The 57257-nt window shown below is 67.7% G+C and carries 46 protein-coding genes, 1 tRNA gene and 2 pseudogenes; 19 read left to right on the forward strand and 30 right to left on the reverse strand.

The features are described 5' to 3' along the window. Positions 1–388: 388 nt before the first annotated feature. Positions 389–478 (reverse strand) — tRNA-Ser (locus ACFFU4_RS13665). Positions 479–672: 194 nt separating this feature from the next. Here ACFFU4_RS13665 and guaD point away from each other — a divergent pair. Continuing rightward, positions 673–1983: a guanine deaminase gene (gene guaD, locus ACFFU4_RS13670; RefSeq protein WP_377070345.1), complete on the forward strand. Its 1311-nt coding sequence runs from the start codon at positions 673–675 to the stop codon at positions 1981–1983. Between the two features lie 11 nt (positions 1984–1994). On the opposite strand, the gene msrA is transcribed toward guaD, so the two are convergent. The 3 genes from msrA to ACFFU4_RS13685 form a co-directional block, all read right to left on the reverse strand. Continuing rightward, the gene (gene msrA, locus ACFFU4_RS13675; protein WP_377070346.1) at positions 1995–2507 is read right to left on the reverse strand and encodes a peptide-methionine (S)-S-oxide reductase MsrA; all 513 of its coding nucleotides are present in this window, start codon (positions 2505–2507) and stop codon (positions 1995–1997) included. Then, positions 2504–2953 (reverse strand): peptide-methionine (R)-S-oxide reductase MsrB, encoded by a 450-nt coding sequence (gene msrB / locus ACFFU4_RS13680; protein ID WP_377070347.1) that lies wholly within the window; start codon positions 2951–2953, stop codon positions 2504–2506. The genes msrA and msrB overlap by 4 nt, the downstream gene beginning before the upstream one ends. Positions 2954–3109: 156 nt before the next feature. Beyond that, entirely contained in the window at positions 3110–4162 is a 1053-nt protein-coding gene (locus ACFFU4_RS13685) for a hypothetical protein (protein WP_377070348.1), read from the reverse strand. Between the two features lie 351 nt (positions 4163–4513). Between ACFFU4_RS13685 and ACFFU4_RS13690 the strand changes: the two genes are divergently transcribed. Further along, positions 4514–5281, forward strand: a complete 768-nt coding sequence (locus ACFFU4_RS13690; protein WP_377070349.1) for an FCD domain-containing protein — start codon at positions 4514–4516, stop codon at positions 5279–5281. 244 nt (positions 5282–5525) lie between these two features. Then, positions 5526–6983 carry a D-alanyl-D-alanine carboxypeptidase family protein gene (locus ACFFU4_RS13695; protein ID WP_377070350.1) on the forward strand — a complete coding sequence of 486 codons (1458 nt, stop codon included), beginning with the start codon at positions 5526–5528 and terminating at the stop codon, positions 6981–6983. Between the two features lie 6 nt (positions 6984–6989). Here ACFFU4_RS13695 and ACFFU4_RS13700 read toward each other — a convergent pair whose 3' ends face one another. The 5 genes from ACFFU4_RS13700 to ACFFU4_RS13720 all read right to left on the reverse strand — a co-directional run bounded on the left by ACFFU4_RS13700 (position 6990) and on the right by ACFFU4_RS13720 (position 12388). Continuing rightward, positions 6990–8315 carry an NAD(P)/FAD-dependent oxidoreductase gene (locus ACFFU4_RS13700; RefSeq protein WP_377070351.1) on the reverse strand — a complete coding sequence of 442 codons (1326 nt, stop codon included), beginning with the start codon at positions 8313–8315 and terminating at the stop codon, positions 6990–6992. After that, entirely contained in the window at positions 8312–9130 is an 819-nt protein-coding gene (locus ACFFU4_RS13705; RefSeq protein WP_377070352.1) for an ABC transporter permease, read from the reverse strand. Before ACFFU4_RS13705 ends, ACFFU4_RS13700 begins: the two co-directional genes overlap by 4 nt. A gap of 79 nt (positions 9131–9209) precedes the next feature. Then, on the reverse strand, positions 9210–10100 hold the full coding sequence (locus ACFFU4_RS13710; protein ID WP_377070353.1) for an ABC transporter permease subunit: 891 nt from the start codon (positions 10098–10100) through the stop codon (positions 9210–9212). Between the two features lie 4 nt (positions 10101–10104). Continuing rightward, a complete protein-coding gene (locus ACFFU4_RS13715) occupies positions 10105–11229 on the reverse strand; it encodes an ABC transporter ATP-binding protein (RefSeq protein ID WP_377070354.1) in 1125 nt (374 codons plus the stop codon). A 64-nt stretch (positions 11230–11293) separates the two neighbouring features. Further along, entirely contained in the window at positions 11294–12388 is a 1095-nt protein-coding gene (locus ACFFU4_RS13720; protein ID WP_377070355.1) for a polyamine ABC transporter substrate-binding protein, read from the reverse strand. Positions 12389–12529: 141 nt separating this feature from the next. On the opposite strand from ACFFU4_RS13720, the gene ACFFU4_RS13725 reads away from it, so the two are divergent. The 3 genes from ACFFU4_RS13725 to ade all read left to right on the forward strand — a co-directional run bounded on the left by ACFFU4_RS13725 (position 12530) and on the right by ade (position 16599). Further along, positions 12530–13228, forward strand: coding sequence for a GntR family transcriptional regulator (locus ACFFU4_RS13725; RefSeq protein WP_377070356.1), 699 nt, complete (start codon positions 12530–12532; stop codon positions 13226–13228). A gap of 91 nt (positions 13229–13319) precedes the next feature. Next, positions 13320–14717 (forward strand): aspartate aminotransferase family protein, encoded by a 1398-nt coding sequence (locus ACFFU4_RS13730; RefSeq protein WP_377070357.1) that lies wholly within the window; start codon positions 13320–13322, stop codon positions 14715–14717. A 187-nt stretch (positions 14718–14904) separates the two neighbouring features. Continuing rightward, the gene (gene ade / locus ACFFU4_RS13735) at positions 14905–16599 is read left to right on the forward strand and encodes an adenine deaminase (RefSeq protein ID WP_377070358.1); all 1695 of its coding nucleotides are present in this window, start codon (positions 14905–14907) and stop codon (positions 16597–16599) included. Positions 16600–16794: 195 nt separating this feature from the next. On the opposite strand, the gene ACFFU4_RS13740 is transcribed toward ade, so the two are convergent. After that, positions 16795–17031 carry an Lrp/AsnC ligand binding domain-containing protein gene (locus tag ACFFU4_RS13740; RefSeq protein ID WP_377070359.1) on the reverse strand — a complete coding sequence of 79 codons (237 nt, stop codon included), beginning with the start codon at positions 17029–17031 and terminating at the stop codon, positions 16795–16797. Between the two features lie 42 nt (positions 17032–17073). Next, a complete protein-coding gene (locus ACFFU4_RS13745; RefSeq protein ID WP_377070360.1) occupies positions 17074–19962 on the reverse strand; it encodes an error-prone DNA polymerase in 2889 nt (962 codons plus the stop codon). Positions 19963–20172: 210 nt separating this feature from the next. Between ACFFU4_RS13745 and ACFFU4_RS13750 the strand changes: the two genes are divergently transcribed. Continuing rightward, a complete protein-coding gene (locus ACFFU4_RS13750; protein ID WP_377070361.1) occupies positions 20173–20898 on the forward strand; it encodes an IclR family transcriptional regulator in 726 nt (241 codons plus the stop codon). A gap of 221 nt (positions 20899–21119) precedes the next feature. Here the strand turns inward: ACFFU4_RS13750 and ACFFU4_RS13755 are convergent, their stop codons facing one another. Next, positions 21120–21386, reverse strand: coding sequence for a type 2 periplasmic-binding domain-containing protein (locus tag ACFFU4_RS13755; RefSeq protein ID WP_377070362.1), 267 nt, complete (start codon positions 21384–21386; stop codon positions 21120–21122). Continuing rightward, positions 21367–21594, reverse strand: coding sequence for a hypothetical protein (locus ACFFU4_RS13760; protein WP_377070363.1), 228 nt, complete (start codon positions 21592–21594; stop codon positions 21367–21369). Before ACFFU4_RS13760 ends, ACFFU4_RS13755 begins: the two co-directional genes overlap by 20 nt. Between ACFFU4_RS13760 and ACFFU4_RS13765 the strand changes: the two are divergent. From ACFFU4_RS13765 to pstB, 6 genes and pseudogenes are all read left to right on the forward strand, one after another. After that, positions 21550–21738, forward strand: a pseudogene (locus ACFFU4_RS13765) (IS3 family transposase); the annotation flags it as partial. The gene ACFFU4_RS13760 and the pseudogene ACFFU4_RS13765 overlap by 45 nt on opposite strands. 385 nt (positions 21739–22123) lie before the next feature. Next, positions 22124–23113, forward strand: coding sequence for a quinone oxidoreductase family protein (locus tag ACFFU4_RS13770; protein WP_377070364.1), 990 nt, complete (start codon positions 22124–22126; stop codon positions 23111–23113). 320 nt (positions 23114–23433) lie between these two features. Further along, on the forward strand, positions 23434–24474 hold the full coding sequence (locus ACFFU4_RS13775; RefSeq protein WP_377070365.1) for a substrate-binding domain-containing protein: 1041 nt from the start codon (positions 23434–23436) through the stop codon (positions 24472–24474). Positions 24475–24570: 96 nt separating this feature from the next. Then, entirely contained in the window at positions 24571–26043 is a 1473-nt protein-coding gene (pstC, locus tag ACFFU4_RS13780) for a phosphate ABC transporter permease subunit PstC (protein WP_377070366.1), read from the forward strand. After that, positions 26040–27368 carry a phosphate ABC transporter permease PstA gene (pstA, locus tag ACFFU4_RS13785; protein WP_377070367.1) on the forward strand — a complete coding sequence of 443 codons (1329 nt, stop codon included), beginning with the start codon at positions 26040–26042 and terminating at the stop codon, positions 27366–27368. The genes pstC and pstA overlap by 4 nt, the downstream gene beginning before the upstream one ends. A gap of 18 nt (positions 27369–27386) precedes the next feature. After that, positions 27387–28184, forward strand: coding sequence for a phosphate ABC transporter ATP-binding protein PstB (gene pstB, locus ACFFU4_RS13790; RefSeq protein ID WP_377070368.1), 798 nt, complete (start codon positions 27387–27389; stop codon positions 28182–28184). A gap of 50 nt (positions 28185–28234) precedes the next feature. Here the strand turns inward: pstB and ACFFU4_RS13795 are convergent, their stop codons facing one another. From ACFFU4_RS13795 to ACFFU4_RS13840, 10 genes are read right to left on the reverse strand one after another with little or no spacing between them, the layout of a single operon-like run. Then, a complete protein-coding gene (locus ACFFU4_RS13795; RefSeq protein ID WP_377070369.1) occupies positions 28235–28585 on the reverse strand; it encodes a RidA family protein in 351 nt (116 codons plus the stop codon). 21 nt (positions 28586–28606) lie between these two features. Next, on the reverse strand, positions 28607–29701 hold the full coding sequence (locus ACFFU4_RS13800; protein ID WP_377070371.1) for an NAD(P)/FAD-dependent oxidoreductase: 1095 nt from the start codon (positions 29699–29701) through the stop codon (positions 28607–28609). After that, on the reverse strand, positions 29698–30726 hold the full coding sequence (locus ACFFU4_RS13805) for a histone deacetylase family protein (protein WP_377070372.1): 1029 nt from the start codon (positions 30724–30726) through the stop codon (positions 29698–29700). The genes ACFFU4_RS13800 and ACFFU4_RS13805 overlap by 4 nt, the downstream gene beginning before the upstream one ends. Further along, on the reverse strand, positions 30723–31205 hold the full coding sequence (locus ACFFU4_RS13810; protein ID WP_377070373.1) for a GNAT family N-acetyltransferase: 483 nt from the start codon (positions 31203–31205) through the stop codon (positions 30723–30725). Before ACFFU4_RS13810 ends, ACFFU4_RS13805 begins: the two co-directional genes overlap by 4 nt. Positions 31206–31208: 3 nt before the next feature. Continuing rightward, positions 31209–32135 (reverse strand): 3,5-dioxohexanoate:acetyl-CoA acetone transferase, encoded by a 927-nt coding sequence (kce, locus tag ACFFU4_RS13815; RefSeq protein ID WP_377070374.1) that lies wholly within the window; start codon positions 32133–32135, stop codon positions 31209–31211. After that, entirely contained in the window at positions 32135–33487 is a 1353-nt protein-coding gene (locus ACFFU4_RS13820) for an aminotransferase family protein (protein ID WP_377070375.1), read from the reverse strand. Before ACFFU4_RS13820 ends, kce begins: the two co-directional genes overlap by 1 nt. A 4-nt stretch (positions 33488–33491) precedes the next feature. Next, positions 33492–34562 carry an ABC transporter ATP-binding protein gene (locus ACFFU4_RS13825; RefSeq protein ID WP_377070376.1) on the reverse strand — a complete coding sequence of 357 codons (1071 nt, stop codon included), beginning with the start codon at positions 34560–34562 and terminating at the stop codon, positions 33492–33494. 56 nt (positions 34563–34618) lie between these two features. Next, positions 34619–35761 (reverse strand): ABC transporter substrate-binding protein, encoded by a 1143-nt coding sequence (locus ACFFU4_RS13830; RefSeq protein WP_377070377.1) that lies wholly within the window; start codon positions 35759–35761, stop codon positions 34619–34621. Between the two features lie 35 nt (positions 35762–35796). Continuing rightward, entirely contained in the window at positions 35797–36582 is a 786-nt protein-coding gene (locus tag ACFFU4_RS13835; protein WP_377070378.1) for an ABC transporter permease, read from the reverse strand. After that, entirely contained in the window at positions 36582–37448 is an 867-nt protein-coding gene (locus ACFFU4_RS13840; RefSeq protein WP_377070380.1) for an ABC transporter permease, read from the reverse strand. The genes ACFFU4_RS13835 and ACFFU4_RS13840 overlap by 1 nt, the downstream gene beginning before the upstream one ends. A 109-nt stretch (positions 37449–37557) precedes the next feature. On the opposite strand from ACFFU4_RS13840, the gene ACFFU4_RS13845 reads away from it, so the two are divergent. Next, positions 37558–38517, forward strand: coding sequence for a LysR family transcriptional regulator (locus ACFFU4_RS13845; protein WP_377070396.1), 960 nt, complete (start codon positions 37558–37560; stop codon positions 38515–38517). Here ACFFU4_RS13845 and pbpC read toward each other — a convergent pair. Together pbpC and ACFFU4_RS13855 are read right to left on the reverse strand one after the other, a co-directional pair. Further along, entirely contained in the window at positions 38508–40559 is a 2052-nt protein-coding gene (gene pbpC / locus ACFFU4_RS13850) for a penicillin-binding protein 1C (protein ID WP_377070381.1), read from the reverse strand. The genes ACFFU4_RS13845 and pbpC overlap by 10 nt on opposite strands. Next, entirely contained in the window at positions 40556–46060 is a 5505-nt protein-coding gene (locus ACFFU4_RS13855) for an MG2 domain-containing protein (protein WP_377070382.1), read from the reverse strand. The genes pbpC and ACFFU4_RS13855 overlap by 4 nt, the downstream gene beginning before the upstream one ends. A gap of 244 nt (positions 46061–46304) precedes the next feature. On the opposite strand from ACFFU4_RS13855, the gene ACFFU4_RS13860 reads away from it, so the two are divergent. From ACFFU4_RS13860 to ACFFU4_RS13875, 4 genes are read left to right on the forward strand one after another with little or no spacing between them, the layout of a single operon-like run. Then, positions 46305–47729 (forward strand): UbiA family prenyltransferase, encoded by a 1425-nt coding sequence (locus tag ACFFU4_RS13860; protein WP_377070383.1) that lies wholly within the window; start codon positions 46305–46307, stop codon positions 47727–47729. Then, on the forward strand, positions 47726–48148 hold the full coding sequence (locus tag ACFFU4_RS13865) for a GtrA family protein (RefSeq protein ID WP_377070385.1): 423 nt from the start codon (positions 47726–47728) through the stop codon (positions 48146–48148). The genes ACFFU4_RS13860 and ACFFU4_RS13865 overlap by 4 nt, the downstream gene beginning before the upstream one ends. Further along, positions 48145–49470: an FAD-binding oxidoreductase gene (locus ACFFU4_RS13870; RefSeq protein ID WP_377070387.1), complete on the forward strand. Its 1326-nt coding sequence runs from the start codon at positions 48145–48147 to the stop codon at positions 49468–49470. Before ACFFU4_RS13865 ends, ACFFU4_RS13870 begins: the two co-directional genes overlap by 4 nt. Next, positions 49467–50204, forward strand: a complete 738-nt coding sequence (locus ACFFU4_RS13875; protein ID WP_377070389.1) for an SDR family oxidoreductase — start codon at positions 49467–49469, stop codon at positions 50202–50204. Before ACFFU4_RS13870 ends, ACFFU4_RS13875 begins: the two co-directional genes overlap by 4 nt. A 9-nt stretch (positions 50205–50213) precedes the next feature. Here the strand turns inward: ACFFU4_RS13875 and ACFFU4_RS13880 are convergent, their stop codons facing one another. Next, on the reverse strand, positions 50214–51293 hold the full coding sequence (locus tag ACFFU4_RS13880) for a tetratricopeptide repeat protein (protein ID WP_377070390.1): 1080 nt from the start codon (positions 51291–51293) through the stop codon (positions 50214–50216). Between the two features lie 109 nt (positions 51294–51402). Further along, positions 51403–51540: a hypothetical protein gene (locus ACFFU4_RS13885; RefSeq protein ID WP_377070392.1), complete on the reverse strand. Its 138-nt coding sequence runs from the start codon at positions 51538–51540 to the stop codon at positions 51403–51405. Between the two features lie 10 nt (positions 51541–51550). On the opposite strand from ACFFU4_RS13885, the gene ACFFU4_RS13890 reads away from it, so the two are divergent. Beyond that, on the forward strand, positions 51551–53011 hold the full coding sequence (locus ACFFU4_RS13890; RefSeq protein ID WP_377070393.1) for a hypothetical protein: 1461 nt from the start codon (positions 51551–51553) through the stop codon (positions 53009–53011). Positions 53012–53047: 36 nt separating this feature from the next. On the opposite strand, the gene ACFFU4_RS13895 is transcribed toward ACFFU4_RS13890, so the two are convergent. The 3 genes and pseudogenes from ACFFU4_RS13895 to ACFFU4_RS13905 form a co-directional block, all read right to left on the reverse strand. Next, the gene (locus tag ACFFU4_RS13895; protein WP_377070394.1) at positions 53048–54040 is read right to left on the reverse strand and encodes an SUMF1/EgtB/PvdO family nonheme iron enzyme; all 993 of its coding nucleotides are present in this window, start codon (positions 54038–54040) and stop codon (positions 53048–53050) included. A 12-nt stretch (positions 54041–54052) separates the two neighbouring features. Next, positions 54053–55789, reverse strand: a complete 1737-nt coding sequence (locus ACFFU4_RS13900; protein WP_377070395.1) for a hypothetical protein — start codon at positions 55787–55789, stop codon at positions 54053–54055. A gap of 342 nt (positions 55790–56131) precedes the next feature. Beyond that, positions 56132–57257: pseudogene (locus tag ACFFU4_RS13905) on the reverse strand (hypothetical protein); the annotation flags it as partial.

The following is a 57257-nucleotide window of genomic DNA, read 5'->3' on the forward strand; positions in this document are numbered from 1 at the left end:
ATGGTCCGTCCCTTCGTTGGGTCGGACTCTAATTCCAAATGGAGGAAAAATCCCGTGGCAGGTCACACTCTCATTGCTTCGCGGTACTCAGCCAGCGCACCCATCGGCTACGCCTCCTGCATGTTCGGTCTCCGTTTCGGTCGATAGCGATGGAAACAGCGCGCGCAGTTTTGGCGGTGTTGCGAGTTACACCATTGGAAAGGCAAAGAAAATTTCGACCGAACCGGAATCGGCGCGGTTCGCCCGACCAGAGACCAGAGGCCATTCAGAGACGGAAATCGCCGCGCCCGGGCATCTCAGCGGTTCGCACGCTACCGGCAAACCCCTTTGAAAACAGGAGAAATTCCACCTCTGACAAGTGGCCTGAACGGGTTCGCGATGGTGATGGTGGCGGAGAGACAGGGATTCGAACCCTGGAGACGGTTTCCCGCCTACACGCTTTCCAGGCGTGCGCCTTCGACCACTCGGCCACCTCTCCGTGGGGGCCTTCTAGCCGCAGCGGAGCAGGATTGGCAAGGGGTCGGTGATGCCATCGACGACACCTTGGCGCGGCCGGTTCCCGGCGAGGCGGCCGGTGCGGTCGGGCGGATGGCAAAGGCGCTTGACGCGCCGCGCCTGCCGACCGGAAACTGCGCCCCGGAGCGGAAATGACCGACAGGGACCAAAGCCCCCATGACAGACAAGATATTGCGCGGACGCCTCCTGACCTTTCATGCCGAGCCGCAGGGGCCGGAGGACAGCACCGCCTACAGCTATATCGAGGATGCCGGGCTCTTGATCGAGCGCGGCCTGATCCGCGCGGCGGGGACATATGCGGAGATCGCGGCACGGGCCCCCGACCTGCCCGTGACCGATCACCGTCCGCACCTGATGATGGCCGGGTTCATCGACCCGCATATCCATTTTCCGCAGGTGCAGGTGATCGCGTCCTGGGGCGCGCAGCTTCTCGACTGGCTCAATACCTATACCTTCCCCGAGGAGACCCGCTTTGCCGACCCGGCCCATGCCGCGCGCATGGCGGCGCTGTTCCTCGACCAACTGACCGGTAACGGCACCACCACCGCCGCCGCCTATGCCTCGGTCCACCGCGCCTCGGCCGAGGCGCTGTTTGCCGAGGCCGCGCGGCGCGACATGCGCATCATCGCGGGCAAGGTGATGATGGACCGCAACGCGCCCGACGGGCTGCGCGACACGCCGCAGGCGGGCTATGACGACAGCAAGGCATTGATCCGACGCTGGCACGGGCGGGGCCGCGCGCTCTATGCCATCACGCCGCGTTTTGCCATCACCTCGACGCCGGAACAGCTTGAAATGGCGGGTGCCCTGGTGGCCGAGCACCCCGGCTGCTACCTGCAAACGCACCTGTCCGAGACCCATGACGAGATCGCCTATACCGCCCGCCTCTACCCCGACGCGCCCGACTATCTCGGGGTCTACGAGCGCTACGGCCTCTTGTCGCCAAGGGCCCTGATGGGCCACTGCCTGCACCTCACCCCGCGCGAGATCGGCGTGATGCAGGAGACCGGCGCGCGGCCCGTGTTCTGCCCCACCTCGAACCTGTTTCTCGGCAGCGGCCTCTTTGACGATGCCGGGCTGCGGGGTGCGGGCCTCGTCAACGCGATCGCCACCGATGTGGGCGGCGGTACCAGCTATTCGATGCTGCAAACGCTCCATGAGGGCTACAAGGTGCTGCAGCTTCAGGGCCAGAAACTGCACCCGCTGCGCGCCTTTCACTGGATCACGCGGGGCAACGCGGTGGCGCTGGGCCTGGAGGATCGCATCGGCACGCTCGAGGCCGGGAGCGAGGCCGATATCGTCGTGCTCGACGCCCGCGCCACCCCGGCGATGGCGCTTCGGATGGAGCGCGCCCGAACCCTCTCGGAAGAGCTGTTCATCCTGCAGATCATGGGCGACGACCGCGCCGTGGCGCAGACCTATGTCGCCGGAGCGCCGCAGAAGAAACCCGTGGAGTCGCTGCCCTGACGGGGATCGGTTCAGCCCTCGGTCTCGGCGGTTCTGCGCGGCAGCACCCAGTCGGGGCGGGGGAAGTGGCAGGTATAGCCCTGCGGGAAACGGGCGAGGTAATCCTGATGCTCGGGCTCGGCCTCCCAGAAGTCGCCGGCCGGCTCGACCTCAGTCACCACCTTGCCGGGCCACAGACCGCTGGCCTCGACATCGGCGATGGTGCGCAGGGCCTCTTCGCGCTGTGCCTCCGAGCAGTAGTAGATGGCCGAGCGATAGCTCATGCCGACGTCGTTGCCCTGCCGGTTGCGCGTTGTGGGGTCGTGAATCTGGAAGAATACTTCCAGCAGCCGCCGATAGCTGATCCGGGCGGGATCGAAGACGATCTCGATACCCTCGGCGTGGGTGCCGTGATCGCGGTACGTGGCGTTGGGCACGTCGCCGCCCGTGTAGCCCACCCGCGTCGCGATCACCCCGTCGAGATTGCGGATGAGATCCTGCATCCCCCAGAAGCAGCCGCCTGCCAGAACCGCGCGTTCGCTCATGTCACGTCCTCCACCTGATCGAGATACGCGCCGTATCCCTCGGCCTCCATGTCATCGCGATGAATGAATCGCAGGCTCGCCGAGTTTATGCAATAGCGCAGGCCGCCCCGGTCGCGCGGGCCGTCGGGAAAGACATGGCCGAGATGGCTGTCGCCGTGGGCGCTGCGCACCTCGGTGCGGATCATGCCGAGGGTGGCGTCGCGCAACTCGGCCACATGCGCCGCCTCCAAGGGCTTGGTAAAGCTGGGCCAGCCGCACCCCGAATCGTACTTGTCGGCGCTGGCGAAAAGCGGCTCTCCCGAGACGATATCGACGTAGATCCCGGGCTCTTTATTGCCGAGATACGCGCCGGTGCCGGGGCGTTCCGTGCCGTTCTGCTGGGTGACGCGGTATTCCTCGGGGCTGAGCGCCGCGATGCGCTCGGGGTCCTTGTGGTAGCTGGCCATGATACGCTCCGTTTTCCTGTTCCCTTTTACAGCACAAGCGCCACCGAGGCCGAGGCACGCCCGGCAGAAAGGTTCAGATTCTCGTTGGCGCGGTCCGGCATGGGGTGCAGTGTACTTCACCTGCGCGGGCTGCGACAGGAGTGGCGGCGTGCGGGATCAGAACAGCGAGAGGATGCGGCTCAGGCGCAGGCCCAGGGTCACCTCCGGGTCCTCACGATGTTCGCCATACACGACCGAGACGTTGGGAGTAATGGTCCAGCTATCATCGAGGCCGACGTTCAGGCCGAACTCGACACCGGCGTCGATGCCGCTTTCGGTGTTGCTGAACGGGCCGTTGTCGTCGGACACGGTGAGCTGGGAATAGCCCAGCGTCCCCGCAGCGTGCAGGCTGAGCGGAGGCATCGAGCCGATGCTTTGACCGTCGTTCAATGGAATCGCGAAGGCAAGACCGGCATAGGGCCGCTTCACGGTCGTGTGGCCCCGGAAAGTGGTGTTGGTGATGCCATTGAAGGTACCACCGATATTGGTGAACTCGGTGACGCGGCTGCGCAGATAGGTGTAGCCGACGATGATCGACCAGACGGTGGTAGTTGCGCGCCGCAGCCTGGGGTCCCGGTTTGTCGCGGCACGGCCCAGGATCCACGCTAGCCGCAGGTCCAGCGCCGGGCCCGAGAACGGGTCCGACGGAAAGCGCTGGCTGGTGCCGCCACCGGTTGGCACGCTGGTGTCGAAGCCGTCGGCAAGGGTGCCGACCCCAAGGGAGACGGCAATGCGGGGGAAGCTGGTCACCGGGGCCGGGCCACCCGCTCCAGCCGGACCCGCCCCCCGGCCCGGACCGCCGCCAAAGATCGGCGGGCCCGACCCGCGAATGAAAATCGGCGGCAGCGAGGTCGGTGTCGGACAATAGCGTGGCTGGTCCGATTCACCCATCTCCGCGAGAGCGGAGACCAGGCTGGCCTCGAACCCCACGGCCCTTGCTCGCTCATCGGCGGAAAGGTTCGGATCATTCAGCACATTACGCTCGTGCCGGGCGAGGCAGCAGCGCATGTCGAGGGGCGAGCCGAGATCTCCGGTGCAGCCGTAGAACGCCGCGTCGTCGGTGCTGATCCCGCCGGTACCGTCCTGCGCCGCCGCCGACTGGCCGGTCAAGAGACAGGCCGCGATCCCGACGATGGCTACGCATCCCGATCGGTTACGGATTTTTGGCATTCCGCTGCCCCCCAAAGGATGAAATATCGCATTATCAGGCCGAAAGATCAAGTTTTCCGCTTTCCTGACGCCGACTGCGCCCGCCACACCGTTCAAATGAGGACAGACCGTGCGCGACATCGAGTTCACGCATCACCCGGAGGGTGATCCATGAAACACCGTCGTTACGCTGCCCAGCCAACGGAAGCGCAGCCGAAAAAGGGCGGTCAGAAGAGCGAGACCATGCGGTCGCTTGCGAAATCCGGGGTTAGATGGGGCGAAACCGCCAAAATACAAAGAGCCGGACCGTGGCCCTTGCCGCAAATGGGGCGTGGACATATGATCTGACCAGTCTTTTCACGGGCCCGCATCATGCCATTCGAGAAAGTCACCCCCGAAAAGCTCTCGACCGCGGTGACGCGGCAGATCGAGAAGCTGATCCTGCGCGGCATCCTGCGGCCCGGCGAGCGGCTGCCCGCCGAGCGCGAGCTGGCCGAGAAGCTGGGCGTGTCGCGCCCGTCGCTGCGCGAGGCGGTGGCCGACCTCCAGCAAAAGGGGCTTCTGACGGCGCGCGCCGGGGCGGGCATTTACGTGGCCGACGTGCTGGGCAGCGCGTTTTCGCCGGCGCTGATCCGGCTCTTTGCCGAGCATGACGAGGCGGTGTTCGACTATATCGGCTTTCGCCGCGATCTCGAAGGGCTGGCGGCATGCCGGGCTGCGCGGCTCGCCTCGGATACCGATCTTCAGGTGATCCAGACCGTGATGGACAAGATGGAGGCCGCCCATAAAAAGACCAACCCGGCGGACGAGGCGCGGCTCGACGCCGAGTTTCACATGGCGATCATCGAGGCGAGCCACAATGTGGTCATGCTGCACATGATGCGCTCGATGTTCCAGCTCCTGCGCGAGGGCGTGTTCTACAACCGCCAGGTGATGTTCCGCCAGCGCACCACGCGCGGGGCCCTGCTCGACCAGCACCGCGTGATCAACGCCGCCATCCAGGCGCGCGATCCGGACGCAGCGCACGCGGCGGTGGACGCACATCTCGCCTACGTGGAGCAAGCGCTGTCGAACCAGCAGAAGGCCGACCGAAACGAGGCCATCGCGCGCCAGCGCTTCGAGCACGAGCAGTCCCGCTAGGCGGCCCTGCCAGGCAGGGCCGGTTTCGTGGCGCGGTGCCCATCTGGGGGTGCGGTCGCCACCCGGCACCACATCTTGCCCCACGCGATGCCAGAATCGGAAATTATTCAAGAGAATTAAAGCTTTGAGCGACACAACTCATGTGATAAGCTCAATTGATAAAGCGCGGCATCAAACGTCGCCACGAGGCAGAAACAAGACGAAAAAGAGCGGAACCATGAAGACATGGGGCAGTCAGTCTCTGATGTGGGGCCTGGTCGCGCTGGCGGCGGCCTGGATGTTCGTGGTCGTGCCACTGAGCGCGGCGGCGGCCCCCTACGCGGGCTACGTGATCGACGCACGCAACGGCAAGGTGTTCTATTCCGAGAACGCCAACACGCGGCTTCATCCCGCCTCGCTCACCAAGATGATGACGCTCTACATCGTCTTCGAGGCCGTGGAAAACGGCGAGATCGGGCTCGATGACCGGGTGACCATCTCGCGCCATGCGGCGTCCGAGCCGCCGAGCAAGCTTGGCCTGCGCCCCGGACAGCGGATCAAGCTGCGCTATCTCATCCGCGCCGCTGCCGTGCGCTCGGCCAATGACGCCGCCACCGCGCTGGCCGAGGCGATCGAGGGGTCGGAGGCGCGCTTTGCCCGCCGCATGAACCGCACCGCCAAGGCGATGGGGATGACGCGGACCACGTTCAAGAACGCGCATGGCCTGACCGAGAGCGGGCACCTGTCCACGGCCCGCGACATGACGATCCTCGGGCGGCATGTGCTCTACGACTATCCCGATTATTACAACCTGTTCTCGCGGATCACCGCCGATGCCGGCGTCAAGCGGGTAAGCCACACCAACCGCCGCATGCTGCGCAGCTACCGCGGCGCGGACGGGATCAAGACCGGCTATACCCGCGCCGCCGGGTTCAACCTGACGGCCAGCGCCGAGCGGAACGGCGAGCGCATCATCGCCACCGTGTTCGGCGGCAAATCCACCTCGTCGCGCAACGCGCAGGTGGCCAAGCTGCTCGACCTCGGCTTTCACAAGGCCGCGCGCCGGGTGGCGCTGGCCCCGCCGGGGCGTCCGCCCTATCTGGGACGGCTGGGCCACGCGCCGGTGACCATCGCCGCCGGAGGGGCGCGCCCGGCCTACGCCGCGCGCACGACGCGTTTGGCCACCGCCGCGGCCGTGCGCCACAGCCTGCGGCCCCGCCCCCGCCCCGGTGCGGAGCCGGTGGAACCGGCGGCCGCCGTGGTGCTGGCCGATACCGACGGCATAGAGCGCGCGGTGCGCGACGCTGCCGAGGCCGCCGAGACCACCGCGACGAAGGTCGCCGCGGTCGAAGACATCCCGGCATTGCGCCCCGAACCGCGCCCCGAAACGATGCCCGACGCAGAGCGTGCCGCGGATGATACCAAGGTGGCCGCCGGGTCGGCAGGGCCGCAACCGGAGGTCGTGACCCGCGTGTCCACCTCCGACGGTCGCCACTGGGGCGTCAATGTCGGGCGCTATCCCAATGAGTTCAAGGCGCGGCAGGTACTCTTGCAGACCGCGCTGAGCGAGATTTCCACGCTCGAGGACAGCCTGCGCAAGGTGGTGCGCCGCCCCACCGGGTTCGACGCGAATTTCATGGGCATGACCCGCGAGGCCGCCGACCTCGCCTGCCGCCGTCTTCAGGCACGCAAGATCACCTGCTTCATGATCGGGCCGAGCTGAGCCCGGTCACTCGGCGCGCAGCGTGGCCCAGGCATAGGGTGGCCACATCATCGCCCGCCGCAGCCGTCCCAGCGGCCAGCGACCGGGCGGGGTCCGCATGATGTCCGGGTAGAGTGACGCCGATGGGCGGTCCAATGCCAGATCGGCGAGGATCGCGCCCGCATGGCTGGCCATCGCCACACCGTTGCCATGAAAGCTGAGCGCGGCGAACGCCCCCGGCATCCCGTGGACCGGCCCGGCGAAAGGCGTGAGATCGGGGGCCAGCGACAGGAGGCCGTTCCAGCCATGCGGCGTCTCGACATGGGACCACGCCGGGAACATCGCCTCGAAATGCGCCCTGATGGTGCGCTGCATGCGGGCATCGTGGCGCGGCGAGGAAAACAGCCCGCCGCGCATCCCGAAGAGCATCCGCCGGTCGGGCATCAGCCGGAAATAATGCAGGAAGAACCGGTCGTCGAAGCACATCTGGTGCGTGGTCCAGCCCTGCGCGTCGAGCTCCCCGTCGGTGAGCGGGCGGGTCACGATGACGTTGGATTGCACCGGCAGATAGCGGCCCCGCAGCCAGCCGGGCAGATCGTCCGACGAATAGCCGTTGGTCGCCACGATCAGGCGGCGCGCGGTGATCCGGGCGTCCGGCGTGGCAAGGTGGAACCGCCCACCGGAGCGAATCGCGGTGACCGGTGACCGCGCATGGAACCGCGCGCCCGCCCCGGTCGCGGCACAGGCGAGGCCCGTCGCGTATTTCAGCGGGTTGAGCGCAAAGCCGATGGGCGTGGTGAGCGCCGCGTGAAACGGCCCACGCATCCCCGCCTGCGCCAGCGCGCCGCCGGGGATGAGCGTGGGTGTCACGCCGTAATCCGCCTCGATCTGCGCGGCGCGGGCCGTGAACCCGGCAGCGGCACGGGGCGTGTGGGCCAGCACCGTCTCGCCTTTGGAATGGGTGTCGGCGGCGATGCCGAGGCGGTCGATCAGGGCGCGCACGGTCCCGACCGCCGCCATCTCGGTGCGGCACCAGTCGCGTCGGGCATCCTCGCCGTGGTGTCGGCGGAGCATCGCGTCCGAGGCCGCCGAGCCCCCGAGGCAGCAGAACCCGCCGTTGCGCCCCGATGCGCCCCAGCCCACATGCTCGGCCTCGAATACGCGCACATCCTCGCCCGCCTCGGCGAGGTGCAATGCCGCCGACAGCCCGGTGAAGCCCGCGCCGATCACCGCCACGTCGCAGGCGATCTCGCCCTCGGCGGCGGGGTGGTCGGGGATATCGGCGGTCCCGGCCCAGAAACAGGCGGCGCGCGGACCGGGCCCATAGGTATGGGCGGGAAAGACCCGCCTCATACCTGCCCGGCCGCGGCGCGCTCCTCGGCCTGTTGGCGCAAGCTGGCGCGTTTGGTGACGAGCGAGGCGGTGACGACGCCGACGGCGACAATGCCGATCATGATGGTCGAGAGCGCGTTGATCTCGGGGCTGACCCCCAGCCGGATCGACGACCAGATCTTGATCGGCAGCGTGGTGGCCGAGGGCCCGGCGGTAAAGGATGCGATCACCAGATCGTCGAGCGACAGCGTGAACGCCAGCAGCCAGCCCGAGATCACCGCCGGCGCGATGATCGGCAGGGTGACGAGGCGGAACGCATCGAACGCCGAACAGCCAAGATCGAGCGCCGCCTCTTCCAGTGAGCGGTCAAAGCTCATCAGCCGCGACGAGACCACCACCGCGACGAAGGCCATCGAAAAGGTGGTGTGCGCGAGGATGATGGTAAGAATGCCGCGATCCAGCCCGATGCCGATGAACAGCAGGAGCAGCGACAGGCCGGTGATCACCTCGGGCATCACCAGCGGCGCGTAGATCATGCCGGAAAACAGCGTGCGGCCCGGAAAGCGCCCGGCGCGCACCAGCACCAATGCGGCCATCGTGCCCAGCACGGTGGCGATGGTCGAGGACGCCACCGCCACCTTGAGCGTGACCAGCGCGGCGTCGAGGAACGCCTCGTTCTGAACCAGCGTGCCGTACCATTTCGTCGAGAACCCGGCCCAGACCGTCACCAGCTTGGATGAGTTGAAGCTGTAGACGATGAGCAGGATCATCGGCAGGTAGAGGAACGCGAAGCCGAAGGTGAGCGAGGTGGCGTTGAACCATGTCAGACGTCTCATGCGCGCGCCCCCCGGTGTCCGATTTCTTGAAAAGAAATCGCGGCAAAATCCTTTGAAGATTTCGGTTGCAGGCGGCGGCTCATCCCTCGGCCTCCCGGCTTTTCTGCTCGTTCCGCTGGAACAGGATGATCGGGATGATCAGGATCAGCAGCAGCACCACCGCCACCGCGCTTGCCACCGGCCAGTCGCGGTTGTTGAAGAATTCCTCCCACAGCACCTTGCCGATCATAAGCGTGCGCGACCCGCCCAGAAGCGAGGGGATGACAAACTCGCCGATGGTGGGGATGAACACCAGAAAACAGCCCGCCACGATCCCGTTGCGGGACAGCGGCACGGTGATCAGCCAGAAGGCCGAGAGCCGCGAACAGCCCAGATCCTCTGCCGCCTCCAGAAGCGATCCGTCCATCCGCTCCAGCGTCGAGTAGATCGGCAGGATCATGAACGGCAGGTAGGTATAGACGATGCCGATATACACCGCCGTCGGCGTGTTGAGGATATCGAGCGGCTCGGAAATCAGGCCTGCCCATAGCAGCACCTGGTTGAGATAGCCCTCGGTCGAGAGGATCCCCATCCACGAATAGACCCGGATGAGAAACGAGGTCCAGAACGGCAGGATCACCAGCATCATCAGCGTCGGACGCCAGTGATCCGGCGCGTTGGCCATGCCGTAGGCGATCGGATAGCCCACCAAAAGCGTGCAGACGGTGGCGATCACCGCGATCCGGAGCGACGAGAGATACGCCTTCCAGTATAGATCATCGGTGGTCAGGAAGGCGAAATTATCGAAATCGAGTTGCGACAGGAATGCCTTGATCCCGGCCCAGCCCCCCGTCAGGTCGAGCGTCGGCGTGTAGGGCGGGATCGACAACATCGGGTCCGACAGTGAAATCTTGAGCACGATGCCGAAGGGCACCAGGAACAGCGCCAGAAGCCAGGCATAGGGCAGCGCGATGAGGGCGAAGCGGCGCATCCCGTCATTCCCTCAACAGGACGGCGGCGGTGTCCGACCACGACAGCCACACGGTGTCTTCCCAGGTGAAATCGCGGCGCGACAGGCGGCGGGTGTTGGCCGCCTGTGCCTTGACCATCCGCCCGCCCGCGATCTCGACATGGTAGGTCGAAAGATTGCCGAGATAGGCGATGTCGATGATCTTGCCCTGCACGGCGTTGCGGCGGTCCTCGGGACGTTCGGCGGTGATCGACACCTTCTCCGGGCGCAGCGCGAGATGGCAGGTCTCGCCCTCGGCGAGGTCGATGTCGAAGGCCGCGTGGAGCGGCGCGGCCCCTTCGGCATAGTGCACGTCATAGCCCGCGTCCGCCCGCGCGGCGCGGCCGGTGAGGATGGTCACGTCGCCGATGAAATCCGCGACATAGGTGGTGCTCGGGTTCTCGTAGATACGCGCGGGGGTGTCGGCCTGCACGATGCGGCCCTCGTCCATCACCGCGACGCGGCTGGCCACGGTCATCGCCTCTTCCTGGTCATGTGTGACGATGACGAAGGTGGTGCCGGTCTTTTCCTGGATATCCATCAGCTCGAACTGCGTGGCCTGCCGCAGCTTGGCGTCAAGCGCGCCCAATGGCTCGTCGAGCAGCAAGAGCTTGGGTGCCTTGGCGAGGCTGCGCGCGAGCGCCACGCGCTGCCGCTGGCCGCCGGAAATCTGGTGCGGCTTGCGCGCCGCGAATTGTTCGAGCCGGGTGAGCTTGAGCATCTCCTCGACCCGCGCGGCAACCGCGTCCTTCGACATGCGGTCGCGGCGCAGCCCGAAGGCGATGTTGTCCCACACCGAGAGGTGCGGAAACAGCGCGTAGGACTGGAACATCATGTTCACCGCGCGCTTGTTGGGCGGGATCGGGGCGATGTCCTGCCCACCCAGAAGGATGGTGCCCTCGGTCGGTGCCTCGAAGCCCGCGAGCATCCGCATCATCGTGGTCTTGCCGCAGCCCGACGGGCCGAGCAGGGCAAAGAATTCCTGCGCGTAGATGTCGAAGGTCTGGTTGTCGATGGCGGTAAAATCACCGAATCGCTTGGTCACGTTCCGAAACTGGATGAGCGGTTTTTCGTGCGGATCGTTCCACGGCTCGAAAACGGTCTGCCCCATGCTGTTCCCCGGCATTTACGGAAATGAATTGGCCCGCGCCGTTCGGGCGCGGGCCGGTCATCGCTCAGGTCCCGGATTTGACCTTGGTCCACATGCGCGTCACCGTGCGCTGGGTCCGCATGTCATAGGGCTTCTTGATATAGGTGTTCTCAAGCGCCTCCTGCGACGGATAGATCGCCGGATCGTTGATCACGTCCTCGCTGAGATGTTTCTGGGACGCCTTGTTGCCGTTGGCGTAGTAGACATAGTTCGACGCCTGCGCCATGTTTTGCGCGTCCATGATGAAGTTGAGGAAGGTGTGGGCGCCGTCCGGGTTGGGCGCGTCCGCCGGAATCGCCATCATGTCGAACCACATGACGGCCCCTTCACTGGGCGCATTATAGGCGATCTCGACACCGTTACCGGCCTCGTCGGCGCGGTCGCGCGCCTGCAACACGTCACCCGACCAGCCGATCGCCACGCAGATATCGCCATTGGCCAGCCCGTTGATGTATTCGCTGCTGTGGAATTTCTGCACGTAGGGGCGCACCGACATCAGCAACTCGCCCGCCGCCTCGAGCTCGTCCTCGTCCGTGCTGTTGGGGTCGTGGCCCAGATAGGTCAACGCCGCGGGCACCACCTCGTCGGGCGCGTCGAGGAAATGCACGCCGCACCCGGCCAGCTTCTCCATGTTCTCCGGTTCGAAGATCAGCGACAGGCTGTCGATGGGCGCATCCTCGCCCAGAACCTCCTCGACCTTGCCGACATTGACGCCGATCCCCGTGGTGCCCCACATGTAGTTGATCGCGTATTCGTTGATCGGCACGTCGGAATCATAGCCCTCGAGCCGCTCCTTGATCACGTCCCAGAGATTGTCGGCATTGGGCAGCTTGTCATAGTCGAGCTTCTGAAACGCGCCCGCCTGGATCTGGCGGATCAGAAAGCTGCCGGTGGGCACCACAACGTCATAGCCCGAGCCACCGGCGAGCATCTTGGTCTCCAGAAGCTCGTTGCTGTCGAACACGTCGTAGGTAAGATCGAGGCCGGTCTCCTCCTGGAACTCGGTGAGCAGGTCCTCGTCGATATAGTCGGACCAGTTATAGACCCGCACCTCCTGAGCCGAGGCGGCGGCAACGCCGAGCGCAAGCGCGGCGGTGGTGGTGAGCATAAGGTATTTCATGGTGGTCTCCCGTTGGTTCGGCATGTTATCTGCCTTGGCGGTATTTGATCAAAAACTGCCGCGGATGGCAATATGGTAATGTTTTCACGCAGCCGTTAAACTCGCAAGCGATGAGTTTGCACAGATATCGGGGATCCCGGAGTGACGTCGAGAACCGCACGCAAAACGGGCAACGAGACCGCCGCCGGCCCGCGCCTTCCGGCGCATGAGACGATCTATCGCCAACTGCGCGCGCTGGTGCTGTTCGGCGATCTGGCCCCCGGACAGGCGGTGACGATACAGGGGCTTTGCGAGCGGCTCGGCGCGGGAATGACGCCGGTGCGCGAGGCGCTGCGGCGGCTGATCGCCGAGGGCGCGCTGGAATTCCAGGGCAACAGGCGGGTGTCGGTGCCGCTGCTGGATGCCGGGAATATCGGGGAATTGATCTTTGCCCGTCAATGGCTTGACCCTCACCTGGCACGGTGCGCGACAGAGCGCGCAACGCCCGGCGACCTTGACCGCCTGACCGAGGTCGATGACGCGCTTGACCGCGCCATCCTGCGCGGCGACATGCGCGCCTATCTCGAACTCAACTACCGTTTTCACCGCGCGCTCTATGAAATTGCTGCGGCCCCGATCCTCATGGACGTGGCCGACGGGTTGTGGCTGCGCTTTGGCCCCTCGCTGCGGGTGGTGTGCGGACGGGTCGGGACCGAGGGTCTGCCCGACCGGCACAAGGATCTGCTCGCGGCGATGCGCGCGGGCGATGCCGAGGCCGCGGCGCAGGCAATCCGTGCCGACGTGGTGCAGGGGATGGAGCAGGTGCGTCAATCGCTGTCGCGGCAGCCGCGGGACGACTGATTCGATTGACAGCGATAAATTTGATCATATTCTTGGCGAAAAGCGGCTGACCGGGCCGCACCCCCGATTCCCCGAGACGAAAGGGACCGCCATGACCGCGATCACCAATCACCTGCCCACCGCCGAATTGCAGGCGCTCGACGCCGCCCATCACATGCATCCCTTCACCCACGGGGACGGCATGAATGCCAAGGGCGCGCGCATCATCACCCGTGCGCGCGGCGTGACGCTGACCGACAGCGACGGCAACGAAATCCTCGACGCGATGGCCGGGCTGTGGTGCGTCAATATCGGCTACGGGCGCGACGAGCTGGCCGAGGTGGCGGCACGGCAGATGCGCGAACTGCCCTATTACAACACCTTTTTCCAGACCAGCCACGTCCCCGCCATCGCGCTGGCCACGCGGCTGGCGGAGCTGACCCCCGGCGATCTCAACCACGTGTTCTATGCCGGGTCCGGCTCGGAGGCCAACGACACCAATATCCGCATGGTGCGCACCTACTGGGCCGAGAAGGGCGCGCCGGAGCGCAACATCATCATCGCGCGCAAGAACGGCTATCACGGCTCGTCGATGGGCAGCGCGAGCCTTGGCGGCATGGGCGGCATGCACGCGCAGGGCGGCATGCCGATCCCCGACATCCACCATATTGATCAGCCGCACTGGTACGCCGAGGGCGGCGACACCGACCCCGAGGCATTCGGTCTCGCCCGCGCCCGGCAACTGGAGGAAAAGATCGAGGAGCTGGGGCCGCACCGCATCGCCGCCTTCATCGGCGAGCCGGTGCAGGGCGCGGGCGGCGTGATCATCCCGCCCGACAGCTACTGGCCCGAAATCCAGCGCATCTGCGACAAGTACGGCATCCTGCTGATCGCCGACGAGGTGATCTGCGGGTTCGGCCGCACCGGCAACTGGTTCGGCAGCCAGACCTATGGCATCCGCCCCGACATCATGACCATCGCCAAGGGGCTGTCCTCGGGCTACGCGCCCATCGGCGGCTCGATCGTGTCGGACGAGGTGGCGCGCGTGCTCAACGGGTGCGAGTTCAACCACGGCTATACCTATTCGGGGCACCCGGTCTCCTGCGCCGTGGCGCTGGAGAACCTGCGCATCCTCGACGAGGAGGGGATCGTCACCCGCGTGGCCGACGAGACCGCGCCCTACCTCAAGGAAAAGTGGGAGAGCCTCGCCGCGCACCCGATGGTGGGCGAGGCGCGGATCGTCGGGCTCATGGGCTCGCTCGCGCTGACGCCGGACAAATCGGCGCGCGCGAAATTCGCCTCTGATCCCGGCACGGTGGGCTATATCTGCCGCGAGCGGTGCTTTGCCAACAACCTGGTGATGCGCCACGTGGGCGACCGCATGATCATTTCGCCGCCCCTGGTGATCTCGAAGGCGGAAATCGACACGCTGGTCGGCCGGGCGTGGCGCTCGCTCGACGAGGCAGAGCGACAGGTGCGCGACGCGGGGCTGATGCAGGCGGCGGCGTGAGCGGGAATGGTGACGCGACTGGCCTGAAGCTGCCGTTGGGCATGATGCGATGAGCCGCGCATTGGTGCCGGAACCCGAACGGCAGGTATAGACCACTCGCAGCCACGCGACCGCTCGTCCGGCCCGCACCCCTTGCCCCCCGCCCCCTCCCGCGCGACAGTGAGGCATGGCAACCGGAGGGCGGCACATGGCGGAGCTTGAGGACCGGATCGCGCAGGGGCGGGGCGACGCGCCCGCCGATCTGGTGCTGCGCGGCGGCACGGTGTTCGACCTCGTGACCGGGGCGATGATCCCGGGAGACGTCGCGATCTGCGATGACACGATCGTGGGCATCGGGGCCGACTACGAGGGCGCCAAGGTGATCGACATGGCGGGCCTCACCCTCGTGCCCGGCTTCATCGACACGCATCTGCATATCGAAAGCGCGCTCGTCACGCCGCTGGAATTCGACCGCTGCGTCACGCCCCGCGGCATCACCACCGCGATCTGCGACCCGCACGAGATCGCCAACGTGATGGGCCTCGACGGCATCCGCTATTTCCAGCAGGCGAGCGCGCACACGCTGATGGATATCCGGGTGCAGTTGTCCTCCTGCGTGCCCTCGACGGACATGGAGACGGCGGGGGCAGAGATCGGGGCCGGGGACCTGGCGACGGTGATGGGCCACCCCTCGGGCATCGGGCTGGCGGAGGTGATGAACTATCCCGGCGTGATCCACCGCGATCCCGGCATGATGGCCAAGCTGCGGCTCTTCGACGGGGGCCATATGGACGGGCATTGCCCGCAGCTTTTGGGCCGCGATCTCAACGCCTATTGCGCCGCCGGCATCCGCACCGAGCACGAGGCGACCACGGCGGAGGAGGCGCGCGAAAAGCTGCAGCGCGGGATGCGCGTGCTGATCCGCGAAGGCTCGGTGAGCAAGGACCTCGAGGCGCTGGCACCGCTCTTATCGGACGTCACCGCACCCTACATGTGCCTGTGCACCGATGACCGCAACCCGCTCGACATCGCCGAGGAGGGGCATCTCGACCACATGATCCGCACGCTCATCGCGCGCGGAGCCTCGCCGCTCGCGGCCTATCGCGCCGCGTCGCTGTCGGGGGCCGAGGCGTTCGGGCTGCGCGACCGGGGGCTGATCGCGCCGGGGCGGCGGGCGGATATCGTGGCCGTCGGATCGCTGGCGGCGTGCGACGCGCGTCTTGTGCTGTGCGGCGGCGTGGTGGCGGACGACGCGGCGTTTGCCGCGCGCGGGGCGGTGGCCCCGGTGGGGCGGCACTCGGTGAAGGCCCCGACCGTGACGCCGGAGGATTTCCGCCACGGCGGCAACCGGGCCGAGACGGACGTGATCGGCATACTCGAAGGCAAGATCCTGACCGAGCATCTGCACGCGGATATTGCGCCGCTGGATGGCGACAAGCGCCCCGACGCGGGCCGCGATCTGGTGCGCATCGCGGTGGTCGAGCGGCACGGGAGGAACGGCAATATCGCCACCGGCTTCGTGCGCGGCTTTGGCCTGCGGGCGGGGGCGATCGCCTCGACCGTGTGCCACGACCACCACAACATCGCCTGCGTCGGCATGGATTACGGTGACATGGCCGTGGCGGTGAACCGCATGGCCGGGATCGAGGGCGGTTTCGTGGTGGTGGAAGGCGGCCGCGTGCTGGCCGAACTGCCGCTGCCGGTGGCCGGGCTGATGAGCCTGGAGCGGTTCGAGGCGGTGCATGCGCGGCTGACAGAGTTGCGCGCGGCGGCGAAATCGCTGGGCGTGGGGCTGCAAGAGCCGTTCCTGCAACTGGCGTTTCTGGCGCTGCCGGTGATCCCGGCGCTCAAGATCACCGACCGGGGTCTGGTGGACGTGACGCGGTTCGAGTTGATCGGGTGAAAGATGTGGGACGGGGATTTGTCTTAAGCTGCCGTTGACGAACGGAATCTTTAAATGATTCCGTACAAAAAAGTTTAAAACTTTCTTGATTTCACCTTGCCGTGACGGGTCAGCCCGACACTGACGTCCAACGATCGCTCCAGGCCATGCGCGACGACACAGGACACGCAAGCCCACGCCCCCGGGCCGCCCTCCTCAGAACGCCTTGAAGGTCAGCGTCGTCTCGGTCCTCTCGATCCCGTCGACATCCAGCAGGTTGTCGTTGATGTACTTGCCGATATCGGCGTCCTCGGGAACATAGAGCTTCATCAAGAGGTCGAAGGGACCCGAGGTGGAATGCAGTTCCGAGTGAATTTCGCGCAGCGCGATATCCTCGGCCACGCGGTAGGAGTGGCCGGGCTTGCAGCGGATGTTGATGAAGACGCAGCGCATTTGGGCTCTCCCGCCGTGGTGATTGCGCCCTGAGTATTTCCGCTACGCGCGCGATTGTCCATGACCTCGGGGCGGGGTGAGGATGGGGCGCAAAAGCGCCAGCGGATGCGCGCGCAAGCTGAGCCGGAGCGCCGCGTAATCCTCGATCATCTCCTCGCCGAGGCTCATCTCGGGGAGGGTTGCCGCAGGCTCGTCGATGCGCTCGCCGTCGAGATCGCGGGCAAAGAGCGGCAGCGGCTCGGGGTCGCGGATCGCGCGCGCCTGCCAGAGCGCGTCGCGGCGCGACAGCCCCGGCGCGGCAAAGGCATCGGCCTCGGCCAGCCGCGCGAGGAGCGCCGGTGCCACGCCCGCCCGCCGCCACACGTCCTCGGGGCCCCGATAGCCGTTGCCGCGCGCCGCCGCGATCCAGTCGGCCTCGTCGCGCGCCAGCCCCCGCACCTGCCGGAACCCCAGCCGCAGCGCCAGCCCGCCGCGCCCGTCCGGCTCCAGCGTGTTGTCCCAGCACGAGGCGTTGATGCAGACGGGCCGCACCGTCACGCCGTGCTCGCGCGCATCGCGCACGATCTGCGCGGGGGCGTAGAACCCCATCGGCTGCGCATTCAGCAGCGCGCAGGCAAAGACGCCCGGGTGGTGGCACTTGATCCAGGCGCTGGCATAGACCAGCAGGGCAAAGCTCGCCGCGTGGCTCTCGGGAAAGCCATAGCTGCCGAACCCCTCGATCTGCGAAAAACAGCGCTCGGCGAAATCCATGTCATAGCCGTTCCCGCGCATCCCCCGCAGAAAGCGGTCGCGAAACTCGCTGACATTGCCGTGCTTCTTGAACGTCGCCAGCGACCGGCGCAGGCGGTCGGCCTCTTCCGGCGAGAACCCCGCGCCGATGATGGCGATCTGCATCGCCTGCTCCTGGAAAAGCGGCACGCCCAGCGTCTTGCCCAGCACGCGGCCCAGCTCGTCGGAGGGAAAGCGCACCGCCTCCTCGCCGTTGCGGCGGCGGATGAAGGGGTGCACCATGTCGCCCTGAATCGGGCCGGGGCGGATGATCGCCACCTGTATCACCAGGTCGTAAAAGCAGCGCGGGCGCATCCGGGGCAGGAAATTCATCTGCGCGCGGCTTTCCACCTGGAACACCCCGAGACTGTCGGCGCGGCCCAGCATCTCGTAGACGGCGCCATCCTCGGGCGGCAGCGTGGCGAGCCCGTAGCGCGTGCCGTGGTGATCGGCCAAAAGATCGAACGCGCGGCGCAAACAGCTCAGCATCCCCAACGCCAGCACGTCCACCTTGAGGATACCGAGGGTGTCGATATCGTCCTTGTCCCAGCAGATCACCGTGCGATCCTCCATCGCCGCGTTCTCGATCGGCACAAGCTCGTCAAGCCGGCCCTCGGCGATGACGAAGCCGCCGACATGCTGGCTCAGGTGGCGGGGAAAGCCGATGATCTCGTTCACCAGATCGAGCGTCAGGGCAAGACGGCGGTCGCGCGGGTCGAGGCCGACCTCGGCGAGCCGCGCCGCGTCGGGCAGCCGCGCGCCGCCCGCGCCCCATATCTGCGACGTGAGCGCCGACAGCAGGTCCTCCGACAGGCCCATCGCGCGGCCCACCTCGCGGATGGCACGCTTGGCGCGGTAGTGGATCACCGTGGCGCACAGCCCGGCGCGGTGCCGCCCGTAGCGCGCGTAAATCCACTGGATCACCTCCTCGCGCCGCTCATGCTCGAAATCCACGTCGATATCGGGCGGCTCGTCGCGCGCCTCGGACACGAAACGCTCGAACACCATGGTGCCGATCTCGGGGCTGACAGAGGTCACGCCCAGGCAATAGCAGACCACCGAATTGGCCGCCGAGCCGCGCCCCTGACACAGGATGCCGCGCGACCGGGCAAAGGCCACCACGTCGTGCACGGTCAGGAAATAGGGCTCGTAGCGCAGCCTGGCGATGAGCGCCAATTCGTGCTCCATGATGCTGCGCACGCGCTCGGGCGCGCCCTGCGGATAGCGCCGGTCGAGGCCCGCCTCGGCCAGCCGCCGCAGCCGCGCGGCGGGGGGCTCGCCGTCCTCCGCCTCGCTCGGATAGTCGTGGCGCAACTCATCCAGCGAGAACGTGAGCCGCGCGGCCAGCGCCGCCGCGCGGTCCACCGCATCCTCGTGCCCCTTGAACAGGCGGCGCATCTCGGCCTCCGCGCGCAGGCGCGTTTCGGCATTGGGCAGGGCGGCGCGGCCCAGCCGGTCCACCGTGACACCGAGCCGGATCGCGCTCAGCACATCCGCCATACGGCGGCGGCGGGCGCGGTGCAGGATCGGACAGGCTGCGGCCACGGTGGGCAGGCCCAGCCGCGCCGCGATCCCCGCCAGCCGCTCAAACCGCGCCGGGTCGCGCCCGTCGTAATGCGGGTTGAGCAGCAGGTGCAGCCGGTCGCCGAGGCGGTCCCGCAGCCGCCGTGCCTGTCGCTGCCAGCCCGGCGCGCTCTCGGGGTGGAGGATCAGGTACAGCCCCCCTGCCCCCTCCAGCACGTCGGCCAGCGTCAGGTCGCACCCCCCCTTGGCCGCCCGCCGCCGCCCCAGCGTCAGCAACCGGCAGAGCCGCGCCCAGCCCCGCCGGTCGCCGGGCAGCGCGGTGAGCGTGAGTCCGTCGCGCAGCACCAGCCTTGCGGCGGGGATGAGGCGAGGGGTGTTGGCCCATGCGGGCGGCGGGGCGGGGCGCGGGGCGGGCGGGCCGTGCCGCCCCTCGCTCGCCTCCAGCGCCTGCCGCTCGCGCACCTGCCGCGCGATCTCGCGCGCGCGGGCGTGGGCGCGCACGATGCCCGCCACCGAGTTCGCATCGGCGACCGCCACCCCCGCAAGGCCGAGGGACGCGGCGCGCTCCATGTACTCCTCGGGATGGGCGGCCCCGGTGAGAAAGGTGAAATTCGAGGTGGCAGACAGTTCGGCGAACATCATCATCGGCGATTCGATCAGACAGCGATGCGGCCATCATATTCACGTTTTGTTCCGATGTGGAGTCGCCCCCGGAGTCACCCCCCGGCCCCCTTCGACATTGCATCCTGCCCCGCAAGTTGCATACTTCACCCAAGGTTTGACTCATGCGCTCAGCGCGAAATATTCCCGCGTGGTGAGAGCGTCGATTTGTATTATGAGAATTCATCAATGGACACTCGCAACCTGGCTCTCCTCGAAGGCGTCGCCCGACTTGGTGAAGAGGCCACGGCACGACGCATCGCAGACAAGATCAACCTTCCGCAGGCGACTGCCTATCGGCACATCGCCGATCTGGAAAACCTTGGCCTGGTCGAGCGTCTGGGGAAAAGATATTGCATTGGATCAAGGCTTTACAAATTGCTTGCGCTTGGCACCTCCGAGTCCGAACTCGGCAAGGCGCTGATGCCCGCGCTGTCCGGCATGGCCGAGGCCCTCGGCGAAACCACCTTCGCGGCCCGCCTCACGGACCAGGGGATAGATATTTTCCAGACATGCGCCCCGGCGGAACCGGACGGCGCGATCGTCGTGCCGAGCAAAGGTCTGCGACCGGCCAGCATATGCTCTTCTGCCAAGGCGATCCTCGCGCATGTCCCCAAATCCTTGCAGGCAGAGGTCATCGCGGCGGCGGCCCCCATGTTTCCCGACCTTCCCTCACCGGATGCCGACTCACTGGAAGCCGAGTATGCACAGGTCCGCGACAAGGGCATCGCATATTGCATCGGCGAAGAGGATCCCGACATCGCCAGTGTCGCAATGCCGGTTCGCCTGCAAGGCGCGCTTGGCCAGGTCTGTGTCGGTATCGTCGGCCCCCGAGGCCGGATCATGCGGAAACTCGACAAGAACCTTGAAAAACAGATGAAATTTCGGCGGGACATGATCGACGCGCTTCAGTGAACAGCGTCCGGACCAAACCGTCTGAGGATTTCGGCGCGGTCTTTTGAAGGCGATGACGACAAGACGGCGGATATCTCGCCTTGATGGCCCTCCGCATGGCACCGCTCCGCCCCCGGCGAAACGGGCAGACAGGAGGATATCCGCGACGGCGTGCGTTGTGCAGGGGGGTGTCGTATCGCATCGTCGCAACCGGGCCACCGATGCGGCCCGGCTGCCAGCTATCAGAACGTGGGCAGGTCCTTCTGAAGGTCCTCGTTCAGCCATTTCTGATGGAGCGCCTGAGGGTTCCCGTTCACCTTGTTGAAATACACGAAGGTTTCGAGCCAGCGCATCCAGTCGGGATCGCCCTGCCGCAGGCCGATCGAGGCGGGCGCGCGGCGCATCACGAACTTGAGCTCAAGCGGCCGATCCGGGTTCTGCCTGTTGGAGTTGAGCACCTCCGTGGACCCGGATTTCTTGTGGACGTGTTCAATGCGTATCAGCGACATTCATTCTTCTTTCCAGATGATAGCTCCACAGCGAGAGCGGGTAGCACAGGGCAAAATACATCAGCGCGACCACCACAGAGCTGGTTCCGGACATCTGAACATCCGGGACAGGCGGATTTTCCGTGCAACGGCGGCATGATGCTGCGAGCGAGGAGAAGACCATGGCAAGACGACGCTGATCGAACTGGCGCAGGATTTCGACGTCCATCCGAACCGGATCAAGCCGTGTCGCGACCAGTGGCTTGAGGGCGCGACCGGAGTGTTCGGCGACGGCCCGAAGGGCGAGCCGGAACCGGCGATCGACGTGAAGACCCTGCATGCGAAGATCGGAGATCTGACGCTGGAGAACGATGCTCCGCAGGGCCTACACGGCCCCACCGGGGCCACGGTCCCTGCTCCGATGTCCGGCGCGCTCGGCAAGGCGGGCCGGCAACAATTCCGCCCTTGTCTCCGGTCTGGTCGAATACACACGCCAGAAGTGGTCCGCGAACAGGGCTTTGGGGTAGGCTCGGACCGGGGCCCGGAGGGTGAAACGCACGCCCCCGGACATGCGCCATGCCGCCTCCCTGTGCCCCGCGACCGCGACGGGCATGGTCTGGCCCTGCGCGTTCCCGTCCTTGTCATCGGCGACAGGATGCGGCCACGTTGACCGGGCAAAGGCCCCTGCGCCCGCATGTTCCGCCACCCGGCGGACCCGCACGGCGCGCGGGCCGGGGCAAGACCGAAGGGAGAAGAGGATGAACAAGGCGCAGGTAATCCACAGGCTCGGGCCGCCGGACGTGATGCAATGGCAGGACTGGCCGGTCCCCGACCCGGCCCGCGGCGAAGTGCGCCTGCGCCATACGGCCATCGGCGTGAACTTCGCCGACACCTATCACCGCGGCGGCGTTTCGCATCCGTGGAAGGTGGACGAGCCGCCCGTTGTCATCGGGTTCGAGGGCACCGGCATCGTCGAGGGTGTGGGCGACGGCGTGACCGGCTTCAGGACAGGGGACCGCGTCGCCTATGGCATCCCGCCGCTCGGCTCCTATTCCGAGGTCCGCAACTATCCCGCCGACAAGCTGCTCCACCTGCCGGACACGCTGGATGACAGGCAGGTCGCCGCGCTCCTGATGAAGGGCATGACCGCCCACTACCTGCTGCACCGCACATACAAGGTGGAGCCGGGCGACACGATCCTGGTTCACGCCGCGGCGGGCGGCATGGGGCTGATCCTCTGCCAATGGGCCAACGCGCTCGGCGCGACGATCGTCGGCACCGTCTCGACCCCGGAAAAGGTAGAGGCCGCCCGCGCGGCCGGGTGCCATTACCCGGTGGTCCGCCCGCACGCGAATTTCGTGGACGTGGTCCGCGAGGTGACCGACGGGGAAGGGTGCGCCGTGGTCTACGAGGCCATCGGCAAGGACACGTTGCAGCACAGCCTGGACTGCCTGCGGCCGATGGGCGTCTGCGCGGCTTACGGCCACGTCTCCGGCCCTCCGGACCCGGTCGACATCATCCAGGATCTGGGCCGCCGTGGCTCGCTCTTCATCACACGGCCCGCGATCATGCACTATGTCGCCAGGCGATCCGATCTGGAATGGACGGCACGGGATCTCTTCAAGGCGATCGGCGAGGGCATTCTGGATGCGAACATCAACTACGAATACCCGCTCAAGGACGCGGTAAGGGCGCACCGGGCCATCGGGTCCGGCAAGACGCTGGGCGCCACGGTGCTGATCCCGTGATTCCGCCGTCTCGCCCACACCCGCCGCCCGCCCCGTTGACCCCGCGCCGCGCCCCTCCCGGCACCGACGCAATACCGACGCGATACCGACGCGATACCGACGCGTTGCCCTAGCGGCTCCGGCCTTGTTAACAAGGGCCCCTGCCCCTGATTCGCCGACACCGGCCAGGACGGCCTGCCGCTCCCGGTTTCGCCGGTGCCGGCGACCGCCGGTGTGCGGCGGGCTTCATATAACTGTTACAAAAACATAGCACTGATGTCACCGGAGACGCCTATCCGACCCGTGGTTGTCCAAACCTGAAACTGACAGCAGGAGCTATCATGTCCTACACCAAACTCTCCGTTTCGGCCCTGGCGCTCGCCGCCATGTCCGCAACCACGGCCGCCGCCCGCGACAATGTGCAGGTCGCCGGGTCCTCGACGGTTCTGCCCTATGCCTCGATCGTGGCAGAACTCTTTGGCGACAATACCGATTTCCCGACCCCGGTGGTCGAATCGGGCGGCTCCTCCTCTGGCCTCAAGCGCTTCTGCGAGGGCGTCGGCGAGAACACCATCGACGTGGCCAACGCCTCGCGCGCCATCCGCGAAAAAGAGATCAAGGCCTGTGCCGGGAACGGCGTGACCGACATCATCGAAGTGCGCATCGGCTATGACGGCATCGTCTTTGCCAGCCAGCAGACCGGCCCGGCGTTCAACGCGTTCGAGCCGTCGGACATCTTCAACGCCATCGGCGCCACCGTCCTCAAGGACGGCGAACTGGTCGAGAACCCCCACAACACCTGGGCCGAGTTCAACGCCGACCTGCCGGACGTGGAAATCGCCATGTTCATCCCCGGCACCAAGCACGGCACCCGCGAAGTGTTCGAGGACAAGGTGCTGCTGAAAGGCTGTGAGGCCACCGGCGCGATGGAAGCCATGATGGAAGGCGGCATGTCCGAGGACGACGCCGAGGATGCCTGCCTCGACGTGCGTCAGGACGGCAAGTCGGTCGACATCGACGGCGACTACACCGAGACGCTGGCGCGCATCGACGCCAACCCCAACGGCATCGGCGTGTTCGGCCTGGCGTTCTACGAGAACAACACCGACAAGCTCAAGGTCGCCACCATGGGCGGCGTTGCACCCTCGACCGAGACCATCGCATCGGGCGAGTACCCGGTGTCGCGCCCGCTCTACTTCTACGTCAAGAAGGCGCATATCGGCGTGATCCCCGGCCTCAAGGAATACGCACAGTTCTTCGTCGCCGACGAAATCGCCGGCCCCAAGGGCCCGCTGGCCAATTACGGCCTCGTCTCCGATCCGGAGCTCGGCAAGGTCCAGGCCGCCGTGGCCAATGAAAAGGTTATGGGCGGCGGCTCCTGATAGCCCCTCACATGCCATTGGACGGGGGGCAGCTACGAATGCGGCCCCCCGTTTTTTCTGATACGACATCCGAAAATCCATGATACGGGGGCCCGCATGCCGCTTTTCTGGCTGATCCTGATCGTCCTGGCCATCGCGGTCGCCGGGTATGTCGTTGGCCGCGCGCGCGCCGTGGCCGGGGCAGGCGGCGACAGCCGCGCGTTGCACTCGCTGCCGTCCTACTACGGGTCCAACGTGGCGCTGAAGGTGCTCCTGCCGTCCTTCCTGCTGCTGCTGGTCTGGCTGGTGGCACAGCCGATGATCGTGGGCGGCAGCGTTTCGGCCTCGATCCCCGAAAGCGCCATCCCTGACGGGTCGAGCCGGGGCCTTGTCATGTCGGAGGTGCGCCGCGCCGCCGACGGGCTCGACAATGCCGTCGCGCAGGGATTGATGACCGAGGACTTCGCGCGCAACGCACGCGGCGATTTCAACGACGTGACGCAGCGCCTCAAGGATGCCGGGCAGATCGTGACCACGCAGGTCACGCAGCCGGTCCTTCAGGCCGCGCAGGAATACCGGGTGATGAACGCCACCGGCACGCTGCTGATGACGGTCGCGGTGATCGCCGTTGCGCTCGCGGGCGCGGTGTGGGGTATGCGCGAGATGGTCCCGGCCTTCCGCGCCCGCAACGTGGTCGAGCGTGTGGTACTCGGTGTCCTCGTGGCGGCGGCGTCGGTCGCGATTCTCACCACAATCGGCATCGTGCTGTCGCTGGTGTTCAACACCATCGAATTCTTCCGCCTCTATCCGGCATCGGATTTCTTCTTCGGGACGACGTGGGCCCCGTCCTTCACCGGGCGCGGCGGCAGTTCCGAGTTGGGCGTACTGCCGCTTTTGTGGGGCACGTTCTACATCTCGATCGTGGCGCTGCTGGTGGCGGTGCCGATCGGCCTCTTCGCCGCGATCTTCCTGTCGGAATACGCCTCGCGGCGCGTGCGCTCCTTTGCCAAGCCGATGCTCGAGGTTCTGGCCGGTATCCCCACCATCGTCTACGGCCTGTTCGCGCTGCTGACGGTCGGGCCGCTGCTGATGACCGTCTTCGGCAAGGACGGGCTCGGCTGGATGCAGGCGGGCACGGCGGTGATGACCGCGGGGCTTGTCATGGGCATCATGCTCATTCCTTTTGTCAGTTCGCTGTCGGATGACATCATCAACGCAGTGCCGCAGGCGATGCGCGACGGCTCCTACGGGCTGGGCGCGACCAAGTCCGAGACCGTGCGGCAGGTGGTGCTGCCCGCCGCCCTGCCGGGGATCGTGGGGGCGATCCTGCTGGCCGCCAGCCGCGCCATCGGCGAGACCATGATCGTTGTGCTGGGGGCCGGGGCCGCCGCGCGCCTGTCGCTCAACCCGTTCGAGGCGATGACCACCGTGACCGCCAAGATCGTCAGCCAGCTCACCGGCGACGCCGACTTCGCGAGCCCCGAGGCGCTGGTGGCCTTCGCGCTCGGCATGACGCTTTTCGTCATCACGCTCGGGCTCAATATCTTCGCGCTCTACATCGTCCGCAAATACCGGGAGCAGTACGAATGACCGACGCAACGCTCAACACCGGGGGCGAGCGCCCGCGCAGCTCTCTGCTGGTGCAGGACGCCCATACAAGAAAACGCAACCGGGCCGAGGCACGGTTCAAGGCCTACGGGATCGGGGCGATCCTCATCGGCTTGTTTTTCCTGACCGTTCTCGCCACCTCGATCATCCGCTCGGGCTCTCCGGCGTTCACGCGCACGGTGGTCGATGTCGAGTTCGCCCTCAGCCAGGCACAGATCGACGAGGCCGAATCGCAGCTTTTCAAGACGGCGGCCTATGCGGGCTTTTTCGTCGACGCTCTCAAGGGGCAGCTTGACGACAGCGGCATGGAGGTGGCGTTCGACGAGGAGGCCATCGAACGTATTGTCGGCAAGCCCGGCAGCACGATCCGCGAATTTTTTCAGGCCAATCCCGACAGGATCGGCGCGCCGGTCGGGTTCGAGCTTGCCGCCTCGTCGCGGGTGGACGGCTATTTCAACGGGCGCGTGTCGCGCGACACAATTAAGGACAGCCGTTTCCTGATGGCCAGCGACCTCGACCTCGTGGATGCGCTGAAAGAGGCCGGTATCATCCGCTCCAGCGTCAACTGGACCTTCATCACCGGGGCCGATTCGGGTGTCGACAATCCCGGCGCGGCGGGCATCGGGGCGTCTGTGGCCGGGTCGTTCTTCATGATGCTGGTGGTGCTTGTCCTGTCGCTGCCAATCGGCGTGGCGGCCTCGATCTACCTCGAGGAATTCGCGCCGCAGAACCGGTTTACCGACCTCATCGAGGTGAACATATCGAACCTTGCCGCCGTGCCCTCGATCGTCTTCGGCATCCTCGGCCTTGCGGTGTTCATCCAGTTCGCGCACCTGCCGCAATCGGCCCCGCTCGTGGGGGGGCTGGTGCTGACGCTGATGACCCTGCCGACGATCATCATCTCGACCCGCGCCTCGCTGCGCGCCGTGCCGCCCTCGATCCGCGATGCGGCCCTCGGGGTGGGGGCGTCGAAAATGCAGGCGGTTTTCCACCACGTCCTGCCGCTCGCGATGCCCGGTATCCTGACCGGAACGATCATCGGCCTTGCGCAGGCCCTGGGCGAGACCGCACCGCTGCTGCTCATCGGCATGGTTGGGTTTGTCGCGCGCGGCTATCCCGATGGCCTTGTCGAGGGCTTCATGGCCCCCAACTCGGCAATGCCGGCGCAGATCTATACCTGGGCCGCACGGGCGGATGCGAGCTTTTACGAAAAGGCATGGGGCGGTATCATCGTTCTCATGGTGTTCCTTTTGACCATGAACATCCTCGCGATCATTCTGCGCCGCCGGTTCGAGCGCCGCTGGTAACAAAGGACCGAAAAACAGATGTATGACGTGACAAAACCGGAGCATGACGTGGACCAGGCCGATACCAAGATTTCCGCGAGGGGCGTGCAGGTCTATTATGGCGACACGCACGCCATAAAGGATGTCAACGTCGATATCGCGGACAAGACCGTGACCTCGTTCATCGGCCCCTCGGGCTGTGGCAAATCCACCTTCCTGCGCTGCATCAACCGTATGAACGACACGATCGACATCTGCCGTGTCGAGGGTGAGATCAGGATCGACGGACAGGACATACACGCACCGTCGGTGGACCCCGTACAGTTGCGCGCCAAGGTGGGCATGGTGTTCCAGAAACCCAACCCGTTCCCCAAGTCGATCTACGACAACGTCGCCTACGGCCCCAAGATCCACGGCATGACCCGCAACAAGGCCGAACTCGACGAGCTGGTCGAGACCGCGCTGCGCGGCGCGGGCCTATGGGGGGAGGTCAAGGACCGGCTCGACACCCCCGGCACCGGGCTCTCGGGCGGCCAGCAACAGCGGCTATGCATCGCGCGCGCCGTGGCGACACAGCCCGAGGTGCTGCTGATGGACGAGCCGTGCTCGGCGCTCGACCCGATCGCCACCGCGCAGGTCGAGGATCTGATCGACGGGCTGAAGCAGCAGTTTTCGGTGGTGATCGTGACCCACTCGATGCAACAGGCGGCGCGCATCAGCCAGAAGACCGCCTTCTTCCACCTCGGCAACCTGGTGGAATACGGTGATACCGACGTGATCTTCACCAACCCGCAGGACGAGCGAACCGAGAACTATATCACCGGCCGGACCGGCTGAAGCGTGGTCCCGCGTGGCTGCCCGCACGGGGCAAGGGGCCGCAGGGGGCCTCAGCCCTGCGCGGCGATGACGATCAGTTCCACCTTGTACTCGGGCGTGGCGAGCTTTGCCTCGCCGCAGGCGCGGGCGGGGGCGTGACCCTCGGGCACCCAGGCATCCCAGACGCCGTTCATCTCGGCGAAATCGGTCATGTCGGCGAGCCAGATCACGCATTGCAGGATGCGGGTGGCGTCCGATCCGGCCTCGGCCAGAAGCTTCTCGACCTTTTCAAGGCAGGTGCGGGTCTGATCGGCGACGCTCTCGCCCGGATTGCCGACCTGCCCGGCAAGGTAGACGGTGCCGTTATGGGTAACAATCTGGCTCATGCGCTGGCCGGTATGGTGGCGGGCGATGTCGGTCATGGGCGGGTCCTTTCGATTGGGTCAGATGAGACGTTCGGGGGCGAGGGCGGCGCGCGTCGCCGCGTCGATTTCCGGTGTGCGACCGGTCAACAGTGCCGCGCTCAATCGCGATAGCGCGGGCGCGGTCTGAACGCCATAGCCACCCTGCCCCGCCAGCCAGAAAAACCCGGTGCCGCGCGGATCGAACCCCGCCACCGGCGTGCGATCGGGGGCGAAGGTGCGCAGCCCCGCCCAGCTATGCTCCAGCCGCGTGACCTCGTGCGTCACCGCCTGCTCGAACCGGTGGAGGCCCTCGGCAAGCACCATGTCCTCGGGCCAGGCATCGTGCGGATCGACCGGGTCTTCGTCGGCGGGCGAGACCATCAGCTTGCCCGCCTCGGGCTTGGCATACCAGGTCTCGGCGATGGAGCCGAAGATCGGCCAGTGTTCGGTGTCGTGATCCTCGGGGGCCGGAATGATCGCGGCGGAACGGCGATAGGGTTGCAGGCCAAGGCGCGGCAGACCGGCCAGCGTGGCCACCTCATCGGCCCAGGCCCCGGCGGCGTTGACAATGGTGGGCGCGGCAAAGCTGCCCTGCGCCGTGTCCACCTGCCATTGCCCGGCCTCATGCCGGAGCGCCTGCACCGCCGCGCCGGTGACGATCCGTCCGCCCCGCGCTCGCAGCATCCGCGCGTAGCCCTGCAACAGCAGATCCACGTCGATGCCGCGCGCGTCGCGTTCGATCATCGCGCCCGCGATCCGCTCGGGGCGCAGGATGGGGACGATCTCGGCGGCCTCCTCGCCCGTCAGCCGTTCCACCCCGACCGCGCCGTCGAGATAGGCGTCGAGCACCGGCAATTCTTCCTCCGAGGCGACCATCAATTCGCCGCGCGGACTGAGGATCGGTGTGTCGCTGATCTCTCCCGGCTGCTCGAAGATCGGCTCGGCGATGGCGTTCAATGCCCGCAGCGTCGCGTTGCCGTAATTGCGGATGAAGATCGCCGCCGAGCGCCCCGTGGCGTGATAGCCGATCTGCGGCTCGCTCTCCAACACGGTCACGTTGGCCCCGGCGCGGGCGCATTCCGCCGCCGCACTGATGCCCGCGATACCGCCGCCGATGACGAGGATATCGCTCATGCCGGTGCCCCCTCGAAGCCGGTCAGCGTGGCGGTGAGGTTCTGCCCCAACTCCTCGCAGAGATAGCCGCCCTCCTGCACGAAAAGCGTGGGCAGGCCGAGGCCGGCGATGGCCCCACCGATGCGCCCGAACCCCGGCGTGGTGATGGCCAGCCCCTGGAACGGATCGCCCTCATAGGCGTCGAGGCCAAGCGCCACCACCACCGCGTCGGCTCCGAAATTCACGACCCGCTCCAGTGCGCGATCGAGCGTTCGCATATAGTCGTCATCGCCGGTCTTGCGCGGCAGCGGCAGGTTGAGGTTGTAGCCCATCCCCCGCCCTGCGCCACGCTCGGACGCATGGCCCCAGAAGAACGGGTAGAACCGCTCGGGATCGGCATGGATCGAGACGGTCAGCACGTCGTCGCGGTCATAGAAAATGCCCTGCGTGCCGTTGCCGTGATGCACGTCCACGTCCAGAATCGCCGGGCGAAGACCGGCCATACGCACCCGTTCGGCGGCGATGGCGGCATTGTTGAGAAAGCAGAAGCCCCCCGCCAGATCGCCAAAGGCATGGTGCCCCGGCGGACGGCAGAGGGCATAGGCGGCGCGTTCGCCCTGCTCCACCAGATCGGCCCCGGTCACAGCTACCTGCGCCGACCAATAGGCGGCCTCCCAGGTGCCCGCGCCGATGGGACAGGCGGTATCGGCCTGATGATAGCCCGCCTGCCCCACGGCGGATTTGGGGTAGCCATCGCCGCGCGTGGCGGGGTGGATGTTGGGGATCACCTCCGGCCCGCCGCCCTCGATGCGTTGCCAGCGGGTGTGGATGTTGCGCAGGAAGGTGACATACTCCGGCGAATGGAGGGCTGCGATGGGGCCAAGCCCGGCATCATTGGGCGCGACAATATCGCACCCCGCCGCACGCGCGCCATCGGACAGCCGCGCGATGCGCTCGGGCTGTTCGGGGCTGGGCTGAATGACGCCATTGGCCATGAAATGCTGCGGGTCGTGACTCCACTGGCGGTCGTCGAAAATGGCCTTCATCTGCCCTCTCCCTTCAGTCTTCCAAACCCCGCCTGCGGCAGGCGCATCTGTGTCACGCGGTCCTGCGACGCAAAGCCGAGACGCTCATAGAACCGGCGCGAGGCGGTGCTGTGGCCGTAGACGGCCAGCGTCATCCACGCCGCGCCCCATTGCGCCCCGGCCCGATGCGCCACCTCGGCCAAAAGGCGCCGCCCCGTCCCCTGCCCGCGCGTCGCCTCATCGACCCAGAGGTCCGAGACATAGACCCCCGCCGCCCCCTGCGCGGTGGAAAACACCGGGCTGTAGAGCGCTGCGCCGATCACGTCTCGGTTAACCGCCAGAAGCCCGTAGGCCGAGGGCGTATCGCCCATCAGACCCGCGCGCAAGGCATCGAGACCAGCCACATGACGGTCGCCCAGATCATCGCTGAGCGCACGCAGCGCGCTGTCCAGCAGGACCACATCCGCCTCTGTCGTGACCGCGCGAAACTCCGTCACCATGCCTCAGATCGCCGTCCGGTCCGCGCCCTTCAGGCGCAGCAGGCGGCGCGCACCACTCGCATCCACCACATCGCGGCCCATCGCCTCGACGATACCGCGCACTTTCTCCACCTGCTCGGCATTGGACCGCGCAAGCGCGCCGCGCGCGATGGTCAGGCTGTCCTCCAGCCCCACGCGCACATGCCCGCCCATGGCCGCCGCCTGCGCCGCCATCGGCATTTGGTGGCGGCCTGCGGCCAGCACCGAGAACATGTAATCCGCACCGAAAAGCTTGTCGGCGATACGCACCATATGGCTCAGGTTCTCCGGGTCAGGCCCCATGCCGCCCAGCACACCAAAGACGAATTGAATGAAGAACGGCGCCTCGATCAGGCCCCGGTCGGCGAAATGCCGCAGCATGTAGAGATGGCCGAGGTCATAGCATTCGAATTCGAACCGTGCGCCGCGCTCCTGCCCCAACTCCGTCAGGATGCGGGCGATGTCGCGCGGGGTGTTCTTGAACACAAGGTCATCGGAGCCTTCGAGGAACGGCTTTTCCCAGTCGTGCTGCCACTCATTGATACGCTCGGCCATCGGGTAGAGGGCGAAATTCATCGTGCCCATGTTGAGCGAGGCCATTTCCGGCTCGGCCTCTTTCGGCGCGGCGAGACGCTCGTCGAGGCTCATCACCGCGCTGCCCCCTGTCGAGAGGTTCAGGACCGCCTCGCAGCCCTGTTTGAGGCGCGGCAGGAAGGCGCGGAAATGCGCGGGGTCGGCAGAGGGACGCCCCGTTTCTGGGTCGCGCGCGTGCAGGTGCAGGATCGACGCGCCCGCCTCTGCCGCCTCGACCCCCGCCTTTGCGATCTCGTCTGCCGTCACCGGCAGGTGCGGTGACATCGAGGGCGTGTGGATCGAGCCGGTGAGCGCGCAGGTGATGATGATCTCGCGCATTAAACAGCCTGCTCCAGCGCCGGGCGGATTTCGGCGGTGAAGTCCGCGAGCGACGCATCCAGCATCTCGGTGATCTCGTCGAGATGCGTCTCGCTCGCGATCATCGGCGGGGCGATGATGATATGATCGCCCTCGGTGCCATCCCGTGTGCGCCGCGAATAGACGATCAGCCCCTTGTCATAGGCGATCTGCACGAAGCGGTTGAAGGCATTCAGATGCCTGGGCAGCGGGGCCTTGCTGCCCCGGTCGGCCATGAATTCGAATGCGGTGAGCAGCCCCCTGCCGCGCACGTCGCCGATGATGGCATAGCGCTGCATCAGCCCCTCCAGCCGCTCTTTCAGCTTCACCCCCATGCGCGCGGCGTTGCCCACCAGATCCTGCCGCTCGATCTCGTCGATCACGGCCAGACCGGCGGCGCAGGCCAACGGGTTACCGGCATAGGTGTAGCCGTGCAGGAAGCCGCCCGCATCCAGCACCGCTTCGACCAGCCGCTCGTGTGCCACCATCGCGCCCAACGGCACGTATCCGGCGGCAAATCCCTTGGACATCACGATGATATCCGGCTCCAGCCCCCAATGCTCGGACGCGAGGAATTTCCCCGTGCGCCCCGCACCGGTCATCACCTCGTCGAGAATGAACAGCACGCCATACCGGCGGCAGATCTCCTGCACCCGCTCCATATAGCCATTGGGCGGCACCAGCGCGCCAGTGGAGGCGCCGCCAATGGGCTCCACCACAAAGGCGAGCACGCTCTCGGGGCCTTCCTCGACGATTTTCGCCTCCAGCATGTCGGCGTAATGGTGGCCGGTCGCCTCGTCCTCGGGGTCAAGCCCGTCGAGATAGGCGCGCGGGGCAGGCACCTTGGGCATCGCTTGCATCATCGGCGCAAAGGGATCGGTCAGCGGTGCGTAAGAGGTGATGGCAAGCGCGCCGAGCGTGCATCCGTGATAGGACGGCGCGCGGCTGATGATCTTCCAGCGGCTGCCCTCGCCGGTTGCGAGCGCGTATTGCCGCGCCAGTTTCAGCGCCGATTCCACCGCCTCGGACCCGCCCGAGACGAAGAACACGCGGTTGAGGCCCTCGGGACAAAGCGCGGCGGTCTTGGCGGCGAGTTTCTCCGACGCCTCGGTCTCGAAATGCAGGCGGTAGCCGAAGGTGGATTTCTCCATCTGCCGCCGCATCGCCTCAAGCACATTCTCGTTGGAATGGCCGATATTGCAGACCATCGCGCCCGACGAACCATCGAGATAACGCTTCCCGTCCACGTCCCACATGTAGACGCCGCGCGCCTGATCGAGCACCGGCTTGCGCTCGCGCCCCTGGTAGAAAAGGTGAGAGGGTTTCACGTTCATTCTCTTATCCCGGCAGTGCCGCGCAATCCTGCGGGCGCAGGTGCAGGTGGACCGCATCGCCCGCCGCAAACGGGTGCTCGTCGATCATGTTGATGGCTTGCAGTTGCGCCTCGCCCGCGCGTACGAAATAGCGCACCGCCTGCCCCTGGTAATCCACTGTCTCCACGGTGGCGGGGACAGAGACGACACCCTCGGGGGCAGGGTCGCGTGCGAGCAGGAGTTTCTCTGCGCGCACCACCAGCTTGGCCGCGCCCGTGCCCTTGAGGTTGGGGGCCTTGGCGGCGGGCACCTGCACGCGTCCGAAGGTCGGCTCTTCGAGCATGACGGCCTCGGCGTGATCGGTGCATTTCGCCGCCATGATGTTGGACGCACCGAGGAAATTGGCAACAAATTCCGAGGCGGGCGTATTATACACCTCTTCGGGCTTTCCCACCTGCTCCACCCGTCCCTCGGACATGACCACGATCAGGTCGGACATGGCAAGCGCCTCGGATTGGTCGTGGGTGACAAAAACGGTGGTGACGCCGATCCGCTCCTGAATGCGCTTCAACTCCACCCGCATATCCTCGCGCAGGTTGGCGTCGAGCGCCGAAAGCGGCTCGTCCAGAAGCAGCACGTCCGGCTCGATCACAATGGCGCGGGCCAGCGCGATGCGCTGTTGCTGGCCGCCCGACAGTTCCTTGGGATAGCGGTCGCCGACATTGGGCAGTTGCACCAGTTCCAGCGCCGCCTGCACCTTGGCCGGGATCTCGGATTTCGGCACGTCTCGGTATTTGAGGCCAAAGGCCACGTTCTCGGCCACGGTCTTGTGCGGGAAAAGCGCATAGTTCTGAAAGACGAGGCCAAGGTTGCGCTTGTGAATGGGCACGTCGTTGACGCGTTTGCCGCCGATCAGGATCTCGCCCTCGCTCGGGTCGAGCAGCCCGGCGATCATCCGCAGGTTCGTCGTCTTGCCACAGCCCGAAGGCCCCAGCAGCGTGACGAACGCCCCTTCGGGGATCTCCAGCGTGGTGCGGTGCACGGCGGTGAAGGTGCCGAAACGCTTGACAATGTCTTGCAGGGTGACGGCGCTCATCTGCGGCTCCTGTCCGGGGGGTGGGCCGCGCCCCGGGATGGGGCGCGGCGGGGGCTTCAGTAGCCGCGCTGCACGCGGCTGAAGGTCTCTGACCACTCGGCCTCGTTGCCGTTCCAGTAGTTGGGATCGGCGAAGGTGAGCGACTCGAGCGTGCCGGTCGGATCGTAGGCCGGCAGGGTCGGGATCTTGTCACCAAGATCGACCTTGGTCCCGTCGAGCGCGGGGGGATAGTTCTGCCCCTCGGCCACGGCGATCGACGTCTCGGGTGCCAGCATGAAGTTCAAGAGCTCCTCGCAGGCCTCGACCGGGCTGCCGTTGAGCACGTGCAGGCATTCCTGCCACGCAAAGCTGCCCGGCGCGTCGTAGTAGCCGATGTCGTGGCCCTGCTGTTGCAGCGCGGCGATGCGGCCCGACCAGCCTTCGGTTACATAGATTTCCTCTTCGGCCAGAAGGCTCATCAACTCTGCGCCCGAAGACCAGTACTTCAGCGCCAGATCGCGGTGGCTGCGGATCGCATCCCACACGGCCTCCATGTCCTCGATGTTGTTGGGGTCCTGGCCGGTCTGCAGCGCGCCGTACCAGATGCGCGTGCGCCAGTCGCCCCAGCCGCCGATCTTGCCCTTGAGCGCCTCGTCGATGAGGATCGACGCGCCCTTTTCCTTCATCTCCTCGTCGGAGATATACTTGCGGTTATAGGCCAGACCCGTGGTGCCGTAGTCATAAGGCACCGCCGACAGGTAATCGGGCGTCACACCCCGGAACGCGCTGGTCAGCGCATCCATCACCAGCGACATGTTGGGGATGTTGTCGAGGTTGAGTTCCACCGTCAGGCCGAAATTCACGTAGCGGGCATAGTCGAACACGCCCGAGAGGTGCGCGATGTTGTATTCGCCCGGCTGGCTGGAGCGCACCTGCGCAAGGTATTCGTCGCCGCCCGCGAATGTGCCGTCAACGACCTCGATGCCGGTGGCCTTGGTATAGGGGTCAAAGGCGTGCTCGCGGAACGCCTCGGACACGACACCGCCCCAGCCGTCGAAGCGGACCTGTTGCACATCCTGCGCATGGGCATATTTGGCGAATGGCGTCTGCACCCCGTAAGCGAGGCCAGCCGCCCCGATCAGCCCGAGAAAATTGCGCCGGTCCAGATCGCCGTTGCGATAGCGCTCCAGCAGACGTTCGTAACGTTTGGTATTGTCCATTTTTCATATCTCCTTGTTGAGGGTTTCTGCGGTTCTTAGGCGCCGCTTTTCATGGCGAGTTTGCGGGCCACTGCTGCACCAAGCAGCGGCAGCCCCACGGTCATCACGATCATCACCGTGCCGAGCGCATTGATCTCGGGGCTGATCGAATTGCGCAGCATCGAGAAGATCTGCGTCGGCACGGTCTCCACCCCGCCCGGTTTCCAGAACAGCGTGCCGGTGATGTCATCGAAACTGATGGTGAAGGCAAACAGCGCGCCCGCCGCCACCGCCGGAAGCATCAGCGGCAGCGTGACCGAGAAGAACGTCTGCACCGGCGAGGCCCCGAGGCTGAGCGCCGCCTCCTCCACGTCGCGCTTGATCGAGACGAGGCGGGCCTGCACCACGAGGATGACGAAGGGCAGGGTAAAAATCACATGACCCGCCAGCAGCAGCGCAAAGCTCTTGCCGAGGCCCAGCCAGTTGAGAAACAGCAACAGCGCCACCGCCAGCACCACCTCGGGGACCAGAATGGGCGCAATGAGCAGCGTGGTGATCGTGTTGCGCCCCGGCACCTTGTAGCGCACCAGCGCGAGGCTCGCGAGGATGCCCAATGTGGTCGAGATCACCGCCGTCATCAGCCCCAGCACGATCGAGGTCTGAAAGGCACGCATCACCGCGTCGTTGTTCCACAATTCCACGAACCAGCGCAGCGACATGCCGGTCATCGGAAAGCTGCCGAACTGGTTGGCGTTGAACGACAACAGCACAACCACCGCCACCGGCAGGAACATGAAGCCATAGACCAGAACGGTCCAGATGCGGATCGCCTGCCAGCCCATCACCCGAGGCCCTTCGCCAGTTGCGCCATGCCGAGATAGCGGTTGTAGATGCCCACCAGCACGCCGAGGACCGCCAGCAGCAAGAGCGACAGCGCCGAGCCGAGCGGCCAGTTGAGCTGCGTGATGATCGCCTCGAACACCAGATTGGCGAACATCGCATCGGTCGGCCCGCCAAGGATCACCGGGGTGATATAGGTGCCCGCGCCCAGCACGAAGCAAAGCAATCCGCCCGCCGCCAGACCCGGCAGCGACAGCGGCAGCGTCACTTGCGTGAACGCCTCCCACCGGGTCGCCCCGAGCGAGGTGGCGGCGTCTTCGAGATTGGTGTCGATGCCTTCGAGGCTGACATAGACATTGAGCACCATGAACGGCAGCAGGAAATGCACGAGGCCGAGGATCACAGTGGCCTCGTTATAGAGCATCTGCATCGGCTCGCTGATAATGCCGAGCGTTATCAGCAAGGTATTGAGCGCACCCGAGGTGCCGAGGATGTTGATCCAGCTCATCGTGCGGATGATGTAGCTGATCCAGAACGGCAGCATCAGCAGCAGCAGCAGGATCATCTTGTTGCCCTTGGACCGGGCGATGAAATACGCCGCCGGATAGCCCATCACCGCACAGATCAGCGTGGTGATCGCCGCAATTTTCAGCGTGTTGAGCAGGATGTCGCGATAGAACCGGTCCGAGAGCGCCTTTTGCCAGTTGTCGAGGAAGAAGCCCACCTGATCCGTACCCGTCGCCGAGCGCAGCCAGAAGGAATAGACCACGATGAACATCAGCGGGATGATCAGCAGGAAGAGCACCGCCCCGAGGGCGGGCGATAGCAATATCCACGGCTGTCTTGCCTCGCGGGCTTCGACCGACATGCGTCTCCCTTTCATGCGCAGCCCGTCGGATGCGGGCTTGCCCAGAGGGTGCAAAGCGGTCCATCATTAATCAAATAGATAAGAGGAATTGTGACAATAGATGAAATCTATGCAGAGCCGTGACAGCCCCGAACGCATCATGCGCGAGATGGATTGGAATCTCCTGCGCACCTTCGTCGTGCTGGCTCAGTCGCGCTCCGTCACCGATGCCGCAAACCGACTGCGCCTGACCCAGCCCTCGGTGTCCACCGCGTTGAAAAGGCTTGAGGATCGGGTGGGAAAGCGCCTCATTCATCGTTCGCCGGGACGGTTCGAGCTGACCGAGGCGGGCGAAACGCTCTATCGCGAGGCGCTCGACATCCAGGGGGCCATCCTGCGGTTGTCCACGCTCATGCGCGACATGACCGACGAGGTTACAGGGCATGTCAGGGTGTCGCTCGCCTCCCACGTCATCTGCCCGCTATTCGATCAGGTTCTGGCGGAGTTTCACGCCGGGAACCCACGCGCAACACTCTCGATCGAGGTGCATTCCTCGGCGCAGGCGATCGAGACGGTGTCGGCGCGCTCGGCGTCCTTTGCCATCTGCCTGGTTCACAAGCGCAACCCGCGGCTGGAATACCTGCGCCTCTACCGCGAATTCTTCGGCCTCTTTTGCGGTCCGCCGAATCCGCTGTTCGGTCGGAGCGACCTCACCCGCGCCGATCTCGCGGGCCAGAGCGCCGTCAGCTTCGAGACCGACCGCCTGCAGGACGCGCTCAAGCCGGTGACGCTTATGCGCGCACAGGCGGAACTGGGCGATCAGATCATCGCCACCTCCAGCCATCTGGAGGAAGTGCGGCGCATGATCATCGCGGGTCTCGGCATCGGGCCTTTGCCGCTGCACGTCGCCGCGCGCGACGTGCGCGACGGCCTTTTGTGGCAGTTGCCGCCCTTTGACCAGACGGCGGCGGTGGATGTCCACGTCGTGTGGAACCCGCAGGCGGTGCTCAACCGCGCCGAACAGGCGCTTCTCTCCGGGCTGCGCGCCCGGATCGAGGCCACCCCGATGGAGCAGCGCACCTATCGCTGAGCGGGCGCGTCGATCCGCAACCCGACCGCCGCCGAGCGCCCCGTCGCGTCGATCACCGTCAGCCGCGAGAAGCCCGGCCCGAGACCGTCAAGCACCACTTCGCGGCGCCGCTGCCCGGTCAGCACCGGCGCACCGTTGGCGAGCCAGGTAAAGGGCGGACGGCCCCGCGCTACCTTGAGCGTCAGAAGCCCGTCGCCGGGCAGCGCCAGCCGCGCCCCGTCAGGGGGAAAGGCCACCTCCGGCGCGTCACCTGCGCCGCCTGCGTCGTCAAAGCGGCGCAGCGGCTGCGGCAGCCCGGCGGTGGGCAGGATCAGCGTCTCGGGCGGCGGCGGCGGCAGCGGCACGGGCGGCCCCGGCAGCCGCGCGAACGCCTCGAACAAGAGCGGCGCGGCGAGGTCCGCGCCCAGCGCGCCGGGTAGCGGCGTGCCGTCGGGCCGCCCGATCCACACGCCCAGAACATGCGCCCCGTCATAGCCCACCGCCCAGGCATCGCGGTGGCCATAGCTGGTGCCGGTCTTGTAGGCGACCTGCCCCGGCGCGGCGCCGGCGGGCGGCGGCAGGCCGGCGAGGATATCGCCCACCTGCCACGCGGCGGCGCGGCTCAGCACCCGCACACCGGGCGGTTGGCCCTCGCCCGCGCGCCAATGCAGCGGCCGCGCCTGCCCGCCCTGCGCCAGCATCGCGTATAGCTGCACGAGATCGTGCAGGCTCAGCCCCACGCCGCCCAGCGCCACGGCAAGGCCCGCCGGGCCGTCACCCGGCAGGGCGGGCGCGGCACCGCTGCGGCGCAGCGCCTGCATCAGGTGCGCCGGGCCGATCCGGTCCAGCAGCCGAATGACCGGCACGTTGCGCGAGCCGCGCAGCGCCTCGGCCACGGTCATCTCGCCCAGGAACGCGCCGTCGAAATTCTGCGGCGCGTAGCGGCCGAACCGGGCCGGGCTGTCGTCGATGAGCGTCTGCGGATGGGCCATCCCGCGATCGAAGGCGAGGCCGTAGACCAGCGGCTTGAGCGTCGAGCCGGGCGAGCGCAGCGCGCGGGTCATGTCGACAAATCCCTGCCGCCCGTCGCCGCCCGCATAGCGACCCGAGCCCACCCACGCGCGAATCGCACCGGTCCGGTGATCGGCCACCAGCACCGCCAGCCCCGCCCCCGGCGGCAGGTCGCGCAGCCGGTCGCGCGCCAGCCGTTCGAGCGCGGATTGCAGAGCGGCATCGAGCGTCAGGCGGTGATCGGGGGTGTCGGGCGCGGTGGTGCGGGCACGCTCCGACAGGTGCGGGGCCAGCGCCGGGAAGGGGCGGCGCGCGTCGGGCACCGGCTCGGAAAGGGCGGCGAGGGCGGCCTCGGGCGTGATCACGCCGTCGCTTGCCATGCGCGCCAGCACCCGGTCGCGCGCGGCGCGGGCAGCGGTGCGGGCGCGGTCCGGGCGGCGGGTCTCGGGCGATTGCGGCAGCGCCACGAGCAGCGCCGCCTCGGCCTCGGTCAGCCGCGCGGGGTCCTTGCCGAACCACGCGAGGCTCGCGGCGCGCACCCCTTCGAGATTGCCGCCGAAGGGCGCGTGGGTGAGGTAGAGCGCCAGGATCTGCCGCTTGCTCAGCCGCCGTTCCAGCGCCAGGGCCACGCGCATCTGCCGCAGCTTGCCGCGCCAGTGGCCGGTGCCGCTCCGCTCCAGCAACCGCGCCACCTGCATCGTCAGCGTCGAGCCGCCCGAGACCACGCGGCCATGCCAAAGCGCCTGCGCCACGGCGCGCAGGAGCGCCAGGGGGTCGACGCCGGAATGGCGCTCGAAGCGGCGGTCCTCGTAGGCGCGCAACATATCCAGGTAGGTGGGGTCCACATGGCCCGGATCGACCGCAAGCCGCCAGCGGCCATCCGCGACCGTATGGACATGCAGGAGCGTTCCCTCGCGGTCCTTCACCTCGACCGAGGTCCCGGCCGCGAGCGGCGGCAGGCGCGTGGCGTCGATCCAGCGATCCGCCCCGTCGCGCAGCCCCGCCGCCAGCACCAGCGCCAGCGCGAGGCCGATGAGACCCCAGCGCCTCACGGCGTCACGGTGAACCGGCCCGAGGCGGTGGTGGCGCGCAGCGCCGGGCGATACATGTCCTCCACCAGTGCCGCAGGGTGGTGATAGCTGCCGGGCGTCACCGCGCGAACAATATAGGCCAGCTCGAACGGATCCTCCTCGCGCAGGTCCACCGCCGCGAGAAAGCGGTCTTCGCGGAACCCGGCATGTTCGGGCGTCGCCGGATCGAGCCAGTCGAGCGCGGCGATATCGCCCGCGCGCAAGAGGTTGGGGTTGTCGATCTCCAGCCCCGCGGGCAGCGCATCATCGACCATCAGCCGCCCGCCGCCGCCCGTGGCCGGCGTGACCCGCAGCACCGCCACTAGCCGCGTCCCCGCCTGCACCGTGTCCGCGTCGAGCGGCGCGCCATCCAGCGTGAAATAGCGCCGCTCGATGGCGTAGCCCTGCGCGGTGACCGGCGTCGCGCCCTTGGGCACGCCCAGCGTGCTGAGCGTGATGTCGGTGACGCGGGTGCCGTCGTTGCGGATGGCCTGCGGGGCGGCTCCGGCCTCCTGCACCCGCACCATCGGGCCGGCAACCGGCAGTCCGTCAAGGCTCAGCCCCGCAGCGCCCGGTCCGTCGATCAGCGCATGGGCGGCCATCAGCGTCCAGGCCTGTTCCTGCGTCGAGAGCCGCCGGTCCTGCACCGCCAGCGGGGCGGCGAGTGCTGCGCGATCCACCGCCTCGCTGCCCGCCTCGGCGGCCAGCGTCAGCAGCCCGGCGCGATCGCGCAGCGCGCTGCCATAATCGGACCGCCAGCCCTGTGCCCCGCGATCGGCCTCCGCCAGCCGCGCCGATGCCTGCGAAAACAGCCGGTCGGCGCGTACCGGATCGCCGTAGGCGGCGAGCGCGGCGCCCAGTTGCGCCAGCGACAGGGGCGTGGCGAACGCATCGGCCTTCACATCGGCATAGTACCGCAAATCGCCCATCGCGGCGGCCCCCTCGCGCGCCAGCACCATCAGCGCATAGGCGATATCCTCGCCGCCGCGGTCGAAATCCGGGGCATAGGCGATGCGGTTGCGCAGGTTGTCGAGCGCCATGGCAAAGGCCCGTTCGGGCACCGCGTGGCCCGCCGCGCGGGCGCGCGACAGGACATCGGTGACATAGGCATCGAGCCAGAAATCCCCCGACCCCGCCTGCCACAGGCCGAACGACCCGCCGCTGCCCTGCCGGCTCAGCACCTGCCGCACGGCGTCACCGATGCGGGCGGTAATATCCGCGCCCCCGGCGAGCCCCATCGCCTCGGCCACCTCGTCGAAATACAGCAGCGGCAGCGCCGCCGAGGCGACCTGCTCGGTACAGCCGTAAGGGTAGCGGTCGAGCGCGGCCAGAAGTCCCGGCGCGTCGAGCCGTGCCAACGGCCCGGCAGAGACGACGGCGCGCGCGCTGCCGGGACGAAGCCCGGCAAAGACGTTGTCATCGAGGGTGAACGTGTCGCCCGGGGCGAGCGAAAACCGCCGGGTTACTGACACGGCGGGATCGTTGGCGCGGACCGACAGGCTCAGGCGCTTGGTCAGGGCCTTCCCGTCCGGGGTGGTGAGGGTGACGTGGATATCATGCGTGCCCTCGTGCCGCGCGGTGACGGGCACGGTGACAACCGCCTGCCCCCCTTTGGCCAGGTCGACGGTGGCCGGCGCATCGCCGGCGCGCAACCCCTCCCCGGCGCTCACCTCCACGCCGACCGGCCCTGCCGGGCCGTCGGCGTGGGTGATCTCCAGCCGCATCCGGCTCTCGTCGCCGGGCGCGAGGAAACGCGGCAGCGACGCCGAGAGCACCACCGGATCGCGCACCAGCACGTCGCGCGCCGCCTGCCCTACGGCGCGGGGCGACCACGCCACCGCCATCAGCCGCACGGTGCCGTTGAAATCCGGCAGATCGACCGTGGCACGGGCCACACCGTCCGGCCCCACCGCGAGTGGCCCGGTAAAGCGGGCCATCAACTCGCCCTCGGGCGGCGGGGCCTGCCGCTGCACGGCCCCGCCATCGCCGCCCGAGCGCACGCGGCCCTCGGCCCCGCTCATCCCGTCGATGAGCCGCCCGTAGAGGTCGCGGATCTCGACCCCCAGCCGCCGCTGTCCGAAGTAATGCGCCGACGGGTCGGGGGCCTCGAACCCGGTCAGGTTGAGGATGCCGAGATCGACCGCCGCAAGGGTGACATATGCGGTCTCGCCCTCCGCCACCCCGTCAACCTCGACCGCCACCCCCATCGGGCCGCGCGGCGCGGGGGCCTCCGGCGCGTCGATGCGGACGGCCAGTTGTCGGTCGCCGGGGTCGATGGCTGCATGGGCGAGGCCCAGCGCGCGGGCCGGGGTCTGCCCGGCGGCGACGTTCATGGGCCGGATCACCTGCGCGGTGACATAGGCACCCGTGCCCCAGTCATCGGTGACGGTGAGCGGAACGACGCTCGCCCCCTCGGGGACGTCCACCGCCTCCATGTGGATCACCCGGTCGGCCATCACCGTGATCAGCGCCTTGCCAGGGCGGCGCGGCACCAGCCGCAGCATCGCGGTATCGCCGCTGCGATAGCGCGGCTTGTCGAGCGACATTTCCAGCATGTCGGGGGTGTCGGCCGCCCCGGCGGGGGCGAACCAGCCCGCGTCGAAGCCCACCGAGGCGGCGACGTAGTCGCCATCCATGCGCTCGACGATCAGCTCGTAGCGGCCCCAGTCCACCGGCACCGAAAGCGGCGCGGGCGTGCCGTCCGTCTCCAACGTACCGGTGGCCACGCGTACCCGCCGCGTCACCGGCTCCCACGACCAGCGGCCATATTCCTGATACCATTGATAGCGCGTCTCGACGCGGTTCACCGTCCAGCGCAGGTCCATCGGCGCGGGATGCTCTTTCCGGTCGAGGCCCAGCAAGGCAAAGCGCGCCTCGCTCCCCTCCGGCACCACCCCGTCAAAGCCGGGCCGGATGCCGATCAGTGCGCCTTGCGCGGCCACGGGCCGGGTGATCCGCCGCTCCACCGGACGGCCCGAGCCTTCTTGCACGGTCACTGTCGCCACCGCCTCCAGCGGGTGGCCGGCACCCGGTATGTCCGGCAGCGGCAGGGGCAGACGCAACCGCCCCTCAGCATCGGTGCGCCCGCCCTCGATCATGGCGCTTCGCGGGCTCGGGATCTCGTCATGGCGGCCGAACGTGTAGCCGGGGTAGGCATCCAGCCCTTCAGCCGGTCGCAGTGTGACCCGGCCAGAGACATCGAGCCGGGCCCCCGGCGCACCGAACAGGTAGCGCGCTGTCACGCCGAGCGGCGCGGGCGTATCGGGGTCGAGCGGCCCGTCGGGCAGGCTCAGGTCCATGTCCAGCCGCTCGGGCAGGAAATCCTCGACCAGCACGCTTTGACGCGCCAGCGCGGGCGCCTCCACATCGGCGTGGATCGCCACCGTCCAGGTACCGCGCGGGGCCGCTTCCCCCACCTTCATGGCAAAGACATGCCCGCCCGCCGCCGCCTCTGCCGACAGGTGGCGCGCATATTCCACCCCGTCGGGGCGGGTGAGGATCGCGGTCAGCGGCAGGCCGGGGATCGCCTGTGCCTGCGCGTCGCGCGCCAGCGCCGTGGCGTGGATCACCTCGCCCGCGCGATAGGCCCCGCGATCGGTTGTCAGGAACACGTCCACCGGCCCGGCGGGGGCGCGTCCCTCGACGCCGCGATCCGACAGGTCAAAGGCCGGCTCGGTCAGCGACAGGAAGGTCATATCCTCCGCCGCACCGTCGCCCGCGCGCGCCAGCACCAGCGCCGGTGCCGCGCCGCCCGTACCGCGCATCAGACCGGGCGCAAGCCGCGCGTGGCCCTGTGCATCGGTGGTGGCCGTGGCCAGCACGCGATTGGCCCGCGACAGCAGGGTGATCCCGACGACACCGCGCGGCGCGGCATCGGTGAGCGAACGGACGAAGACATGCAGCCCGTCCTGCCCCGACAGCGTCGTAAGGCCCAGGTCCGAGAGCACGAACCATTGCGTCGCCGCGGCCTCGTCACCGGTGCCATCCGGGCGCGCGGCGCTCAGCGCATAGATGCCCGGCGGCTGATCCTTCAGCACCGGGCTCAGCGGCAGACGTGTGGTCATGGTGCGGTTGAGCACGTTCTCCACCTCGCCCGTGCCGATCCACACCTCCTCGGCGATTTCGCCGGTGAAATCGCGCTCCTGCCAGGAAGAGAGCGGGCGGGCAAAGAGACCCTCCTGCATGCTGCGCAGCAGGTTGCGGTCGCTCACCCGGCGCAGGCGCAGGGCCACCTCGTCGAGGTTCACCGTCTCCACCGGCAGCGCGGCACCGGAGGCGCGCGGCAGCACATAGGCCCGGCCCGGAAAGCGCACGAACGGCGCACGGTCGCGGACATAGACGGCAATCGTGGTGTCCCCGGCCAGCACCTCGCCCGAGGCCGCAGGCAGCCCGGCGCGGAAGGTGACGCGATACCGCTCGCCGTGGCGCACCCCGTCGAGGCAGAGCTGTCGTTCCTCGACGATCACGGCTAGGCCCGGGTCGGGCAGGCGCAGGTAGGGGGTGTAATCCAGCCCCGCCTTGACCAGCGGTTCGGAGAACTCGGCGCAGATGCGCGGCGCGGCGCTCTCGTTATCGGCGCTGTGGCCGGTGATGCGAAAGCCGAACCGCGCCACGGCACGCTCCAGCGCCGCCGCCACCCCGGGCAGCGGCGCGCGCACCTGTGCCAGCCGCAGCACATCGATCGTGTCGCGGCCCCGGCCCAGCCGCTCCAGCGCGCGGGCCGCCACGGACAGCGCCCGCGCCTCGCCCTCGGGCGTGCGCGCGCGCAGGTAGGCGTTGAGCGCCGCGCTCAGCGCCTGCGCGTCCATGCGCCGCTTGTTTCGCGCGTTGCCGTCCCCGATGCGAAGCGACAGCCGTGCATATGCGGCCCAGATCGCCGCCTCGTCGCCATGCGCAACCGCCGCGCCGGTCCAGCGCAGCGCGCCCGCGAAATCTCCCGCCCGCTGCCGCGCCTGCGCGATCTCCAGCATCTCCGCCACCGGCATCCCGGCCGCGGCGGAATGGCGGCGTCCGACCTCCTGCGCCAGTGCCCGGGCAGCGTCGAAATCCCCGGCACGCAGGGTGTCCAGCGCCACGGCCCGCGCACCGGCCCGCGCCAGCGCCTGCGGATCGGCCTCCACGATGCGCGCCGAGAACGCGCCCTCATAGGGCACGACCCGCGTAACCCCGGCCTTGGGAAAACAGGCGTTCGAGCGGCTGTTGTAGGTGAACGCGGCACAATCCGCGCGGGCCAGGCAGAGGCGCTCGCACCGCTCCGGCGTGGTGTCGAAGACCGGCCCGAGATCGGCACCGCGGAAATCCACATCCTCGGTGACGACGCTTCGGCGCTCGGGGACGGGGGCCACTCCCTGCGCAACCACGGCGGTCGCGCACAAGCCGCAAAACACCGCTCCTTTCACGAGGTGCCAGAGCACCCGGAAACCGTCCGCTGCCGCATTCAGTGCCTTTGCGCAGCCCGTGGCGACCGTGGTCCCCTGTCCCATCATGCCTCCTTGCGCGTGCCATACCCGCCAAGCGTCCCGCGTCCAGTGTAGCTGGCGCAGCCCCGTCGCCAAAGCCGAAATCCTGCCGGAGTTACCGTGACGGGCCGCGACCGGCCCCGCCCGAACATGCCGGGCAACACCGGCTCAATCGCGACTGGTGCGCTCAAGGGCTTGTTGCCTTTACCGTAATTGTCCATTCTCACCCCCGAGAAAGTCCCTGGCGAGGAGCGGAGCGTCCGTGTCCATGAAACCCCGTGAAGTCCTCGTGGTCGACCTCGACGGGACCCTGCTTCGCAGCGACATGCTGCTGGAGAGCTTCTGGTCGGCGGTGGGCCGGGACTGGCGTAGCGTGTTTCTTTCTGTCGCGGCGCTGACACGCGGACGTGCCGCGCTCAAACACCACCTGGCCATGGCGTCGGCGGTGGATGCGGCCACTCTGCCATACGACCCGGAGGTCGTCGCGTTCGTCGAGACCTGGCGCCGGTCGGGCGGGCGGACCGCGCTCGTGACGGCAAGCGACCGGGTGCTGGCCGAGGCGATTGCCACCCATCTGGGGATTTTCGACGAGGTCCACGGGTCCGATGGCCACCGCAACCTGAAGGGAGAGCGCAAGGGACGTTTCCTTGAGGAGCGGTTCGGCTCTGGCGGATTCGCCTACATGGGCGATTCCACGGCTGACCTGCCGGTCTGGGCGCGCGCCGGCAGGGCGATCACGGTCAATGCCACTGCCGCCCTGCGCCATGACACCGAGCGGGTCTCACGGGCCACCGAGCATCTCGATACGGTCGCCCGCCCGGTGACATCTTACCTCCGGACCCTGCGGCCGCATCAATGGCTCAAGAACGTGCTTGTCCTTCTGCCGATGCTGGCCGCGCATCAATTCGATGCCGCGACGGTGCTGTTGTCGGTCCTCGCCTTTGTCTGCTTCAGCCTGGTCGCTTCGGGCGTCTATGTGCTCAATGACCTGCTCGACCTCGGCGCCGACCGCGCGCACCCCCGCAAGAAGAGCCGACCGCTGGCCTCGGGGGATCTGCCGATTGCCCATGGCACCTTCATGGCGGCGGCGCTTCTGGTCCCGGGCGCGCTTTTCGCGGCCCTGATCGGCGGCGGCTTCCTGCTCGTCATGGCCGCCTATTATCTGCTGACCGTGTCCTATTCGCTCTACCTCAAGCGCCGGATCGTGATCGATATCTGCGTGCTGGCCGGCCTCTACACCGCCAGGATCGTGGCGGGCGGTGTGGCCACCGGCATTCCGCTCTCGGTCTGGCTGCTGGCGTTTGCGGTGTTCTTCTTTCTGTCGCTGGCGGCGGTCAAGCGGCAGGCCGAGCTTGTCGATACCGCGGCGCGCGGCAGCCTCGTGGCGAACGGGCGCGGCTATACCGTCGAGGATCTGCCGATCATCGGGACGATCGCTATCAGCGCCGGATATGTTTCCGTTCTGGTGCTGACGCTTTACGTCAATTCACCCGCGGTGATCGAGCAATATACCCTGCCGGAGGCGCTCTGGGGGGTCTGCGCCATCCTGCTCTACTGGATCACGCGGACCGTCATGATCGCGCATCGCGGCCAGATGCATGACGACCCGGTCGTGTTCGCCGTCAAGGACAGGACCAGCCGGATATGCCTGCTGATCGTTATCGGCTTCGTCCTGGCGGGGTCGATGGCATGACGCTGCGCACGCTGATCCTGCGCTATGCCGCTTTTGCGGTGGCCGCAACACTGGCCAACCTTGCGGTTCAGCGCGCGATCCTGCAGGTTGGGGAAACGGCTGTCTGGTTCGCCGCGGCCGTCGGCGCGGGAACCATCGTCGGCCTGGCGATCAAATACATGCTCGACAGGCGCTGGATATTTCACGACGTCGGGACCGGCGCGCGAAACCACGCGCGCAAGTTCTCGCTCTATACTGTCATGGGCGGTGTCACGACGGCGATCTTCTGGGGCACTGAAACCGCGTTCTGGCTTATATGGCAAACCGATCCGATGCGCGAGCTGGGCGCGGTTCTGGGCCTCTCGGTCGGTTACGCCGTCAAGTACAATCTCGACCGGCGTTTCGTGTTCACGGATCGGCGATTGGAGGGACCCGCATGAAGCTGTCCGGCTGGGGGCGATATCCGGTGCTGGAGACAGAACTCCACCTCCCCCGCAGCGTCGAGGCATTGCGCGCGCTGGTCCTCTCCGGTTCCGGCCTGATCGCCCGCGGCAACGGTCGCGCCTATGGCGACAGCGCCATAGGCAGCGCCGCCACCGTCGATATGCGGCACTTCGACCGCATGCTCGCTTTCGACACTGGGACCGGGCAACTCGTTGCCGAGGCGGGGGTGCTTCTGGGTGACATCATCGCCGCCTTCCTGCACCGCGGCTGGTTCCCGCTGGTGACGCCGGGCACGAAATTCGTCACCCTCGGCGGTGCCATCGCCGCCGATGTGCACGGCAAGAACCACCACAAGGAAGGCAGTTTCCGAGCCTGCGTCGACTGGATCGAGGTGATGGGCCCGGATGGTGAAATCCGCCGCTGCTCGCGACAGGAGGATGCGATCCTCTTCGATCACACGCTCGGCGGCATGGGCCTGACCGGCATCATCCTGCGCGCGGCTATTCGCCTGCGCCCGGTCGAGACCGGCTGGATCCGGCAGTCCACCATCGCCGCACCGAACCTCGCGGCGGCCATGGACGCCTTCGAGGCGGCACAGGACACCACCTATTCCGTGGCCTGGATCGATTGCCTGGCCACGGGCGCGGCGCGGGGCCGGTCGCTGGTGATGCTGGGTGAGCACGCCGCCGTCGCCGACCTGCCCCCGGCCAGGGCCGCGGCCCCGTTCCACGTTTCGCCAAGACGCAAGCTGTCGGTGCCGCTGGACTTTCCGGCCTTTGCGCTCAACCGCCTCACCGTGGCGGCGTTCAACGCAATCTATTACCGTGCCGGGGCGCGCAAGCGCACCGCGAAACTGGTGGATTGGGACAGCTACTTTTACCCGCTCGACGCCATCCACGGCTGGAACCGCATCTATGGCCGCAAGGGGTTCGCGCAGTTCCAGTGCGTCCTGCCGCCGGATCGCTCGCAGGCCGGGCTCACCGCGCTTCTGGCGGACATCGCGGCGGCCGGGTCAGGATCGTTCCTCGCCGTGCTCAAGCGGTTCGGCGCGCAAGAGGCGACATTCTCCTTTCCGATGGAAGGCTACACCCTGGCGCTCGACTTCCCGGTGAACGCCGGCACGCTTGCGCTGCTCGACCGTCTCGACAGGATCGCCCTCGACCATGGCGGCCGCTTCTATCTGGCCAAGGACAGCCGGATGAGCGCCGCAACGCTGCGTGCCTCCGATGCGCGCGTTGCGGATTTCCACGCCCTGCGCGAGGCGGAGGGCCTCTCCGACCGGTTCCGGTCGGTCCAGTCAGAAAGGCTCGGACTATGACGACGCCCCCCATACTCATCCTCGGCGCCAGGTCGGATATCGGCATGGCCATCGCCCACGCCTATGCCGCCGAGGGCCACCCGGTGCAGCTTGCCGCCCGCCGCGCGGACACGCTGGAGGCCGACCGCGCCGATATCGCGCTGCGCCACGACGTGCCGGTCACCCTGCACGAGTTCGACGCGCTGGCGACCGGGACCCATGGCAGCTTTGTCGCGGCGCTGCCGGAGTTGCCGCAGGTCGCCGTCTGCGCCGTCGGCCTGATGGGCAGGCAGGAAGACAGCGAGCGCGACAGCGACGCGGCCACCCTGGTCATACGCAGCAATTTCGAGGGACCGGCCAGCATCCTCGCCGTTCTGGCCAATCGCTTCGAAGCGCGCGGCAGCGGCACCATCATCGGTATTAGTTCGGTCGCGGGCGAGCGCGGGCGCGCCACCAATTACGTCTATGGCGCGGCCAAGGCCGGGTTCACCGCCTTTTTGTCGGGGCTGCGCAACCGGCTGGCGGGGTCCGGGGTGCATGTGATGACGGTGTTGCCGGGGTTCGTCGCCACGCGGATGACCGCGGGGATGGACCTGCCCGCCCGGCTCACCACCGATCCCGAAACGCTGGCCCGGCGCGTCCTGCGGGCCGCGCGCGCGGGGCGCAACGTCATCTATGTCATGCGGATATGGTGGCTGATCATGCTGATTATCCGCACCATCCCCGAACCGGTATTCAAGCGGCTGCGGCTCTGAGCGCGCGCGTCAGGGCCGGGTGAGCCGCCGCGCCGCGGACAACGTGCCCGGCCCGACCTGCGCGTCGAGCGCCCCGCGATAGAGGCCGCGTTCGCGCAGAATCGTCTGGAACGCCAGCGCCGTGTCACGGTCCCAGCGCACCCAGCGTCCGCCGATCTGACCGCGCAGATCCTCGACCGGCAGGTCGCCGGTCTCCAGCGCCTCGACATAGAGTTTCGCGGCGCGTCCGGGATTATAGTCCACGCCCTCGCCGCGCTCGTGCAGGAACCCGAGCGCATTGATGGCGCGCGCGTCGCCCTGCGCGGCGGCGTGGCGCAGCCAGGCCACCCGCGTCGCCGGATCGTCGAACGCGTCGGCCCCGCCCTCAATCAGTTTCGTCAGCGCCGCCTCGGCCTCGGCGCTGCCCTGATCCGCGGCCTTGCGATACAATTCCGCGGCCTTCACCGGGTCGGGCAGGCCATGTTCCTCCGCCAGCCGCCGCGGGACGCCCCGCGCGCTCATGTGGAGATCGGCGAGCCGCACCTGAGCAACATGATATCCCGCCCCCGCGCTTTCGGTCAGCAGCGCAATCATTCTGTCGAAATCCCGCGGCACCCCGCGTCCGAGGCGATACATGATCGCCAAGGTCGCCTGCGCCGGTGCGTCCCCCGCTTCCGCCGCACGCCGGTAACGCTCCACAGCGCGCGCGTGATCCTCGCGGACCGGGCCGATCCCGAAATTGTAGTAATCGCCCAGCTTGGTGTGCGCGGCGGCCACACCGGCACCCGCCGCCATCGCGAACAGGGCGCGGGCGCGCTCATGGACGCCCTCGCGCTGCATGATGACCGCGAGGTGAAACAGCGCCGCCGGATCCGGGTCGGGGCCGATCACCGCCGCTTCGCAATGGGGCCGCGCGCGCCCGAGCGTCTGGAACCGGCCCGTCATCGCGGCGCGGCTCACCGGGGCCCCGGCCTCCGGCGCGCCGGCGATCTCGTGGCAGGCCGCCGCCGCGTCGCTTGCCGTCGCGGACGATCCCGGCCCGCCCCAGAGCGCCGCCAGCCCGGCCATGATGGCCCCATACCCGCGCGACCACATCGTGACACTCCGCATTCCTTACCCCCTGATCCGTTTCCGTGGCCCGCCCGTCTGCCCGGGCCTCCGGCATAATCTGACAGCGCCATGGGCGGATTTCCACCGATACCTGTCGGCGTGCCACCGGTCACTGCGGTGTCGGGCGGTTGATCCGCTCTGCGGCGCAGGCGGTTTCCCGCCGGTCTGGCGCGATCCGGGGCCGCAACGTCACGCGCGTTGTTGCGGCGTTAAGGTCACGGTTGTAGAGCACACGCATGTTCGACACGATTCCCTCCTTGACACGGGCGCCTCTGCGCCGGGTCGCCGCCGCCCTGCCGATACCCCGTCCCGGGATCGGCGCGCTCGCGGTCGCGCTGGCCGTGGCCGTGGCCGTGATTGGTGCCGGCGCGTATGGCCTGCGCGGCATGATCGCGGATCGGGTGGCCCCGGTCGGCCCGCCCCCGGCGGTGACCGGACGTCTCGCCGCGACGCTGCCATCGCCCGCGCCGGACGCAGGTATCCCCGCCGCGGCACAGCCCGCCATCGGCCCCCGTGCGGAGGGCACGGTCGCGCTGTCGGCGCATCCCGGTGCCCTCGCCCGGCCCGCCGGGCGCGCGACGCTGCCGCACACGCCGCGGCTGTCGCGCATCTTCCGCGGGGCACCGCCCGCGACCCCGCCCGCCCGGCCGTCCCCGGACGCGCGGCAGCAGCAGGGCACCGACACCGCCGTCCTGCGGCCCCGGTCGCGCCCCGGTTCGCTCCGGCAGCGGACGGCAGAGCGCCAGGCCCCGCAGCAATTCGTCTCATTGCGGCCGCGGCTGCGCCCCGCAGACCTCGACATTCCCGCAGCGCCCCGCAAGACCCGACGCGCCCCGCAGGCGCAGCCCGAAGCGGCGCGGGAGCCGGTACAGCGGACGGCGGCGATCGCCGCCAGGCCAAAGGTCCTGCGGACCTCTTCCCGGTGCCCCCGCCGCCTGACCGCGGCGATGCCCGGGCGGGCGCGCGGCGCGGCGGGCGCGCACGCGATCATGGCCCGGCTCAGCGGCATCGAGGGGGTCACGCGTGACGCGTATGTCACGCGCGAAATCCTGTCCGGCAACATGCCCGGCTTCCTGCGCGATCTCCGGCCGGTCAGCCTCCGCGGTCGTGCCGCCGACGGTCGTCGCGTGACGATCACGCTTTGCGTGACGCCCGACTATCTCGCTGTCGGAAGCGACCGTGATTACACGCGCATCCCGCTCGGTCTGCGCGCGGCCACCCGGATCGGCGGCGCGTTCGGCATGGTGCTGCCCACACCGCGCATGGTGGACCTGATCCACCGCGCCGCGGATGTGCGCATCGCGCCGCGCCCGATGCCTGCGGGCCCCAAGATGCGGTCCACCGATTACCTGACCCGCCACAACGCCACCGTCGCCGCGCAGATCAGCGCGGCGGGCGCATCGCAGGGCGCGCTGATTTCCGGCCACAAGAAGGATGTCGTGCTGACGAACCGCCTCGCCGAGCGGCCGGGACGCGTCGCCATCTATGGATGGCATCGCGCCAATGGCGAGCCGATCCAGCCGCTCAGCACGGTGCACGGAGCCGGCTATGCCGATTACAGTCACGGCGTCCGCCTCGTCAGCCGCACCGCCTATCTCGATGGTCGGCCCGCCGATCTGCGGGATTTGCTGGCGTCGCCGCGCTATGCCGCCCTCCTCAGCGAGGAGGGGCCTGTCACCGGTCCGCGCCTGCGCATGGCTGCGCTTGCCGCGAACTGACACCGCCGGGGCGGCGTCACGCCGCCCCGCACCGCATCAACGCACATCCTTGAAACAGCGAAAACCAAGGTGATAGTTGCGGTGGCTGTTGGCCGCCATAACCCGTCCGCCATGCCAGAACGGCGCGCGCCAGCGGCTCCAATGGGTATGCGCGCGCACTGTGTCCCAGATGAACCAGCTCCCCTTCATCTCGGTGACGCCCAGCCTGGCACTGCCGCGGCTCGCCATCTGATCGGGGGCCAGCGGCAGGTTCATGTGCTCGGCGGCGTTGCCGTCGAGATCGTAAACGCCGAGCGGGCTGCGACATTCGGGAAAGCTGCCCGCCGGGTAGGTGTTGGAGCCGCAGCCGGTGAAACTGCCGCCATTGCAGCCCGCGCTCTTGTGGCTGCCGGTGGCACAGACGCCGGCGCGCCACTCTGGCCCGATGCTGTAGCGCGCGGTGCCGCGATACCTGGCATTATGCGCGTGCCGCGCGGCCTGCACGCTGCGACCGAAGAAATAGTCGGGTGGCGTGAGCGCTCCGTGCGAAGCCCCTTCCCATTCATGGGCATCGCCGATCCGCTTGCCCTCGGCGCGGCAGAGCTCGGCCGCCTCCTTGGCGCGCACCCATGTCACCGGATACATGCCCGGCACGTTGGGATATTCGAACATATCGGCGCAAACTGTTGCGTCGGCGGGTGTCTCTGTCGCCGGGTCATAGAGCGGGGCCATGTAGGGCTCGCCGCAGATACGCTCGAACTGGCGGTTGCGATAATAGCTGCGCGGATCCTGCCCGAGCCGGGCCGCGACCTGCTCCGGCGTCATCGGATGGCGCGTCACCGCCGGGTTGCCCTGCCCGATGAAGCGCGACCCGGCAAATATGGCGCGGATGCGCTGAATCTCGGCATCGCTCAGCCCGCGGGCCTGCTGCATCTGTTGCAGCATCCGGGCGTTGTTCTCGGCCAGCGTCTGCGCGCCCACCGGCAGCGCCAGCGCCAGCGCCGCAATCCCGCCTGTCAGTACCGCCATCACCCCGTTGCGCATGGTCATTTCCCTTTGCGGTTATTTCCTGAGAAGGTAGATGAAATCCCTGTTGTCGGCATAGCCCACGAAGCGCGGGACCGGCGTGCCATCCCGCGCGCGCTCGTCGATCTGCGCCATGCCCGCGACGAGGTGCTGCGGGCGCAATGCGCCATCCTCCCTGACATAAAGCGCCATGTAGGTGTGCTCCTGGCCGTTCATGTCGAGCAGCATCGCGTGATCGCAGCCATAGGCCTGAAAGGTGCGCGCCATGGCCGAGGGCGTCGCCGTCGAAAAGTAGCCGTAGATCAGGAATTTTCGCCCGCTCACGGTTTTCATGCAGGCACCGCCGCGCAAGGTGCGCAATTCCGCCTCGGCCGAACCCGACCAGTTGCCGCCCAGCCAGCTCGTCACCTGCGCGCCCGGCACGCCGTCCTCGACCAGCGGCACACCGTTCTGCCGGGCAAAGCGGACACGCGGCAGCAGCGCGCGATCCTCCTCGCGCCATTTGCGCATATGCACCGAGCCGTCATCCAGCACGAAGAGCGTCGAGAGACCTGGATGCAGCTTGCTGAAGATCACACCGTTGGCGAGGAAGCCGTAATGGTGGCCGTGATTGGTCACGGACTTCTCGCCCGCCCGCCATGCGCCGTGGTCACGCTTGAACCCGCCGGCGAATGTCGCCGCGACACGATCGGTCAGCGACGGGCTCAGCATCCCCGTGCGCACGACCGGTGCCGCACGGTCAAAGCCGTCCGGCCCGGGAAGGGCCCGGTTGCGCCCCGCTCCCCGCGGCCGCGACGACCAGCCCAGGCGCGGGTGATCGGTGCCCGGCTCATAGCCAAGCTCGAACTGCGACAGGTCGAACCCGACCAGATAGACATCGGCCCGCCGTTCGATCCCGTCGAGCCGGTGGGTACGGCCGGGACCGTTGAGAACGTCGGGATGGATCATGCCCGGCTGCACGGCGCTCGCATAGATGCCCGGCGCGTCCTTCACGGCATACCAGCTCCCGGCCTCGAGGCCGCCTGCGGCCCCCTCGGGTTCGAACCCGAAATAGGTGCGGATGAGCGGATGCGATGCCAGCCGGGCGCGACCAAGCCCGGTCGCGATATCGCCCGCCCCGGTGCCCGCGACCACCTCGCCGGAACTCATGTAGGCATCTTCGTAGAATGACCCCTTGATGAGATCGACGATGCTTTCTCCGAAGACCACATTGTCGCGCAGGAATTCCGCCACAGCCTCGCGGCTCGTTCGCGAACCGCGCACCTCGTTTCGCACGAAGGCACGCCCGTCGCAAACGGGCGCGTAAGGCAGGCCCGAGGCGGCCGCACGATCCAGCGCCGGGGCGCTGCCAGACCACGGCGTGCAGCGTTCCTCGATGCCGTCCCGCGCGAAGACGAGCGCCGGTGCCTCGTCATCGGCGTCCCCTTCCACGAGCGACAGACCCGTGCCGTCCGGGTCGGACAGCTCGATATGATAGCTGTCTATCCGACGCGACCGGGTATCGCGCCTGATATCGAGCACGAACCACGCGTTGATCCCGGGATTGAGCGACGTGAGCGTTATTTCCGTCCCATCCGGCCCTTGCGCCCGCGTCAATCGCCGGAACGGCTGAATCTCCCGGATGGTCTTGGGCCGGTTGGCATCATACTCCGCCCATTGCGCTTCGATCAGGTCGGTATCAGTGTGCCGGATGTCCGTCGCCCCGCCTGCCGAGGGGGCTGCGAGCACCAGACACATGACGGCGCGCGCCGCCTGTCTGTTAAGAGAATACATCATGAAACTGTCGTCTTCTTTGACGTGACTCGATAGTGAACGAGAAGAGCGTAATGCGACCGGTCCGCTTTCGCAATATTGGCGAGATCAACAGTTCGGGCGGGCCGGGACGGGTGTGTGCAAAGCGGGCAAACCTCGCCCGCCGCGTAGGCGCGGCGACCGTCATGGACTGATCTGGCCGCGTGGCCGGGTCTGCGCCACGATGGACCGGGCGAAGCCTCCAGCGTATGGACATCGCGATCCCCCCCGGGTCAACCGCCCAAGTCCGGATGGTCCTGGCGGGCCGGGACCGGAACGCTCGGCGCACGGCCCGCCCGGCGATGCCTCATGCGCGGGAACGGCTCATCGGAAATAGCCCGCCCGCGTCACCCGCCCTGCCCAGGTGCTCGTCCCGTGGCCGCGAAGGCCGCTGTACGCGATCACCGCCGTGCCGCCGTCATAAGAAGGGCGCGGACGATGGGTAATGCCGATAATCGCGTTGTCGTGGAAGCTGTTGTAGCGAGTAGCGGAATCGGCCACCCTATACCCTGCGGATCCGGCAAGTACGGGCGCGCCGATACCGTGCTGCGGCGAGAAGCCACCATCGGCCCCTCTGTCGTGACCCTGATGGTGCGGCATCGCGGATGAGGAGCCCACTCCCAGACCGAGACCGGCGAGGGCAAAGCTTGCAAGTCTGTCATGTGCAGTCCGCGTCCCGATGCGAAGCGGTGAGGGGGCCCGGATCGCGCGGCTGTTGAGGATATAGCCATGCAATGCCACCGGTCCGAAACCGGTGATGAGCCTGACGTGATCGTCCCGTGCGCCCGGGTCACGGGCGTTTTGCGGCACGGATGCACGGAGGGCGCTCCGGTTGAGAACTTCAGCACCCCGCGTCGCCAACAGGGGGCCGGTCTTGATGCCGAGCCCGGCAAAGGCGTGCCGTGCGAGATCGGTGTGCCGCGCGCTTGCGGGATCGCCCGGGGCCGGGGTGTCGAGCGCCTGGCTCGTGCCCGGGGCCAGCGGGTCCGGCGCGGGGCCGAACGCGATGCCGCCGGTCCCCGGCGTGCCCGGCTGCGCGGGGTCGCCCGGGGCCGGGGTGTCGAGCGCCTGGCTCGTGCCCGGGGCCAGCGGGTCCGGCGCGGGGCCGAACGCGATGCCGCCGGTCCCCGGCGTGCCGGGCTGCGCGGGGTCGCCCGGCACCGGGGTGGCGAGCGCCTGGCTCGTGCCCGGGGCCAGCGGGTCCGGCGCGGGGCCGAACGCGATGCCGCCGGTCCCCGGCGTGCCCGGCTGCGCGGGGTCGCCCGGCACCGGGGTGTCGAGCGCCTGGCTCGTGCCCGGCGTCACGGGATCCTGCGCGGTGCCGAGCGCGGTGTCGAACGTGGCGGGGCCGGTCCCCGGCGTGCCCGGCTGCGCGGGGTCGCCCGGGGCCGGGGTGTCGAGCGCCTGGCTCGTGCCCGGCGTCACGGGATCCTGTGCGGTGCCGAGCGCG

It is taken from the genome of Roseovarius ramblicola (assembly GCF_042430665.1).
Classification (GTDB): Bacteria; Pseudomonadota; Alphaproteobacteria; order Rhodobacterales; family Rhodobacteraceae; genus Roseovarius; species Roseovarius ramblicola.

Excerpts from the sequence above, each read along its gene's own strand:
- guaD (WP_377070345.1), top strand. The coding sequence starts at position 673 with ATGACAGACAAGATATTGCGCGGACGCCTCCTGACCTTTCATGCCGAG.
- msrA (WP_377070346.1), bottom strand. The coding sequence starts at position 2,507 with ATGAGCGAACGCGCGGTTCTGGCAGGCGGCTGCTTCTGGGGGATGCAG.
- msrB (WP_377070347.1), bottom strand. The coding sequence starts at position 2,953 with ATGGCCAGCTACCACAAGGACCCCGAGCGCATCGCGGCGCTCAGCCCC.
- ACFFU4_RS13685 (WP_377070348.1), bottom strand. The coding sequence starts at position 4,162 with ATGCCAAAAATCCGTAACCGATCGGGATGCGTAGCCATCGTCGGGATC.
- ACFFU4_RS13690 (WP_377070349.1), top strand. The coding sequence starts at position 4,514 with ATGCCATTCGAGAAAGTCACCCCCGAAAAGCTCTCGACCGCGGTGACG.
- ACFFU4_RS13695 (WP_377070350.1), top strand. The coding sequence starts at position 5,526 with ATGTGGGGCCTGGTCGCGCTGGCGGCGGCCTGGATGTTCGTGGTCGTG.
- ACFFU4_RS13700 (WP_377070351.1), bottom strand. The coding sequence starts at position 8,315 with ATGAGGCGGGTCTTTCCCGCCCATACCTATGGGCCCGGTCCGCGCGCC.
- ACFFU4_RS13705 (WP_377070352.1), bottom strand. The coding sequence starts at position 9,130 with ATGAGACGTCTGACATGGTTCAACGCCACCTCGCTCACCTTCGGCTTC.
- ACFFU4_RS13710 (WP_377070353.1), bottom strand. The coding sequence starts at position 10,100 with ATGCGCCGCTTCGCCCTCATCGCGCTGCCCTATGCCTGGCTTCTGGCG.
- ACFFU4_RS13715 (WP_377070354.1), bottom strand. The coding sequence starts at position 11,229 with ATGGGGCAGACCGTTTTCGAGCCGTGGAACGATCCGCACGAAAAACCG.
- ACFFU4_RS13720 (WP_377070355.1), bottom strand. The coding sequence starts at position 12,388 with ATGAAATACCTTATGCTCACCACCACCGCCGCGCTTGCGCTCGGCGTT.
- ACFFU4_RS13730 (WP_377070357.1), top strand. The coding sequence starts at position 13,320 with ATGACCGCGATCACCAATCACCTGCCCACCGCCGAATTGCAGGCGCTC.
- ade (WP_377070358.1), top strand. The coding sequence starts at position 14,905 with ATGGCGGAGCTTGAGGACCGGATCGCGCAGGGGCGGGGCGACGCGCCC.
- ACFFU4_RS13740 (WP_377070359.1), bottom strand. The coding sequence starts at position 17,031 with ATGCGCTGCGTCTTCATCAACATCCGCTGCAAGCCCGGCCACTCCTAC.
- ACFFU4_RS13745 (WP_377070360.1), bottom strand. The coding sequence starts at position 19,962 with ATGTTCGCCGAACTGTCTGCCACCTCGAATTTCACCTTTCTCACCGGG.
- ACFFU4_RS13750 (WP_377070361.1), top strand. The coding sequence starts at position 20,173 with ATGGACACTCGCAACCTGGCTCTCCTCGAAGGCGTCGCCCGACTTGGT.
- ACFFU4_RS13755 (WP_377070362.1), bottom strand. The coding sequence starts at position 21,386 with ATGTCGCTGATACGCATTGAACACGTCCACAAGAAATCCGGGTCCACG.
- ACFFU4_RS13760 (WP_377070363.1), bottom strand. The coding sequence starts at position 21,594 with ATGGACGTCGAAATCCTGCGCCAGTTCGATCAGCGTCGTCTTGCCATG.
- ACFFU4_RS13770 (WP_377070364.1), top strand. The coding sequence starts at position 22,124 with ATGAACAAGGCGCAGGTAATCCACAGGCTCGGGCCGCCGGACGTGATG.
- ACFFU4_RS13775 (WP_377070365.1), top strand. The coding sequence starts at position 23,434 with ATGTCCTACACCAAACTCTCCGTTTCGGCCCTGGCGCTCGCCGCCATG.
- pstC (WP_377070366.1), top strand. The coding sequence starts at position 24,571 with ATGCCGCTTTTCTGGCTGATCCTGATCGTCCTGGCCATCGCGGTCGCC.
- pstA (WP_377070367.1), top strand. The coding sequence starts at position 26,040 with ATGACCGACGCAACGCTCAACACCGGGGGCGAGCGCCCGCGCAGCTCT.
- pstB (WP_377070368.1), top strand. The coding sequence starts at position 27,387 with ATGTATGACGTGACAAAACCGGAGCATGACGTGGACCAGGCCGATACC.
- ACFFU4_RS13795 (WP_377070369.1), bottom strand. The coding sequence starts at position 28,585 with ATGACCGACATCGCCCGCCACCATACCGGCCAGCGCATGAGCCAGATT.
- ACFFU4_RS13800 (WP_377070371.1), bottom strand. The coding sequence starts at position 29,701 with ATGAGCGATATCCTCGTCATCGGCGGCGGTATCGCGGGCATCAGTGCG.
- ACFFU4_RS13805 (WP_377070372.1), bottom strand. The coding sequence starts at position 30,726 with ATGAAGGCCATTTTCGACGACCGCCAGTGGAGTCACGACCCGCAGCAT.
- ACFFU4_RS13810 (WP_377070373.1), bottom strand. The coding sequence starts at position 31,205 with ATGGTGACGGAGTTTCGCGCGGTCACGACAGAGGCGGATGTGGTCCTG.
- kce (WP_377070374.1), bottom strand. The coding sequence starts at position 32,135 with ATGCGCGAGATCATCATCACCTGCGCGCTCACCGGCTCGATCCACACG.
- ACFFU4_RS13820 (WP_377070375.1), bottom strand. The coding sequence starts at position 33,487 with ATGAACGTGAAACCCTCTCACCTTTTCTACCAGGGGCGCGAGCGCAAG.
- ACFFU4_RS13825 (WP_377070376.1), bottom strand. The coding sequence starts at position 34,562 with ATGAGCGCCGTCACCCTGCAAGACATTGTCAAGCGTTTCGGCACCTTC.
- ACFFU4_RS13830 (WP_377070377.1), bottom strand. The coding sequence starts at position 35,761 with ATGGACAATACCAAACGTTACGAACGTCTGCTGGAGCGCTATCGCAAC.
- ACFFU4_RS13835 (WP_377070378.1), bottom strand. The coding sequence starts at position 36,582 with ATGGGCTGGCAGGCGATCCGCATCTGGACCGTTCTGGTCTATGGCTTC.
- ACFFU4_RS13840 (WP_377070380.1), bottom strand. The coding sequence starts at position 37,448 with ATGTCGGTCGAAGCCCGCGAGGCAAGACAGCCGTGGATATTGCTATCG.
- ACFFU4_RS13845 (WP_377070396.1), top strand. The coding sequence starts at position 37,558 with ATGCAGAGCCGTGACAGCCCCGAACGCATCATGCGCGAGATGGATTGG.
- ACFFU4_RS13855 (WP_377070382.1), bottom strand. The coding sequence starts at position 46,060 with ATGGGACAGGGGACCACGGTCGCCACGGGCTGCGCAAAGGCACTGAAT.
- ACFFU4_RS13860 (WP_377070383.1), top strand. The coding sequence starts at position 46,305 with ATGAAACCCCGTGAAGTCCTCGTGGTCGACCTCGACGGGACCCTGCTT.
- ACFFU4_RS13865 (WP_377070385.1), top strand. The coding sequence starts at position 47,726 with ATGACGCTGCGCACGCTGATCCTGCGCTATGCCGCTTTTGCGGTGGCC.
- ACFFU4_RS13870 (WP_377070387.1), top strand. The coding sequence starts at position 48,145 with ATGAAGCTGTCCGGCTGGGGGCGATATCCGGTGCTGGAGACAGAACTC.
- ACFFU4_RS13875 (WP_377070389.1), top strand. The coding sequence starts at position 49,467 with ATGACGACGCCCCCCATACTCATCCTCGGCGCCAGGTCGGATATCGGC.
- ACFFU4_RS13880 (WP_377070390.1), bottom strand. The coding sequence starts at position 51,293 with ATGCGGAGTGTCACGATGTGGTCGCGCGGGTATGGGGCCATCATGGCC.
- ACFFU4_RS13895 (WP_377070394.1), bottom strand. The coding sequence starts at position 54,040 with ATGACCATGCGCAACGGGGTGATGGCGGTACTGACAGGCGGGATTGCG.
- ACFFU4_RS13900 (WP_377070395.1), bottom strand. The coding sequence starts at position 55,789 with ATGTATTCTCTTAACAGACAGGCGGCGCGCGCCGTCATGTGTCTGGTG.